Raw genomic sequence first — 57,254 nt, 5'->3', positions numbered from 1 at the left:
GCCTGCGCGTACCTCGGTGAACGAGCGTGAATGAGACTGCGACCGAGCCCAGGGGAGAGCGGCGTGACCGCCCGGCGTCGTCTGTGGTGCGGCTTCCCGCGCCAGTTCAGCCTGCGTCGCCGGGAAGTTTCGGGAGGGCCGAGTAGGGGTGCGCTGCAATGCGCATCGGCGGCTCGGCGAGCAGGTCGATGATCTCATCGCGTAGCTGGTCGGCCAGGGGGCTCTGCTCGTAGGCATCCTTGGCTTCGACCGAACGGAACACCTCGACGTTCCACAGCACGTCCGGATCGTCATCTTCGCGGAGAATGGTGAATCGATCAGACGAATCGGACTTCTCCATCCCAGCTGTCGCCAATTCGAACAGCCGATCACCCTTCCCCGGCTTGGCACGCATCTTGATGATGTAGGCGGGCTGATCGCGGAATCCCATGACCGGAGCATGTCAGGCCGCATCGCGGGGAACCATCTGCACGATCACGGCCGAGCGGGGATCCCCACTCTGCCTGCCTCGCCCTGCCCGCTCGGTGATGGCGTCCAGAGCGGTCCGACGGTCATGGGTGTCGTCCGCCGCGTACTCCAGGCTGCGCTGGACGATCCGGGCGTATCGGCGAAGGAGTTCCAGCGCGTGACAGCAGCCGGTCTGCTGGTGACTCGCCAGCATGCCGACCGCGTGGTGCACCACGGTCGAGGCGCGGAGCGTCGACGTCGAGTCGTCGCCGAGGGTGGGTCGTGATCATCGGACAGCCCGTCGGTGAGCAGGCTTGCACAGCTCGCGTCCGACCGGGGTCCAGGATCATGAGATCGGTAGCAAGGTGTGGGGCGACCCTGTGGAGCCCGGGCCTGCTCGGCGGTGACGCGGTGCGCCGGCTACCGCCCGAAGCGGCTCGCGGACCGGCCGGAGACCGACGAGACGACGTCGCGCGCCGGACGCCGCGCCATCGGCCTCCCGGACGAACCGGTCGCGCTCCTGGAGTCCCACTGCGAGGAGCAGGACCGCGAGCGCGACACGGCCGCGCAGCTCTGGCAGGACTCCGGCTACGTATTCACCGACGAACGCGGCGAACCGCTCAACCCGAACACCGACCACCATCATGGGAAGGAGCTCCTGCGCGACGCCGGGGGCCGTGACGATCGCCTGCGCGACGCCCGCCACATGGCCGCGACGGTGCTGCTGATCCTCGGCGTCCCGGAGAGCGCGGTCATGGGCCTGATGGGCTGGTCGACGACCGCGATGGCCCCCCGCTACCAGCACATCACCGGGGTCGTGCGCAGCGACGTCGCCCAGCGTGTGGGCGGCCTGATCCGGGGCCGGCCGGATGCCGGGTGAGGCTGGAAATGAGACTGAACGCCGAACGCCGGGCCACCCGCGAGGGTGTGCCCGGCGTTCCGCCTTCCTGCTGGCGGAGGATACGGGATTTGAACCCGTGAGGGATTGCTCCCAACACGCTTTCCAAGCGTGCGCCCTAGGCCACTAGGCGAATCCTCCGCGAAAGAGGTTACGCGACGCCCTCGGCGATCCGACGCGGCCCCCTCGCCGCCCGACGGCGCCGTCCGTGGCACACTGTCCGTGGACCCCGTGCAGCGTCCATCCTGTGAACTCCCCCAGGGCCGGAAGGCAGCAAGGGTCAACAGGCTCTGGCGGGTGCGCGGGGTCCCCTTCTGTCTCCGAGCGGGTCCCCGAAGTGTCGGACCCCCTGGGTAGCCTTCCCCTCGTGGCTCTGGCTCTGTACCGCAAGTACCGCCCGGCCAAGCTGGCCGACGTCGTGGGGCAGGAGCACGTCACCGAGCCCCTGGCCACCGCCCTCACCGCGGGGCGGATCAACCACGCGTACCTGTTCTCGGGGCCGCGGGGCTGCGGCAAGACGTCCTCGGCCCGCATCCTGGCGCGCTCGCTGAACTGCGAGCAGGGGCCGACCCCGGACCCGTGCGGCGTCTGCAACTCGTGCATCGCGCTCGCCCCCGAGGGGTCGGGCAGCATCGACGTCGTCGAGCTCGACGCGGCGTCCCACGGTGGTGTCGAGGACGCGCGCGAGCTGCGTGACCGCGCGTTCTACGCGCCGGCCGAGTCGCGCTACCGCGTGTTCGTCGTCGACGAGGCGCACATGGTCACCACCCAGGGCTTCAACGCGCTGCTCAAGATCGTCGAGGAGCCCCCGGAGCACCTGGTCTTCGTCTTCGCGACGACGGAGCCGGAGAAGGTGCTCCCGACGATCCGGTCGCGGACCCACCACTACCCGTTCCGGCTGATCCCGCCCGGCACGATGCGCGCGCTGCTGGAGAAGATCTGCGGCGAGGAGCAGGTGACCGTCGCGCCGCCGGTGTTCCCGCTGGTCATCCGGGCCGGGGGCGGCTCGGCCCGCGACACGCTGTCGGTGCTGGACCAGCTGCTCGCCGGCGCCGGGCCGCAGGGTGTCACCTACGAGCGCGCGGTCGCGTTGCTCGGGGTGACCGACTCCGGCCTGATCGACGACACCGTCGACGCGCTCGCCGCGGCCGACGGCGCGGCCGTCTACGGCGCGGTGGACCGGCTCGTCGAGGCCGGGCACGACCCCCGCCGCTTCGCCTCGGACCTGCTGCAGCGCTTCCGCGACCTGATGCTCGTGCAGGCCGTGCCGGACGCCGCGGAGCAGGGCCTGGTCGACGGCGCCGCGGACGAGCTGTCCCGGATGGCCGACCAGGCCGCCCGGCTCGGACCGGCCACCCTCACCCGCTACGGCGAGATCCTGCACCAGGGCCTGATCGAGATGCGCGGGGCGACCGCCCCACGGCTGCTGCTGGAGCTGCTGGTCTCGCGGATGCTGCTCCCGGCGGCCACGACCTCCGACGGCGGGCTGCTCGAACGTCTGGAGCGCATCGAGCGGCGCAACGCGATCGCGCCCGACCCCGCCGGCCCGTCCGACGACGGCGGCGCCGCCAAGCGGTTCGTGCGGCCCAGCGAGCGCCCGGCCGGCTCGGAGCCGGCCGGCGGCGCACCGTCGCGTTCCGCGGAACGCGAGGCCGGGGCCCCGATGGCCGTGCCCGCCCCGGCACCGTCGCGGCCCGCCGAGCCCGCACCGGACGCCGCACCCCCGGCACCCGCAGCCCCGAAGCCCGCGGGGACCCGGCCGGAGGCGGGCGCGGCGCGTTCCGCGGAACGCGACGACGACGGCCGTGCCACGGCCACCGCAGCCGCCCCGCCCGCGGCTCCCGGCGCGGACCGGCACAGCGGCCCCCAGGACCGGGGCGGCGACGCCCAGGGCCGGGGCGGTGAGGCCTCCGGGCGTGGCCCCACGTCCGCGGAGGCCGGGAACCGGCCGACGGGCGCCCCGGCACCCCACGCCGACGGGGCGACCGGACCACGCGGACAGGGGAGCGCGACGACGGAGGCGGAGTCCGGCGCGGAGCGTTCCGCGGAACGCGCTCCGGCGACCGCGGGCCCCGGTGCGCCCTCCGAGGCGGCCGCCGGCCCGGCCCGGGCGCACGGCCCGGGAGCAGACGGCCCGGGTGCGGACGGTCCGGCCGCAGAGGGCCGGCCGGCGGACGGTCGCCGGGCGGACGGGCCGGGAGCGGGCGGGGCCGAGGAGCCCGCCGCGCAGGAGGCCGCACCCCGTCGCCCCGCCCCGCCCCGCGACGGCGCCCCCGCCGACGCCGTACCGCCGGAGTCGGCGCAGCCGGTGTCGTCGGCGTCGTCGCTGGACGCGACGGCGGTCCGCCGGGTCTGGCCGGAGATCCTCGCCGCCGTCCGCCAGCGCAGCCGCAGCACCGAGGCGCTGCTGGTCAACGCCACCGTCCGGGCGGTCGACGGCGACACCCTGGTCCTCGCGATCGGCGCCCCGCCGCTGGCCCGCCGGCTGTCCGAGGCGCGCAACACCGACGTGATCGCCGATGCGCTGCGCGCCGTCCTCGGGGTCCAGTGGCGGGTCCACTGCGACACCGGGGAGGCCGCGACCGCGCGTCGCGCCGCCACACCGGAACGCGCGCAGCGGGCGGTGCCGCAGCGCCCCTCCCAGCGCGACGCCCCGCAGCGCGAGCAGGGCGGGCGGCCCACCCGCCGTCCCGCGGGGGACTCCGACGTCCCGCTGCCGCCGGAGCCGCCGCCGGAGGACGCACCGCCGGACCCTCGTGATGCCGGACCGCAGGGGGGCGACGGTCCGGGTGCACGACCCGCCCCGGTACGGAACCAGGCCGCCGAGGAGGAGGACATGCTCGCCGAGGCCGCGGCCGAGGCGGCGTCACCGGGTGCCCGTCGCGACCCCGAGGCCGCCGCGCTGGAGATCCTCACCTCGCACCTGGGGGCACGCGCGATCGACCCGCGCTGACTCCCGGCCCGGGCGGGGTGGCCGGGTCGCGGGTGGTCAGCGGCGCAGCTGCGCCAGCACCGCCGTGGCCACCGCCGCCGCGATCCGGTCCCGCCCGGCTGGGTCGGTGAGCACGGCGGCGTCGCCGGCGTTGCGCATGTTGCCCGCCTCCACCAGCGCGGTCGGCACGGTCGAGGTGTTCAGGCCGGCCAGGTCCTCACGGCCGTCGAGCCCGTCGCGGCCGATGTAGCCGGCCGGGGCGAACCCGGCCGAGCGCAGCGCGTCCCGCAGCCCGGTGGCCAGGCGCAGTGACGCCGGTCCGGTCCCGTGCACCGCGGGCTCGGCGTAGGCGACGTGGAACCCGCGGGCCGAGGCCGCCGCGCCGTCCGCGTGCAGCGACACGGCCAGCGCCGCACCGGCCCGGCCGCCCGCCGCCCCGCGGGCGTCGACGCAGGGGCCGACGCCGTCGTCGTCGGGACGGGTGAGCACCACCCGCACACCGGCGGCCTCCAGCCGGGACCGCACCCGCCCGGCCAGGTCCCAGGTGAAGGTGTGCTCGGCGTAGCCGGCGTTCGTGGACGTGCCGGTCGTGTTGCACGGTTTGGTCCCGCCGCGCCCGTCGGGGACCGGCCGGTTCACCGCGGCCGGGTCCGCGGCGTTGCCGCCGTTGTGCCCGGGGTCGAGCAGCACGACGGGGGCGGGGACCGGCGCCGGGGTGGTGGGCAGCGAGCGGGTCGTCGCGGCCGGCACCGGGGTCGCGTCGACCGAGGGCGGGGCCGGTGCCGCTACGCCGCAGCCGGCGCACAGCAGCGCGACGACGGCCGGGGGGACGGCTGTGGCGGAACGGATCAGGGCGCGCACGGTCGGTCAGCCTGACACGTCTACCCTGGGAGAAGGACACGTCCGCGCCGGTCGCGCCGGGGAAGCCCCCGATCGCGCGAGCCGGACCCGACAGCGAGGGGTACGCGTGCAACCCGGTCAGCCCGACATGCAGATGATCCTGCAGCAGGCCCAGAAGATGCAGCAGCAGCTCCAGCAGGCCCAGGCCGAGCTCGCGACCGCCGAGGTCACCGGCCAGGCCGGGAACGGGCTGGTCGAGGTCACCGTCACCGCGGGGCTGGAGCCGCGCTCGGTGCGGATCGACCCGAAGGTCGTGGACCCGGAGGACGTCGAGACCCTGCAGGACCTCGTCGCCGGCGCGCTCGCCGACGCAGTCCGCCGTGCGCAGGAGCTGCAGCAGGAGAAGATGGGTCCGCTCGCCGGCGGTCTCGACATGGGCGGCCTGGGCCTCCCGGGCGCCTGAGGTGTTCGAAGGACCGGTCCAGGACCTGATCGACGAGCTGGGACGCCTGCCCGGGGTCGGTCCGAAGAGCGCCCAGCGCATCGCGTTCCACCTGCTCGCCGCGGACCCGGCCGACATCAACCGGCTCCAGGAGGTCCTGCAGACGCTCAAGCAGGGCGTCGCGTTCTGCGACGTGTGCGGCAACGTCGCGTCGGACACCCGCTGCCGCTACTGCTCCGACGCGCGACGCGACCCGACGCTGGTGTGCGTGGTCGAGGAGCCCAAGGACGTCCTGGCCGTCGAGCGGACCCGGGAGTTCAAGGGGCGCTACCACGTGCTCGGCGGCGCGCTCGACCCGCTGGCCGGGATCGGCCCGGACACGCTGCGGATCCGCGAGCTGCTCGCCCGCCTCGGCGGCACCGGTCCGGCGACCGACGAGACCGAGATCTCCGAGGTCATCATCGCGACCGACCCCAACACCGAGGGCGAGGCGACCGCGACCTACCTGGTCCGGCTGCTGCGCGACTTCCCGGGCCTGAGCGTCACGCGGCTCGCGTCCGGCCTGCCGATGGGCGGCGACCTGGAGTTCGCCGACGAGATGACCCTCGGCCGCGCGCTCGCCGGCCGGCGGGCCCTCTAGGTGTGATGCCCAGGCACGTTGGTCGAGATCGTGTGACGACACGGTCTGATCTGTAGATGGGCGAAGGCCTCCCGGGTGTGGAGTGGAGCTGTCGAGGAACCGCTCCGCACCCAGGAGGCCTTCGTGTCCCACGCTACCCACTCCAATGCCGCGCTCACCTGTCGTGCCCGACTCCGACTCGCTCGCTTGGTCGTCGATCTAGGCTGGTCTGTGGCCCGCGCCGCCGAGCGCTACGACGTCTCGTGGCGGACTGCGAACAAGTGGGCCCAGCGCTACCGCGATGAAGGCCCGGCCGGGATGCACGACCGGTCCTCGGCCCCCCGTCACCAGCCGAACCGCACGCCGGCGCCGGTGGTCCGCAAGATCGTGCACCTGCGCTGGAAGCAGCGCCTGGGACCGGTCGAGATCGGCGACCGGCTCGACATGGCGTCCTCGACCGTGCACGCCGTGCTCGTGCGCTGTCGCATCAACCGGCTCACCCACATCGACCGGGCTACTGGCGAGCCGATCCGCCGCTACGAGCACGAGGCGCCCGGCGACTTGATCCACGTCGATGTCAAGAAGCTCGGCAAGGTCCCCGACGGAGGCGGATGGCGCTACGTCGGTCGTCGACAAGGCGAGAAGAACCGTGCGGTGACCTCGACACGAACCGGTCTGCCCAGGAGTCGGTACCACCAGCCTCTGCTGGGCACCTGCTACCTGCACACCGTCATCGACGATCACTCTCGAGTCGCCTATGTCGAAGCACACGAGGACGAGACCAAGCAGACCGCGGCCGCGGTCCTGCGTAACGCGGTCGCCTGGTTCGCCTGCCGCGGTGTCACGGTCAAACGCGTGCTCAGCGACAACGGCGGCTGCTACAAGTCTCATCTCTGGCGCGACACCTGTGCCGAGCTGGGCATCACCCCGAAAAAGACACGGCCCTACCGGCCGCAGACGAACGGGAAGATCGAGCGCTTCCACAGGACCCTGGCCGAGGGCTGGGCCTTCAAGAAGCTCTACAACTCCGAGTCAGCCCGACTCGCGGCTCTGCCAGCATGGGTCCACGACTACAACCACCACAGGCCCCACTCGGCAATCGGAAAGGCCACACCCATCACCAGGTTGAACAACCTGGCTGGGCATCACATCTAGGCCCCGGACACAGAACGGGCCGGTCCGCCCCGGGCGCGTCGCCCCGGTCGTGACCGGCCACCCGGCGCAGCAACCCCCCGCCGCTGCGCCGTCCTTCCTGGTGGGTCCCGACAGTGGTGTCAGTCGGAATCCTCGTCGCCCCACGCGTCCACGTGGTGCGGCCGGCCGTGGAGCTGGCGCTGCCTGCGCTCCCACTCCCGGCGTCGCTGCTCGGCGATCCTGCGCCACGCCTCGCTCTGGCGCCGGTCGGTCACCCCGATCACGATCGCCGAGACGACCAGCGTGGCCAGCCCCGCCAGGGCCACCGCCACCAGCGCGATCACGGCGACCACCGCCCGGTACGGGCGCTGTGGTGCGTGCCTGTGTGCGGCACCTGCGTCCTGCGGATCATGTCAATCTCCCTTCGTGTGTCGCGGTCGGTCCGTGGTCCCCGGTCGCCACGGTCGGTGTGTCTGCCGTCACGTCCGGGTGACTCCAGGATGCACGACGATGCGCCTCCGTGCAATTGCAGGCACAGGGAATTGCACAGAACTGTAGATTGCACGGCGGGGCCACGGAGGGGGCGCGAGGTGGAGCAGGAGCCGACCGGCGCGCGACGACGGCTGGGTGCCGAGCTGCGCAGGCTGCGCGTCAACGCCGGTCTGAAGCTGGAGGACGCCGCGGGCGGCGTGGGCTGCTCGACGTCGAAGATCAGCAGGCTGGAGAACGGCAAGGGGGTGCCGCGCCCGGCCGACGTCGCCGCGCTGGTCGAGGTCTACGGCGGGGTCGCCGGGGTCGAGGCGGAGATGCTCGAGCGGCTGGTCACCGAGAGCCGCACCCGCGGCTGGTGGGAGCCGTTCACCGAGGGCCTGCGCAGCGACCCGCACTTCCTGCCGTCGCCGGGGCGCTACGCCGCCGCCGAGTCCGACGCGACCGCCGTCGCCGCGTTCGACCTGACCGTGCTGCACGGGCTGCTCCAGACGCCCGCCTACGCGCACGCCGCGCTGCGTGCCCGGCTCCCGGGGCGCCCGGACTGGGAGATCGACCAGCTCGTGCGGCTGCGCGGACGTCGCCACGAGGCGCTCACCGCGACGCCGCCGCTGGTGCTCGACGCCGTCGTCGACGAGGCCGTACTCACCCGCGCGACCGGCGGCCCCGCGGTGATGGCCGAGCAGCTCGACCGGCTGCTCACGCTGTCGGGCCTGCCCGACGTGACGCTGCGCGTGCTCCCGTTCGGCGCCGGGCCGCAGCGGGCGCACGCCGGCCGCTTCGCGATCCTGACCGTCCCCGACGAGCTCGGCCCCGACGTCGTCCACACCGAGGGGCACGCGGGGGAGTCGTTCCTGGAGTCGCCCGCCGACCTGCGCACCTACCGCGAGGTCTTCGACGAGGTCCGGGCCGCCGCGCTCGACGAGGACGCCTCGCGGGCCGCGGTGTCGGCCCACCGGGACGCGCACCGGTCGGCCGTCGACGACGGCCCGGACGAACGGGACGTGCGTACCAGTTCGTAGCACTATCGTGACGCAAGGGTCTACCGGTTGGTAACGGACCGCTATAGGTTTCCCCGTCATCAGGTGTCCTCACGCACACATCGGGTGGACGCCTCTGCCGACGAGGGGACCGGAATGCGCAGACGGTGGATGACGGCGGTCATGGCGGGCGTGCTCGCAGTGGGCATGACCGCCTGCGCGAGCTCGGAGCGCGGAGCGGGTGGCGACGCCGCCGGGGGGACGTTCGTGTTCGGCGCCGCGGGTGCGCCGAAGAACTTCGACCCGATCTTCAACGACGACGGCGAGAGCTTCCGCCCGGCCCGGCAGATGTTCGACACGCTGATCACCTACAAGCCCGGGACCACCGAGCTCGAGCCCGGCCTGGCCACCGAGTGGAAGTCCACCCCGGACGGCAAGACCTGGACGTTCACCCTCCGCGAGGGCGTCACGTTCCACGACGGCACGCCGCTCGACGCGACCGCGGTCTGCGCGAACTTCGACCGCTGGTTCAACATGAAGGGCGCCGCGGCGCAGAGCCAGATGATCTACTACGGCGACGTCTTCGAGGGCTTCGCCAAGAACGAGGGCGACGCCTCGGGTACCCCGCTCTACAAGTCCTGCACGGCGCAGAGCCCGAACACCGCCGTCCTGGCGCTGAACAAGTTCAAGGGCGCGTTCCCGGCCGCCTTCGGCCTCACGTCGTTCTCGATCTCCAGCCCGGCGGCGCTCAAGCAGTACGACGCCGACGCCGTCACCCAGAGCGGTGACTCCTTCACCTACCCCGCCTACGCGAACGAGCACCCGACGGGCACCGGGCCGTTCAAGTTCGAGAGCTTCGACAAGGCGAACAACACGATCACCCTGGTCCGCAACGACCAGTACTGGGGCGAGAAGGCCAAGCTCGACCGGCTCATCTTCAAGATCATCCCGGACGAGAACGCCCGCAAGCAGGAGCTGGCCGCCGGCACCATCGACGGCTACGACTACCCGTCCCCGGCGGACTACCAGACCCTGAAGGACCAGGGCGACCAGGTGCTGATCCGCCAGCCGTTCTCGCTGCTCTACATGGGCATCAACACCAAGAACAACCCGAAGCTCAAGGACCTGCGGGTCCGCCAGGCGCTCGCCTACGCGATCGACCGCGAGTCGCTGGTCCGCACCAAGATGCCGGAGGGCTCCGCCGTCGCGAAGGAGTTCGTGCCGCCGACCGTCGCGGGCTACGCCGACGACGTCACCCAGTACCCGTACGACCCGGAGAAGGCCAAGCAGCTGCTCGCCGAGGCCGGCGCGCAGAACCTGACGCTGAACTTCTACTACCCGACCGAGATCACCCGGCCCTACATGCCGAACCCGGCGGACCTGTTCTCGGCGATGTCGGCGAACCTGAAGGCCGTCGGCATCACGGTCAACCCGGTCGCGCGGCCGTGGAACGGCGGCTACAAGGACGACGTCCAGAAGGCCGGCAAGCACGACCTGCACATGCTCGGCTGGACCGGTGACTACAACGACGCCGGCAACTTCGTCGGCACGTTCTTCGGCCGGGAGAAGGCCGAGTTCGGGGCGCAGGACCCGGCGATGTTCGCCGAGCTGGCCAAGGCCGACGCCATCCCGGACCCGGCCGGTCACGCCGCCGCGTACCAGCAGGCGAACAAGGACATCATGGCCAAGTACCTGCCGGCCGTGCCGATCCTGACCACCGGCCCGGCGATCGTCGTCGGACCGAACGTGCAGGGCGTGATCCCGTCGCCGCTGACCGACGAGCGCTTCGTCTCCGTCAGCAAGAACTGACCGTGCCCCGGGCGCCGCGGAGATCCCGCGGCGCCCGGTCGCGTGTCCCGCCTCCCACCACTGAGGACATCCACGCATGCTGCGCTTCGTCGCGCGCCGCCTGCTCCAGGTCGTCCCGACGCTGCTCATCCTGTCCGTCCTGTTGTTCGCCTGGCTGCGGTCGCTGCCCGGCGGACCGGCCGGTGCGCTGCTCGGAGACAAGGCGACCCCGGAGTCGATCGCGGCACTGAACAAGACACTGGGCCTGGACCAGCCCATCCCGATCCAGTACCTGCACTACCTCGGCCGGGCGCTGACCGGCGACTTCGGCGCCTCCCTCGTCACCGGCGACCCGGTGATCACCGAGCTCGGCCGGGCGCTGCCGGGGACGATCGAGCTGTCCCTGTCGGCGCTGCTGCTCGCCGTCGCCCTCGGGATCCCGCTCGGCTACCTCGCCGCCCGCCACCGCGGCGGGATCTGGGACAACCTGACCATCGTCGGGACGCTGGTCGGCGTCGCCGTACCGGTGTTCTTCCTCGGCTACGTGCTCAAGCAGTTCCTGGCCGTCGACCTCGGCCTGTTCCCGCCGTCCGGGCTGCAGTCGACCGGCATCGACGCCACCTCGGTCACCGGCTTCCCCACCCTCGACGGCCTGCTGACCCGCGAGTTCGACGCCAGCTGGGACTCGCTGCTGCACCTCGTGCTGCCGGCCGTCACGCTGGCGACGATCCCGCTCGCCGTCATCGTGCGGATCACCCGGGCGTCGGTGCTCGACGTGCTGGAGTCCGACTTCGTCCGCACCGCCAACGCCAAGGGCCTCGCGCCGGGCACCGTCCGCGGCCGGCACGTCCTGCGCAACGCGCTGCTGCCGGTCTCCACGACGATCGGCCTGCAGACCGGCCTGCTCCTCGCCGGCGCGGTGCTGACCGAGAAGGTGTTCAACCGGCCCGGCATCGGCACCCTGATCGCCGAGGGCATCGAGCGCCGCGACTACCCGCGGCTGCAGGCCGTGGTGCTGCTCGGCGCGCTGATCTACGTGCTGGTCAACCTGCTCGTCGACCTGTCCTACGCCGTGATCGACCCGAGGGTGAGGCTGCGATGAGCGCACCGACCACCTGGGCGCAGCGGCGGAAGGACCGGATCGACGACACCGCCGGCCGCAGCCTGTCCGCGGACGCGCTGCGCCGGCTGCGCCGCAGCCCCACCGCGATCGTCGGGGCGGTGATCATCGGGCTGTTCGTGCTGGTCTCGGTGTTCGCGCCGCTGCTGGCCCCGCACGACCCGGCCCAGGCGTTCCCGCAGCTGCTCGACCAGCTGCGCCCCGGCTCGATCCCCGGGCCGCAGCCCGGCTTCCTGCTCGGCAGCGACCAGAACGGCCGCGACGAGTTCTCCCGGATGATCCTGGCGTCGCGCCAGACCCTGCTCGTCGGCGTGCTCGCGACCGTGTTCGGGCTCGCGGCTGGCCTGGTCATCGGTGTGCTCGCCGGCGCGTTCGGCGGCTGGATCGACACCGTCCTCATGCGCGTCACCGACGTGCTGCTGTCGATCCCGTCGCTGCTGCTCGCGATCTCGGTCGCGGCGCTGGCCGCCCGGCCCAGCCAGACGACGGTCATCATCGCCGTCGCGCTGGTGAACGTGCCGATCTTCGCGCGGCTGCTGCGCGGGTCGATGCTCGCCCAGCGCGACTCCGACCACGTCCTCGCGGCCACCGCGCTCGGCGTGAGGCGACGGGCGGTCGTGCTGCGGCACATGCTGCCCAACGCGATCGGCCCGGTGATCGTGCAGGCCACGCTGACCCTGGCGACGGCGATCCTCGACGCGGCCGCGCTGTCCTTCCTCGGCCTCGGCGACGCCGACCCGGCCCGCGCCGAGTGGGGCCTGATGCTCGCCTCCGCGCAGCCCTACCTCGACGTCCGGCCCGGGCTGGCGGTCTACCCGGCGATCGCGATCATCGTCGTCGCGCTCGGGTTCACGCTGCTCGGCGAGTCGCTGCGCGAGGCCATCGACCCGAAAGGCCGGCGATGACCACACCTCCGATGAACCCGTTGTTGCAGGTCCAGGACCTGTCCGTGCGCTTCGTGCGGCGGGGTGAGGCCGACGTCGTCGCCGTCGACGGGGTGTCGTTCGACGTCCGCCCCGGCGAGGTCGTCGGCCTGGTCGGCGAGTCCGGCTGCGGCAAGTCCGTGACCTCCCTGGCGATCATGGGGCTGCTGCCGGGCCGCACCCCCCGGGTGGGCGGCTCGGTGCTGTTCTCCTCCGGGGACGAGTCCGTCGACCTGCTCACCCTGTCCGACGCCGAGCTGCGCGAGCGGCGCGGCCGCGACATCGGGATGGTCTTCCAGGACCCGCTCTCGTCGCTGAACCCGGTCGTCCCGGTGGGTGTCCAGATCACCGAGGCGCTCACCCGGCACCGCGGGATGAGCAAGGACGAGGCCCGCACGGAGGCCGTCTCCCTGCTGGAGCGGGTCGGCATCCCCGACCCGGCACGACGCGTGTCGGCCTACCCGCACCAGATGTCGGGCGGGATGCGCCAGCGTGCGCTGATCGCGATCGCGCTCGCCTGCCGGCCGAAGCTGCTCATCGCCGACGAGCCGACCACCGCCCTCGACGTCACCATCCAGGCCCAGATCCTGGAGCTGCTGCGCGAGCTCGTCGCCGAGACGGGAACGGCACTGATCATGATCACGCACGACCTGGGCGTCGTCGCGGGGCTCTGCGACCGGGTCAACGTCCTCTACGGCGGCCGGGTCGTGGAACGCGCGGAGCGGCACGCCCTGTTCGGGGGCCCGCGCCACCCGTACACCTCGGGACTCATCCGGTCGATCCCCCGGCTGGACTCCGACCCCGCCGCGGAGCTGCCCGCGATCACCGGGTCGGTGTCGGACAACCTGCCCTGGGACCACGCCTGCGCGTTCGCGCCGCGCTGCCCGCGGGCGCTGGAGACCTGCACCTCGGTCACCCCGGTGGCCGACGACGAGGCGGGTCGGCTGCTGCGCTGCCACAACCCCGAGCCGATCGGAGCGACGGCATGAGCCCCCTGCTGGAGGTCGAGGACCTGCAGGTCCACTTCCCGATCACCCGGGGTGTGCTGGTGCAGCGCACCGTCGGGCACGTCCGGGCCGTCGACGGCGTCTCGCTGCGGATCGAGCGCGGCGAGACCTACGGCCTGGTCGGCGAGTCCGGCTGCGGCAAGTCGACCCTCGGGCGGGCGATCCTCAAGCTCACCGAGCCGACCGCGGGCACGGTGTCCTTCGACGGCACCGACGTCGCCGCGCTGAAGGGGGAGCCGCTGCGCCGGATGCGCCGACGGTTCCAGATGGTGTTCCAGGACCCGATGTCCAGCCTGGACCCGCGGCAGTCGGTCGGGTCGCTGCTGCGCGAGGGCCTGGCCGCGCACGGGATCGAGGCCGGTCCGGACCGGCTCGCCGAGCTCATGCGCGCGGTCGGGCTGCCGGAGTCCGCGCTGCGCCGCTACCCGCACGAGTTCTCCGGCGGGCAGCGTCAGCGCATCGGGATCGCCCGGGCGCTGTGCGTGGAGCCCGACCTCGTCGTCGCCGACGAGCCGGTCTCGGCGCTGGACGTGTCGGTGCAGGCCCAGGTGCTCAACCTGCTGCGCTCGCTGCAGCGCGAGCTCGGCCTGACCTACCTGGTGATCGCGCACGACCTGGCCGTCGTGCGGCACGTCTCGGACCGGGTCGGGGTGATGTACCTCGGGTCGATCGTGGAGGAGGCGCCCGCCCGCGCGCTCTACGACGGTCCGCTGCACCCCTACACCCGGGCCCTGCTCTCGGCGGTGCCCCAGCCGGACCCGACCGTGGAGGACACCCGCGAGCGGATCCTGCTGTCCGGGGACCTGCCCTCGCCCGCCGCGCCGCCGTCCGGGTGCCGCTTCCACACCCGCTGCCCGTGGCGCCAGGACGACCGGTGCTCCACCGAGCGCCCGCAGCTGCGCGTGCTCGACGGCGACACCTCGGGGCACCGGGTCGCCTGCCACCACGCCGAGGCCGTCCGCGACGGGCGGATCACCCCGCACGAGGTGACCGCGGAGGAGGCCGACGCCGCCGTCGGCCCGGGCAGCGGCCCGGAGGTCCCCGACCAGCAGATCACCCTCGGCGACGCGATCGGCCGCTGACCCGGTCCCCGGCCCGCCCGCACGACGCGGGCGGGCCGGGCCGGAGCGGTCAGCGCAGGGCGCGGTTGATCGCGCTCACGACGCCCTTGAGGCTGGCGCTGGTGATCGAGCTGTCGATCCCGACGCCCCAGAACACCTTCTCCTCGACGGCGCACTCGACGTAGGCCGCGGCGCGGGCGTCGTCACCGCCGCCCATCGCGTGCTCGTGGTAGTCGAGTACCCGCACGTCGAACCCGATCCCGGCCAGCGCGTCGACGAACGCCGCGATCGGCCCGTTGCCAGAGCCGGCGATCTCGTGGAGGTCGGACTCGCCGCGCACGGTCGCGACGATCTCGTCGCGGCCCTCGCCGTCGCTGTGGATGCGGTGGCGCACCAGCTTGAGCGGGGTCTCGCGGCCCAGGTACTCGACGTCGAACGCGTCGCGCATGGCCTTGGGCTCGACCTCGCCGCCCTCGGTGTCGGTGAAGGCCTGGATGACGTGGCTGAACTCGATCTGCAGCCGGCGCGGCAGGTCGAGCTGGTGCTCGGTCTTCATGATGTAGGCGATGCCGCCCTTGCCGGACTGGCTGTTGACCCGGATGACGGCCTCGTAGGTGCGGCCGATGTCCTTCGGGTCCACCGGCAGGTACGGGACCTCCCAGGTGTGGTCGGCGACCGGGTGCCCGGCCTCCGCGGCGTCGGCCTCCATCGCGGCGAAGCCCTTGTTGATCGCGTCCTGGTGGGAGCCGGAGAACGCGGTGTAGACCAGGTCGCCGCCCCACGGGTGGCGCTCGTGCACCGGCAGCTGGTTGCAGTACTCGACGGTGCGCCGGACCTCGTCGATGTCGGAGAAGTCGATCTGCGGGTCGATGCCCTGGGTGAACATGTTCATGCCCAGCGCGACCAGGTCGACGTTGCCGGTGCGCTCGCCGTTGCCGAACAGGCAGCCCTCGATCCGGTCGGCACCGGCCTGGTAGCCCAGCTCGGCGGCGGCGATGCCGGTGCCGCGGTCGTTGTGCGGGTGCAGCGACAGCACCAGCGAGTCGCGGCGGGCCAGGTTGCGGTGCATCCACTCGATGGAGTCCGCGTAGACGTTCGGCGTCGCCATCTCGACCGTCGCCGGCAGGTTGACGATCATCGGGTGCTCGGGCGTCGGCTGCCAGATCGCGCTCACCGCGTTGGTGATCTCGACGGCGTACTCCAGCTCGGTGCCGGTGTAGGACTCCGGCGAGTACTGGAAGGTCCAGTCGGTCGCCGGGTACTTCTCGGCGAACTTGCTGACCTCCTCCGCGCCGTCGGTGGCGATCTTGGTGATGCCCGCGCGATCGGAGCGGAAGACGACCCGGCGCTGCAGGATCGACGTCGAGTTGTAGAGGTGGACGATCGCCGAGTGCGCGCCCTCGCAGGCCTCGAAGGTCCGCTGGATCAGCTCCGGGCGGGCCTGGGTCAGGACCTGGATCTGCACGTCCTCCGGGATCGCGCCCTGCTCGATGATCTCGCGGACGAAGTCGAAGTCGGTCTGGCTCGCCGCCGGGAAGCCGACCTCGATCTGCTTGTAGCCCATGCGTACCAGCAGGTCGAACATGCGCCGCTTGCGCAGCGGGCTCATCGGGTCGATCAGCGCCTGGTTGCCGTCACGCAGGTCGACCGCGCACCACAGCGGCGCGGTGTCGATGACCTTGTCCGGCCAGGTGCGGTCGGGCAGCGAGACCGGCTCGACCAGCTGATGGAAGGGCTTGTACCGGTGGACCGGCATCTGCGAGCCGCGCTGGCGGTTCCAGGCGGGCTGGGCCGCGTGCGGCGCGCCCTCGGGGGTGCGGACGTTGCTGCGGGCGCGGGCTTCGTAGGCGTCGGGAGAGGTGGTCACGGGAATGCTCCGTCGTCGTGCCGTCGTGGCGACCGGCGGACACGCGAAACCCCGCGACGAGGGGCCGGTCGGTTCAGACCCCGCCGCGGCGGCGAAGGAGCAGGCGCGCCATGTCTCCTACCGTAGACCCGAACCCCCGTTGCGCGGCAAGTCGCCACCCGCACGGTCGAACCCGGCCCCCGAGCCCCGGCTCGCAACGAAGTGATCACAACCAGGGGCGTTTCCCCTCGTTGGAAGGGCAGTGAGGGTGCGGCGGTGCAACCATGACGCCGTCCGTGACGAAGGGGTTTGTGATGGCGGCAACCGTGGGTACGACCGTGCGGCAGGGCATGGGGATCATCGCGACGATCGTGCGGATCGTGGGCCTGGTGATCGTGGCCATCCTGGTCGCGCACATCGTGCTGACCCTGCTCGACGCCAACCCGGCGAACCTCCTCACCGAGTTCGTGTCCTCCTGGGCGGCCCAGCTGAACCTCGGGCTCGGTGACCTGTTCACCCCGGCCCAGCCGAAGATGGCCGTCACGCTCAACTACGGCGTCGCGGCGATCCTGTGGCTGATCATCACCACGGTCGTGGTCAGGCTGCTGCGCCGCGTCTGAGGACCGTCCGCTCCGCCAGCCGGGCGAGCGCCTTCGGGAAGATCCCGGCCGGCGGGGTGACGAGCCCCGCCCCGACCTGCCCGACGCCCGCGACGCGCCCGGCCATCCCGGTGTTGATCTGCGGCAGGATGCCCGTCCGGCAGACCCGGGTGACGTCGATGCCGCTGGGGACCCCGGCGAACTCCAGCACCGGGACGGTCCACCGCCGGCTCTCCCCGAGCGTGATCTCGCGCATCCGGCGGGTGGTGGCCAGTGCGTCCGGCACGGTCCCGCCGACGAACCGCACGATCGCCGGGGCGGTGGCCATGGCGAAGCCCCCGATCCCGGCCGTCTCGGTAATGGCCGAGTCGCCGATGTCGGGGTTGGCGTCGGCCGGGCCGTAGTCGCCCAGGAACAGGCCGTCGGCCAGCTGGGCCGGGCCGGTGAACCACTCGTCGCCGGTGCCGGAGACCTGGATCCCGAAGTCGGTCCCGTTGCGCGCCATCGCCACCACCATGGTGGAGCCCTCGACGTCCCGGGCGGCGTCCAGGGCCAGCTTGCACGCGGGCATGGCCAGGTTCAGGAAGAAGTGGTCGTTGCCGCCGACGAACCGCAGCGCCTCCGCGACGTCGGTGCTCGGGACACCCGCGGCGGCCGCCGTCGCGACGAGGTCCGGGCCCAGGTCCCGCAGGAGCATCAGTGTCCCCGCCCGGTTGCGGTTGTGCGCCTCGTCGCCCATCTGCAGCATCTGGGTGAGCACCCCGGTCACGTCGACCGGCTCGCCCGCGTCCCGCCGGGCCCGGACGGCGCCGCGCAGCAGCGGGCCCAGCACGTCGCCCATCCAGCGCAGCCGCCGGATGACCTCCGGGCCGTACGCGCCGTAGCGCAGGACCTTGCCCAGGCCCTCGTTGAGCGAGCAGTGGGTACGACGGCCGGTGGCCGCGTCCTCCAGCACGAACATCCACATGCCCGGGGTGACGACGCCGGCCATCGGGCCGACCGTCCCCCGGTGGTGGCACGGCTCCAGCGACACCGAGGAGCCGGACGCGAACAGCGCCTCCGCGTCCTCCGGGTCGGTGACCAGGCCCTCCAGCGCCGCGCCGCCCATCAGGGCACCGCGGAGCGGGCCGGACGCACGTTCCCAGGTGATCGGCGGCCCGGCGTGCAGGAACTCGCCCGGGGCGAGGCCGAGTACCTCCGAGGCCGGGGCCACGTCGACGAGCGTCGCGGTGGCGTCGAGCATCGCGGCCAGCGCGCGCTCGTTCGCCGTCCGGCGCAGGGGGTCGGTGGCGACGGTCGCGAGATCGGCCGCGGTGCCGTCCATCGGCGGGCGCCAGTCGACCCGGGTGACCGGGACGGCCTGGTCGGCGGCGGCGTCGGCGAGCAGGTCGGTGCCGGTGCTCACCAGCGGGGGGACGGTCATCGAGCGGCTCCGATCGTCGCGTCGGCGGGGAGGAGTGCGAGTGCCCGGCGGGTGGCGCGGGCGTGCGAGAGGTGGACCTCGGCGCCGGCGTCGACCAGCGCGTCGATCTGGGCGGACAGGCCCTGCGGGTCGGTGGCGGTCCCGACGACGGAGACCACGACCGGTACCCGGGCCCCGGCGATCGCGGGGGCCAGCACGGCGGCCGGGTCCGGCTCGGCGCCGTGCCCCAGCACCAGGTCGAGCAGGACGACGGCGGTCCCCGGGTCGGCCAGCGCCGCCGCGAGGTGCTCCAGGCGCACCGTCGGGTCGATCATCGGGTGGGCGCGGCCGCGGGTCCAGGCATCGTCGCCGAAGTCGACGAAGGTGTGCCCGGCCCCGGCCGCCTCCGCGTCCGCGACCTGGGCGGCCTCGGTCGCGAGGGTGCCGCCGACGAACAGCCCGCGCAGCAGGTGACCCCCGTTCGCCGGGCGCGCGGTGCCGTGCACCGGCCAGTCCGGGACGGGACGGCCCAGCCGGGCCAGGACGGCCTCGGTCGCCGCGGTCAGGTCGGGCCTGCCCGGCCCGAGCAGCGCGTACTCGACCGGTGTCGCGAGCGTCGCGACCACCCGGTCGATCTCCTCGGCGACCTCGGCCGCGGGCGGCTTGGACACCAGCACGATCAGCTCGACGGCCGGGTCGGCGTCGAGGCGGCGCAGGGCCTCCCGGGTGGCGAGGCCGCCGACCGCCGCGGACAGGTCCCGTCCGCCGACGCCGAGCGCCGCGTGCACGCCGACCCCGGCGTGGTCGAGCAGCGCCATCACCTGCTGGCACCCGGTCCCGGACGCGGCGACGATCCCCACCGGGCCGGGCTCCACGGTGTTCGCGAACCCCAGGCCGAGCCCGTCCAGCACGGCCGTCCCGCAGTCCGGGCCCATGACCAGCAGGGACCGCTCGGCGGCGGCCCGCTTGAGCGCGACCTCCTGCTCCACCGGCACGTTGTCGCTGAAGATCATGACGTCGCTGCCTGCGTCGAGGGCGTCCATCGCCTCGACGGTGGCGTGGGGCCCGGGCACCGAGACGAGCACGACCGAGCCCGGTGCCCGGTCCAGCGCGGTGGCGGTGGTGCGCGGCGGTGCGACGGTGCCGCCCTCCCCGCCGCCCGGCGCCGGGCGGTTCGCCTCGGCGAGGGCCCGGTCGACACCGGCCACGGCGGCGGACAGCGCGTCGTCGCCGGTCAGCCGCAGGGCGACGACCAGGTCGTTGGCGCCGGTCCCGGCGGGGACGGTGAACCCCATGCCGGTCAGGACCTCGATGTTGAGCGGGGTGGCCATGGCGACCTGCGCGGCGACCACCCCGTCGAGCTGCTGGGCGGTGCGGCTGACCCGGAGCAGGGTGACCGAGTCGGCGTAGGCGCCGGGCCGGACCTCGACGTGTGTCGTCGTCATGCGGCGACTCCTTCGGTGTGCAGGGCGGACAGGGCGAGCGCGGCGCCGTGGACCATCGCGGCCCCGGAGGTGTGCCCGACGGCGGTGAGCGCGGCCAGCGCCGCGGGCTCGGCCGGCGTGCCGAGGGCGGTGACCAGCGCGGCGAACTGGGGTACGACCTCACCGCGCAGTGCGCACCGCAGGAGCTCGGCGGACAGCAGCGTGGTGCGGTGCAGGTGGGCCCGGACGGCGGCGTCCACCCCCGGGGTGGGGGCGCCGGCGGCCCGGTGCAGGGCGAGCCAGCCGCACAGGACGTCGTCTCCGAGCGGGGTGAGGCCCTCGCCGCGTCCGACGAGCCCGGCGACGGCGGCCGGTGTCACCGCGGCCGGCAGGCCGGGGGCCGGCCGGAGCCCGGTGCGGCGCAGCGGGGACCGCGCGGGGACCCGGGTGTCGACCAGCCGCCGGACGGCGACCGGCTCGGCGTCGAGGTGCAGGACCCCGCCGCGCACGGCGGCCGTGCCGACGGCGAGCACGGGGAGCCGGGACCGCAGGCCGCAGGGCACTGCCACCGCGTCCGCGCCGAGGACGCCGACGCAGGCCTCGCGGCCGTCGTCGTCGTGGACGGCGAGGTAGACGGCATCGGGCCCGCGGTGCACGACCCGGACCGGTCCGTCCGCGGCCCGCCGCAGCAGGTCGCGGACCCGGACGGGTGCGCTGACTCCGATCACGGATCCGAAACTAGCCTCGCCAGGCGCGCCGACCGATGTTAACTTGTGCCACCTTCCACCCGAAGGGACGGCAACAGTTGCTGACGGACGAGAGCGGGGACCCGGAGATCCCGGCGCGTGAGGCGCTGGCCCGGCTCGATGCGCTGCACACCGGGCTCACCCGGATCGCGCTGGAGGGCGGGGACCTCGCGGGGATCGCGGCCGAGGTCGGGCGGGTGCTCGACGTGGGCGTCGCGGTCACCTCCACCGACGGCCGGGAGCGGGCGTCGGCGCTGTCGGAGGACCAGCTCCGGATGCTGACCGAGCACGAGCTCGTCGACCCGACGGGCCGGCTGCGCGTGGAGCGGATGGGGATCGACGGCGTCCGGGTCGCGGGCGGGGAGGCCCGCACCCTGCGGGTCGCGGCCGGCGGGCAGAACCTCGCCCGGCTGGTCTGCGTGCGCCTGGCCGCCCGGCTCGCCCCGGACGACGTGCAGGCGCTGGAGCGCGCCGCCGCGGTGGCCGCGCTGCTGATCACCCGCGAGGAGGCGGTCACCGCCGTCGAGACCAAGTACCAGGGCGACTTCCTGCGGGACCTGCTGCTGCGCCGTACCGCCGACCCCGCCTACGTCGCCGAGCACGCGGACACCTTCGGCTGGAACCTGCGCCGCCCCATGGTGGTGCTGACCGCCGAGCTCGACCCGATCGACGCACGGGTCCCCGCCGAGCAGTGGCGCGCCTGGCAGAAGCGGTTCTCGGCGGGGTGGCGCCAGGTCTGCTCCGGGCTGGGGGACGGCATCCCCACCGTCGACTTCTCCTCCGAGGTCGTGACCCTGCTGCCGGTCGATGCCGACCCCGGGTCACCCCCCGGGCGCGACATCGTGCGGCGGGCCGTCACCGCCGTCGCCGGGGACAAGGGCGGCGGACGGCGGCAGTTCTCGGCCGGGGTCAGCCGCCCGGTGCCCGACCTCGACGCCCTGCCCGGCGCCTACGCCCAGGCGCGGCGGGCGGTCGAGGTGGGCCGCCGCATCTCCGGCGGCGGCAGCACGACCTTCTTCGACCAGCTCGGCCTGCACCGGCTGCTCGCGCTCGTGCCGGACCCGGCGGAGCTGGACTCGTTCGTCCGCGACGCGCTGGGCCCGCTGGCCGAGGCCACCACCGAGGCCGCCGAGCTGCGGGAGACCCTGCAGGTCCTGCTGGACACGAACTTCAACGTGGCCGAGGCGGCGCGGGTGCAGTTCTTCCACTACAACACGATGCGGTACCGGGTCTCCAAGCTGGAACGGCTGCTCGGTCCGCTGTCGACGGACCCTAACCTGCGACTCGACGTCGCGGTGGCGCTGCAGGCGCTGCGCATCGGCGGCTGACCGGGCGGGAACGCGACCGACATCCGGCGGAAACCGGAGCGCCGACGCATGCATGCATCGTGCTGGCGTCATCAATTCGTGCCAGTGGATCGACCGGTCAATCGGCAGTAGTAGCCGTCGAGGTGCGACCTGGGTCTCATTAGCTTGAGTCGGGTCTCCGGTCGCTGAAGTGAAGGGATCGCCATGTCGATGTTCAGGTGGGAAGTGGTCGATCCCGGTCCGGGAGAGGCGGTCGCGCCCCGTCAGCGGCTCCCGTGGGGGAAGACGGTCGGGCTGGGGGTGCAGCACGTCGTCGCGATGTTCGGGGCGACCTTCGTGTTCCCCGTGGTCATGGGGCTGGACCCCAACCTCGCGATCCTGTTCTCCGGGCTGTGCACGATCCTGTTCCTGGTCGTCTGCAAGAACCTGGTACCGAGCTACCTCGGCACCAGCGCCGCCTTCGTCGGCGGCGTCGCGGCGATCCGGGCCGCCGGCGGTGACTCCGCCGCCGTGACCGGCGCGATCATGGTCTCCGGCCTGGTGCTGCTCGCGATCGGTGTGTTCGTGCACTTCGCCGGGGCCCGGCTCGTGCACCGGGTGCTCCCGCCCGCGGTGACCGGCGCGGTCGTCATGCTGATCGGCTTCAACCTGGCCCCGGTCGTCGCGTCGGTGTACTGGCCGGTGGACCAGTGGACCGCGCTGCTCACCGCGACGTTCCTGGTCTGCGCCGCCGTGCTGTTCCGCGGGTTCTGGGGACGGATCGCGGTGTTCCTCGCGCTCGTCTTCGGGTTCGTGCTGTCCTGGCTGCTCGACCTCCTGAGCGGCCCGATCACCTCTTGCGGCGGTGCGGACTGCACCCCGGAGCCGCACTCCCGCGTGTCCTTCGACGGCCTGGCCGACGCCGCCTGGTTCGGTCTGCCGAGCGGCACCCTGAAGGACGGCGTGGCCGTCGTGCACGCGCCCAGCTTCTCGCTGATGTTCGTGCTGCTCGTGCTCCCCGGTGTCATCGCGCTGGTCGCCGAGAACCTGGGCCACGTCAAGGCGGTCGCCGAGATGACCGGCGACGACCTCGACCCCTACATGGGCCGTGCGCTCGGCGCGGACGGCGCCGCCACCGCGCTGGCCAGCCTGTTCGGCGGGTCCCCGACGACGACCTACGCCGAGAACATCGGCGTCATGAGCGCCACCCGGGTGTACTCCACCGCGGCCTACTACGTCGCGGCCGCCGTGGCGATCCTCCTCGGCCTGTGCCCCAAGTTCGGCGTGCTGGTCGCGGCGATCCCGGGCGGCGTGCTCGGCGGCATCACGCTCGTGCTCTACGGCATGATCGCGCTGGTCGGCGCCAAGATCTGGGTGGAGAACGGGGTCGACTTCGGTGAGCCCCGCAACCTCGTCGGCCTCGCGGCGGGCATGGTCGCCGGCATCGGCGGCGTCGCGCTGGACCTGGGCAACGGGTTCGAGCTGGGCGGCATCGCGCTCGGCACGATCCTGGTGATCATCTACTTCCACGCCGTCGCGCTGCGCGACCGGCGGTCCGCGACGCCCGACCCGTCCGGGACGCCCGCCGGGACGATGGTGACCCGCGTCGACGACGGGGAGGCGAAGGAGAGCCCGTGAAACCCGCACCCTTCGACTACGTCCGCCCGACCGATCTGGCCGGGGCCGTCGCCGCGCTCGCGGCGCCGGACGGGAAGGTGATGGCCGGCGGACAGAGCCTCGTGCCGCTGCTGTCCATGCGGCTGGCCGCACCGACCCTGGTCGTCGACATCAACGGCGTACCCGGCCTGGACACGATCACCGAGGTCGACGGGGGTGTCCGGGTCGGCGCGCTGGCCCGGCACACCGCGGTCCTGGAGTCACCGCTGCTCGCCAGGGTCCAGCCGCTGGTGCCCGCCGCGCTGGCCCACGTCGCGCACCCCACGATCCGCAACCGCGGCACGACCGTCGGGTCCCTCGTGCACGCCGACGCCGCCGCCGAGATGCCGGTCGTGCTGCGGCTGCTGGAGGGCTCGCTCGACGTCGAGGGGCCCGCCGGGCGCCGGACGATCCCGGCGCGGGACCTGTTCGTCGGCCCGCTGGAGTCGGCGGTCGGGCCCGACGAGATCGCCGTGTCGGCGTTCTTCCCCGGCCTGCCGCCGGGCGCGGGCGTCGCCTTCGACGAGGTCGCCCGCCGGCACGGCGACTACGCCCTGGTCGGTGCGGCGGCGGTCGTCGACGGCGACCGGATCCGGGTCGGCTACCTGTCGGTGAGCGACGTCCCGGTGGTCGTCGACCTGACCGGTGTCGCCCCGGCCGACCGGGCCGACGCCGCACTCGAACACCTGGACCCGTCCACCGACATCCACGCCACCGCGGCCTACCGGCGGCAGCTGGTGCGGGTCCTGACCGACCGGGTCGTGGCCGCGGCGACCGGGAACGCGACCGCGCAGGGAGGCGGGCGATGAGCGAGACGCTCCACGACATCCGGCTGACGGTGAACGACGTCGTCCACGACCTGCGGGTACCGGCGCGACGGCTGCTGTCCGACGCGCTGCGTCACGACCTCGGCCTGACCGGCACCCACGTCGGTTGCGAGCACGGGGTCTGCGGGGCCTGCACGATCCTGGTCGACGGTGAGCCCGCGCGGGCCTGCCTGATGCTCGCCGTCGCCGCGCAGTCCTGCGCGATCACCACCGTCGAGGGCCTGACCGAGCCGGACGGGTCGCTGTCCCCGGTGCAGCAGGCCTTCGCCGAGTGCCACGGCCTGCAGTGCGGCTTCTGCACCCCGGGCTTCCTGACGACGATCACCGCCGGGCTGCGCCGCGACCCCTGCCCCACCCGGGAGCGGGCCCGCGACATGATCGGCGGGAACCTCTGCCGCTGCACCGGCTACCAGAACATCGTCACGGCGGTCGAGCGGGCCGCCGAGATCAGCGCGGAGATCGGGGCCGCCCGGTGACCACCAAGCTCATGGGCCAGCGCGTCCAGCGGGTCGAGGACCAGCGGTTCCTGCGCGGCGGCGGACGCTACGTCGACGACGTCGACCCGGGCCCCGGCGTGCTGCACGCGGCGGTGCTGCGCTCCCCGCACGCACACGCCCGCATCCGCGACATCGACGTGTCCGGCGTCCTCGACGTGCCGGGCGTGCACGCCGTCTACACCCACGACGACCTGACCGGCCCGATGGCCGAGCCGCTGCCCGTGCTCATCCCGCACCCCGCACTGACCCACGGCCGGACCCAGTTCGCGCTGGCCCGCGACGAGGTGAACCACGTCGGGGAGGCGATCGCGTTCGTCGTCGCCGAGGACCGCTACGTCGCCGAGGACGCCGTCGACCGGATCGTCGTCGACTACGAGGTGCTGCCCGCCGTCGTCGGGATCGAGGCGTCGCGCGCGGCCGCGCGGCTCGTGCACGACGACGTGCCCGGCAACGTCGGCGCCCGGATGGAGCAGGCCGTCGGCGACGCCCCGGCCGCGATCGCCGCGGCGCCGCACCGCCTGGAGCTGGACCTGGAGATCGAGCGCAGCGCGTGCATGCCGATGGAGGGCCGCGGCACCGTCGCCCGCTGGGACCCCGCCACCGGCCGGCTGGTCCTGTGGACCTCCACCCAGAGCTCGACCGGGGTCCGCGCCGCCGTCGCGGCGAAGCTGGGCCTGGACATCGGCCGGGTCGACGTCATCACCCCGGACGTCGGCGGCGGCTTCGGCGTCAAGATCGTCCACCCGTGGCCGGAGGAGCTGCTGGTCCCGATGGCCGCCCGCGCACTGGGCAGGCCGGTGAAGTTCGTGGAGGACCGGCGCGAGCACTTCGTCTCCTCCGCACACGAGCGCGGCCAGGTCCAGCACGTCGAGGTCGGCTTCGACGACGACGGCCGGCTGCTCGGCCTCGACGTCGAGTTCTGGCACGACCACGGCGCCTACACCCCGTACGGCCTGATCGTCCCGATCATCACCTCGACCCAGCTGCTCGGCCCGTACAAGCCGGGCGCCTACCGGGTGGTCTTCTCCTCGCTCTACACCAACACCGTGATCGTGACGCCCTACCGCGGCGCCGGGCGCCCCCAGGGCTGCTACGCCATGGAGCGCACGATGGACGCGATCGCGGCGTACCTGGGCCGCGACCGCACCGAGGTCCGCGCGGCGAACTTCATCCAGCCGCACGAGTTCCCCTACGACCACGGCCTGATCTTCCAGGACGGCAGGCCGCTGGAGTACGACTCGGGCGACTACCCGGCGTCGCTGGAGAAGCTGCGCAAGCTGATCGACTGGGACGGGTTCGCGTCCTTCCGCCGCGAGTGCGCCGAGCAGGGCCGGACCGTCGGGATCGGCCTGGCCTGCTACGTCGAGGGCACCGGCGTCGGCCCCTACGAGGGTGCGCACGTGCACGTCGAGACCACCGGCAAGGTCAAGGTCGCGACCGGGCTCACCACCCAGGGCCAGAGCCACGAGACCGCGTTCGCCCAGATCGTCGCCGACGAGCTGGGTGTGCGGTTCTCCGACGTCGAGGTCGTCACCGGCGACACCCGCCGGATGCCCTACGCGGTCGGCACGTTCGCCTCCCGGGCCGCGGTCATGTCCGGTTCGGCGATCCTCAAGGCCGCGCGGAGGACGAAGGAGAAGGCGCTGCGGCTGGCCGCCGACGCGCTCGAGGCCGACGTCGCGGACCTGGAGATCGTCGACGGCGTGGTGGGGGTGCGGGGCACCGAGCGGTCGATCCCGCTGGGCACGCTGTCGGTGCTGTCCAACCCGCTGCGCTACGCCTTCGACGAGGCGTCGAAGGCCGCCACCCAGTTCTCCGTCGGGGACACCGACGCGCTGCCGGTCCCCGAGGGGGAGCAGCCGGGCCTGGAGGGCACCGACTTCCACAGCCCGCCGCGGGCGACCTACGCCTCCGGGATGCACGCCGCGATCGTCGAGACCGACCCGGACACCGCCGAGATCCGGATCCTGCGCTACGCCGTCGTCCACGACTGCGGGCACCTGATCAACCCGATGGTCGTCGAGGGGCAGATCCACGGCGGCGTCGCCCAGGGCGTCGGCGGCGCGCTGTACGAGCGGATGGCCTACGACGAGTCCGGCCAGCTGCTCAACGCGTCCTTCATGGACTTCCTGATGCCCTATGTGTCCGAGGTCCCCGACGGGATCGAGATCGACCACCTGGAGACGCCGTCGCCGCTCAACCCCCTCGGTATCAAGGGGGCGGGCGAGGCCGGTGTCATCCCGGTGTCGGCGGTGATCGCCGCCGCGGTGGAGGACGCCGAGGGCTTCCCCGTCACCGCGATGCCGATCTCCCCGTCGGACCTGTTCAGCCTGCGTGAGGAGCACCGCTCGTGAAGATCAGTGGCAGCAACGTCGTCGAGCACCCGGTCGAGCGGGTCTGGGAGGCGCTGCTCGACCCGCGGGTGCTGGTCGCGACCATCCCCGGCTGCGAACGGCTGGAGTCCACCGGCGAGAACGCCTACGCGATGACGGTGACCGCCGGGGTCGCCGCGATCAAGGGCACCTACACCGGCAGCTGCGCGCTGTCGAAGCTGGAGCCGCACGAGTCGCTGGTCATGACCCTGAACGGGGCGGGCGGACCGGGCACGGTCGACGCCGTCGTCGACGTCACCTTCGACGACCTCGGCGCGGGCGGCACCCGGATCGGCTACACCGCCGACGCGACGGTCGGCGGCATGGTCGGCGGTGTCGGCCAGCGGATGCTCGCCAGCGTCTCCAAGCGGATGGCGGGCCAGTTCTTCGACGCCGTCGGCGCGACGATCGGCGCGGGCGGGGTGGGCGCGGTGCCCGTCGCCGCCCGGCCGGCCGCCGCCGTGACGGAGCCGGGCGCACCGCTCGTCGGCGCCCCGGCCTACGCCGAGCCGGTGACGGGCGCGGGGGTGTTCACGGCCGCGTCCGCCGCCGGGGGCGGTGACGCGGGGGAGCTCACCCGGGGCATCGGGATCGGCGCGGCGGTCGCGCTGCTCGGCGTGCTGGTCGGCGCCGTGATCGGGCGTCGCCGGTGACCGCCGACATCACCGTCGCGACCCCGGCCCGCGAGCAGGCCGCCGCGGTCCGGGCCAAGGAGATCTCCGCCCGCGAGCTGCTCGACCTGCACCTGGAGCGGATCGCGCTGCGCAACCCCCGGCTCAACGCGATCGTCTCCCTCGACGAGGAACGCGCCCGCGCCGGGGCCGAGGCCGCCGACCGGGCGCTGGCCGCCGGGGCCGAGCCCGGCCCGCTGCACGGTCTGCCGTTCGCGTTCAAGGACACCCACGCCGTCGCCGGCTGGCGCACGACCTACGGCTCCCCGCTGTTCGCCGAGCACGTCCCGAACGCCGACGAGCTGCTGGTGGAGCGGGTACGGGCGGCCGGTGCGGTGACGATCGGCAAGACCAACGTCCCCGAGTTCGCGGCCGGCTCGCACACCTTCAACCGGGTGTTCGGCACCACGCTCAACCCGCACGACCCGACCCGGTCGGCCGGGGGGTCCTCGGGCGGGGCGGCGTGCGCGCTGGCGGCCGGGATGGTGCCGCTGGCCGAGGGCTCGGACATGGGCGGCTCGTTGCGCAACCCGGCGTCGTTCTGCGGGGTGGTCGGACTGCGGCCGTCGTGGGGGCGGGTGCCGGAATGGCCGACGGCGAACATGTGGGAGACCACCTCGACCGGCGGCCCGATGGCCCGCACCGTCGACGACCTGGCGCTGCTGCTGTCGGTGCTCGCCGGGCCGGACCCACGCGCGCCGCAGGCGCTCGGTGACCCCGGCTCCGCGTTCGGGGCGCCGGTCGTCCCGGCGCCCCTCGCCGGTCTGCGGGTCGGGCTGTCCGCCGACCTCGACGGCGCGTTCGTCGTGGACCGCGAGGTCCGGGCGGTCGTCGAGGCGGCCGGGGCGGCACTGGCGGGGGCGGGTGCGGCGGTGACCGGCACGGTCCCGGACCTCACCGGCGCCGACGAGTGCTTCCGCACCCTGCGCGCGTGGCACTTCCAGGCCCGGTTCGGCCTGCAGCTGGCCGTGCACCCGACGGAGTTCAAGTCCTCGCTGGCCGCGAACATCCGGGCGGGGGAGTCGCTGACCGGCGCGGACGTCGCCGTCGCGTTCCAGCGGCGCACCACGTTGGCGCAGCGGATGCGGGAGTACTTCACCGACCACGACGTGCTGGTGCTGCCGGTGTCGCAGGTCCCGCCGTTCCCGGCCGACCGGGAGTTCCCGGACACCGTCGACGGGATGCCGATGGACTCCTACCTGGACTGGATGCGCTCGGCCTACCTGATCACCGTGACCGGCTGCCCGGCCGTCTCGGTGCCGTTCGGGACCACCCCGGACGGGCTCCCGGTGGGTGTGCAGATCGTGGCCCGCCACGGCGCCGACCGCTACCTCCTGGAGGTCGCGGCCGCCGTCGAGACACTGGCGAAGAGTGCCAGTCGAATGGCAGTTTGACGGCAAAAGTCGCCATGTCCTCCGGCTCGGTCGGTGAGTTCAATCGAACTCACCGACCCCAGGCAGGAAGGACCCCCGATGACCCGGCGCATCCGGATCGGCATCGACACCGGTGGCACGTTCACCGACGTCGTCGCCTTCGACGAACGGGCGGGCGAGCTCGTCACGACCAAGACGCCCTCCACCCCGGCCAACCCGGCCGACGGCTTCCTCGCCGGCATCGACAAGGTCCTGGAGCTGCTGGGCGCGACCGGGGCGGACATCGAGGCCGTCAGCCACGGGACGACCGTCGCCACCAACCAGCTGCTCGAGGGCAAGGTCGACCGGCTCGGCTTCGTGACCACCGCGGGCTACGAGGCCATGCTGGAGATCGCCCGCCAGTCCGTCCCGGACGGCTACGGCAACTCCTACTTCTGGGTCAAGCCGAACCGGATCGTGCCCCGCGACCTGGTCCGCGGCGTGGAGGGCCGGCTCGACTTCACCGGCGCCGAGGTCCGCCCGTTCGACGAGGCCGGGGCCCGCGCGACCGCCCGCTGGTTCCGCGACCACGGCGTCGACACCCTGGGCGTCTGCTTCCTGCACGCCTACGCCGACCCCACCCACGAGGAGCGGATGCGGGAGATCCTCGCCGAGGAGCACCCGGCCGCCGTCGTGTCGCTGTCCAGCGAGGTCCTGCGTGAGTACCGCGAGTTCGAGCGGGCCACCACGGTCCTGGTCGACGCCGCCGTGAAGCCGCGGCTGTCGGCCTACGTCTCCAACATCAAGAACCGGCTGACCGCCTACGACGGCCGCGAGATCCCGTTCTACGTCATGAAGTCCAACGGCGGTGTCCTGTCCGCCGACGAGGTCGTCCACCAGCCGATCACGACCGTCCTGTCCGGGCCCGCGGCCGGTGCGCTCGGTGCCGCGCTGATCGCCCAGGAGGCCGGCTACGACCGGGTCCTCACCTCCGACGGCGGCGGCACCTCCACCGACGTCAGCGTCGTCGTCGGCGGCGAGCCGACGCTCACCACCGAGGGCTCGGTCGGGCAGTTCCCGTCCAAGATCCCGATGATCGACGTCGTGACCGTCGGCGCCGGCGGTGGCTCGGTCGCCTGGATCTCCCCGGAGGGCACCCTCAAGGTCGGCCCGCACTCGGCCGGCGCCGACCCCGGCCCGCTCTGCTACGGCAAGGGTGGCACCGAGGTGACCATCACCGACGCGCACGTCTTCCTCGGCCGCATCCCCCCGCACCTGCTCGGCGGGGAGATCCCGCTCGACGTCGACGCCGCCCGCGCCGGGATCGAGGCCCTGGCCAAGGAGCTCGACCTGACCCCGGAGGCGTGCGCCACCGGCGTCCTGGAGATCTCGGCCTGGAACCAGGCCAACGCGCTGCGCCAGGTCACCGTCAAGCGGGGCCTCGACGTCCGCGACTTCGCCCTCACCACCTTCGGCGGCTCGGGCTCCCTGCTGCTGTGCCGGCTCGTCGACGTGCTCGGCGTCCCGACCGTCCTGGTCCCGCCGAACCCCGGCAACGTCTCCGCGTTCGGGCTGCTCACCGTGGACGTGAAGAACGACTACGTGCAGACCCACGTCGCGCTGGCCGACGGGCTCGACCCGGCCGACGTGTCCCGCATCGTCGACGACCTCACCGCGCAGGCCGCCGCCGCGCTGGACCGGGAGGGCTTCCCGGCCGCGCAGCACGGCTTCGTCCGCACCGCCGACCTGCGCTACTTCGGGCAGGCCTTCGAGGTCCGCGTGCCGGTGCCGGACGGGCCGGTCACCCCGGACGCCCTGGTCACGGTCGCCGACGCCTTCCACGCCGCGCACCGGGCCCTCTACGGCTACGACTTCGCCGGCGACCCCGGCCAGCAGGTCGAGTGGGTCAACCTGCGGGTCTCGGGCATCGGCCCGATCCGCCGCCCGGAGATCGCCACCCACGACCTCGTCGCCGACCCGGTCGTCGCCGCGGCGGGCCGGCGCCCGGTCTGCTTCGACGCCGCGCAGGGCTTCGTCGACACCCCGGTGTACCGGCGGGCCGACCTCGTCCCCGGCGCGGTCGTCGACGGGCCGGCGATCGTCGAGGAGTTCGGCTCCACCGTCCCGCTGCACCCGGGCTTCACCGCCCGCGTCGACACCCGCCTGAACATCATCGTGACCCGGAAGGCCGACCAGTGACCACAGCGACGACGGCGACCGACCGCCCGGCCGACACCGGCTCGCGCCGCGCCCCCACCGCGTTCCCCTTCGGCCCGCTGACCGACGACGCCGGGGCGAGCGCCGACCCGGTCCTCGTCGAGATCGTGCAGGGCTCGCTGGCCAGCGTGGAGATGGAGGTCGAGACCGCCATCGCCCGCACCAGCCGCAGCCCGATGATCCGCGACGCGCACGACTTCCGCGCCGGCATCCACGACCGGCGGCTGCGCAAGCTCACCGGCCGGTCCTACTCCGCGCTGGTGCACCCGATCGCCCGCGAGTTCCCGCTGGACCAGATGCGCGAGGGCGACGTCTTCTTCCACAACGACGTCTACCGCTCCGAGGGCGGCATCGGGCACCTGCCCGACCTGTGCGTGACCGTCCCGGTCTTCGCCGGGCCGGCCGGCGACCGGCGCGTCGTCGCGTTCGTGCAGGCCTTCGGCCACCACGACGACATCGGCGGCGCGGTCCCCGGCTCGATGCCCTCGAACGCCACCAGCGTGTTCGAGGAGGGACTGATGGTCCCGCCGATCCGGCTGTGGGACGCGGGTGTCCCCAACCGGGCCGCCCTGGCGATCATGACCCGCAACTCGCGGATGCCCGACTCGCTGGCCGCCGACCTCGACGCCGAGTGCTCGGCCTGCCTGATGGGCGCCCGGCGCCTCGGCGAGCTGTTCGACCGCTACGGCATCGAGACCGTCGAGTCCTGCTTCGACGCGATCATCTCCCGCACCACCGAGACCTACCGCCGCGAGATCGTCGGCCGGATCCCGGTCGGGACCTGGACCTGGGAGGACTACGCCGAGCACGACGGCGTCGAGGAGCCCCGGCTGCACGCCCAGCGGATCACGCTCACCCGGACCGGACCCGACGACCCCGACGGCGAGCGGCTGATCCTGGACTTCGCCGGCACCTCCCCGCAGGCCAAGGGGCCGATCAACCACTGCGGCGACTACTCCGACGGCGTCTTCCTCAAGAAGTGGCTCGCGCCGATCCTGCGCAACCTCGCCGACTCCCCGGAGCGGATGGCCGAGCTCGACGTCAACGAGGGCATCGTCCCGCTCATCGAGATGCGGTTCCCGCCGCCCGGGACGCTGCTGACCCCGGTGTTCCCGGCGCCGACCAACGCGCGCACCTTCGTCATCCTGCGGCTGCTCGGGGTGCTCGCCGGTGTCGTCGCCAAGGCCGTCGACGGCCGGATGCCCGCCGACCAGGAGACGATCCGCTACACCGGCGTCTACGGCGAGGACCTGGAGGGCCGCCCCTACCTCATGCGCGAGGTGCTCGGCGGCGGCTCCGGCGGCCGCTACTACGCCGACGGCGAGGACACCATCCACGTCGTCCCCGACTCGCGGAACCTGCCCACCGAGTTCACCGAGGCCCGCTTCCCGTTCCGCGTCGAGTCGCTGTCGCTGGCCACCGACTCCGGCGGCGCCGGGGAGTTCCGCGGCGGCCTCGGCTACGAGAAGCACGTCCGGATGCTGAAGGACGCGCACTTCATGTCGATCGCGGACCGGTCGATCCTGGCCTGCTGGGGGGTGCGCGGCGGGAAGGCCGGGCGGCCGTTCGAGGTCGTCATCGACCCGGGCGGGCCGAACGAGCGGGAGGTCGACGCGCTGGCCGACGCCGAGCCGGTCCGCGCCGGTGAGGTGATCCGGGTGCGGACGACCGGCGGTGGCGGCTGGGGCGACCCGCTGCGCCGCGACCCGGCGGCCGTCGTGCGCGACGTGGTGTGGCGCAAGGTGTCCGCCGCGGCGGCGCTGGCCGACTACGGCGTCGTCCTGACCGGGGACCTCGACGACGACACCCTCGGCTTCGACGCGGCGGCCACCACGGCCGAGCGGGCGGGCCGGGCCGCGTGGTCCCGCGACGACGACGCGTTCTTCGACCGCGGCCCCGGCTACGCGTCCCTGGCCGGGGGCGCCGCGCACGCCGACGTCGACCGGCTCTGAGGCCCGCCGTGCGGGTCGTGATCTGCGGGGGCAACGGCAAGACCGGACGGGCGGTGGCGGCCGCGCTGCGGGCGCGGGGCGCCACCGCCGTCCCGCTGGGGCGGGCGGACGCCGTCGCCGGGGCCGCGGCCGGCGCCGACGCCGCCTACCTGATCGCCCCGAACCTGCACCCGGACGAGCCGGCGCTGGTCGCGGGCTGGCTCGACGGGCTGCGCACCGCGGGCGTCACCCGGGTCGGCTACCACTCGGTGGCCGCGCCGTACGCCCCCGACATGCCCCACCACCTGGGCAAGGCCCGGACCGAGGACGTCGTCCGCCGGTCCGGGCTGCGCTGGACGGTCCTGCAGCCCGGCGCCTACCTGCAGAACCTGGACCTGACCGGGCCGGTCCGGGTGCCCTACGACGTGCACGCCGTCTTCGGGTTCGCCGACCTCGACGAGGTCGGGGCGGCCGCCGCGACCGTCCTGACCGAACCCGGCCACGAGGGCGCCACCTACGAGCTCGCGTCGCGCACCGCCACCGTCGCCGAGCTGGCGGCGGAGGCGGGCACGACCGCCGAGCGGGTCCCCGGACCGTCCGGTCTCGGCCCGGTCCTCGACGCGATGTTCGCCTACTACGACCGCCACGGCCTGCCCGTCGGCACCCGTCCGCTCGCCCACCTCCTCGGGAAGGACCACCCGTGACCTTCGGCAACTCCTGCCATCGAACCGGCGCGGTTTCCGTCGCCCACGACGGTGAGACGACGGCCACCCTGCTCCTAGGTTCGTCGTCGTGAGAGTCCTGCTGGCACTGGGCGGCAACGCCATGACCGCCGCCGACGGCAGCGCGCGGCCGGAGGACCAGATCGCCGCGGCGCGGGTCGCCGCCGGGGCGGTGGCCGGGCTGCTGGCCCGCGACCACGACGTCGTCATCACCCACGGCAACGGCCCGCAGGTCGGGAACCTGCTGGTCAAGAACGAGCTGGCGGCCGCCGTCGTCCCGCCGGTCGGGCTGGACTGGTGCGGCGCGCAGACCCAGGGGACGCTCGGCTTCGTCCTGACCACGGCGCTGGACGCGGCGCTGGCCGCGGCCGGGGTCGACCGGCGCACCGCCGCCGTGGTGACCCGCACCCGGGTCTCGGCCGACGACCCGGGCCTGCTCCGGCCGTCGAAGCCGGTCGGGCGCTACCTGCCCGCCGACGAGGCCGCCGTCCTGGTCGCGCACGGCCAGACCTGGCAGGACCGGGGCGAGCGGGGCTGGCGCCGGGTGGTCGGCTCGCCCGAGCCGCTGGAGATCGTCGACGGGCCGGCGATCCGTGCCCTGGTCGACGCCGGGTTCGTCGTCGTCGGCAACGGCGGCGGCGGGATCCCGGTCGTGCGACGGCCCACCGGCGAGCTGGCCGGCGTCGAGGCCGTCATCGACAAGGACCTCGGTGCCGCGCTGCTCGCCCGCACCGTCGGCGCCGACGTGCTCGTCATCGGCACCGACGTGCCCCACGCGGTGCTCCGCTTCGGGACCCCGGCCGCCGAGGCCCTCGGCACGATCGGTGTCGAGAAGCTGCGCGCGCACGCCGCCGACGGGCACTTCGCCGGCGGCTCGATGGGCCCCAAGGTCGACGCGGCCTGCCGCTTCGTCGAGAACGGCGGCACCCGCGCCGTCATCACCGACCTCACCCACATCACCGAGGCCGTCACCGGCGGCGCCGGAACCGTCGTCGTCCCGTCCTGAGACCGCTGGAGAAGGAGAGTCCGTCATGCCCGACGCCATCGAGGTGCGCAAGGTCCCGATCCACTCCGTGGCCGACGCGAGCGAGCTCGCGACGCTGATCGACGACGGGGTCCTGCAGGCCGGCCGGGTCGTCGCGATCATCGGTAAGACCGAGGGGAACGGCGGGGTCAACGACTACACCCGCATCATCGCCGACCGCGCCTTCCGCGAGGTGCTGATCGGGAAGGGCGCCCCGGCCGAGCAGGTCCGGGAGGTCCCGATCGTCTGGTCCGGCGGCACCGACGGCGTCATCAGCCCGCACGCGACGATCTTCGCGACCGTCCCGCCGGAGGACGTCGTCCCCTCCGACGAGCCCCGTCTGACCGTCGGTTTCGCGATGAGCGAGCAGCTGGCCCCGGAGGACATCGGCCGCACGCCGATGATCACCAAGGTGGCCGACGCGGTGCAGGCCGCGATGAAGAAGGCCGGCATCACCGACCCCGCCGACGTGCACTACGTCCAGACCAAGACCCCGCTGCTGACCATCCACACCATCCGCGACGCCAAGTCCCGCGGGAAGACCGTGTGGACCGAGCACACCCACGAGTCGATGGACCTGTCCAACGGGTGCACCGCGCTCGGCGTCGCCGTCGCGCTCGGCGAGATCGAGATGCCGACCGACGCCGACGTCATGCACGACCGCGACCTCTACTCCGCGGTGTCGTCCTGCTCGTCGGGCGTCGAGCTGGACCGGGCGCAGGTCGTCGTGGTCGGGAACGCGACCGGGGTCGGTGGCCGCTACCGGATCGGGCACTCGGTCATGACCGACGCGCTCGACGCCGACGGCATCTGGAACGCGATCCGCGACGCGGGCCTGGACCTGCCCGAGCGGCCGCACACCTCCGACCTGGACGGCCGCCTGGTCAACGTGTTCCTCAAGTGCGAGGCGTCGCAGGACGGCACCGTCCGCGGCCGGCGCAACGCGATGCTCGACGACTCCGACGTGCACTGGCACCGGCAGATCAAGTCCTGCGTCGGCGGGGTCACCGCGGCCGTGACCGGCGACCCGGCGGTGTTCGTGTCGGTGTCCGCAGCCCACCAGGGTCCCGAGGGCGGCGGCCCGGTCGCCGCCATCGTCGACCTGGGCTGAGTGGCGGGGCAGCGGTGACGGTCCCCGAGCCCGTCCGTCCGGCGTCGTCCCGCTACCTGGACGCGGTGCTCGACCCCGGCTCCTTCCGGTCCTGGGACACCCCGGCGGGACCCCCGCCCGGGGCGTCCACCGGGTACCGCGCCGAGCTCGACCGGGCCCGTGCCCGCGCCGGGACCGACGAGTCCGTCGTGACCGGCGAGGGCCGGGCCGGCGGGCTCCGGGTGGCGGTGGTCTGCAGCGAGTTCGGCTTCCTCGCCGGGTCGGTCGGCACCGTCGCGGCCGCCCGGATCGTCGCGGCGGCCGGGCGGGCGACGACGGCCCGGCTCCCGCTGGTGCTGGCACCGGCCTCCGGCGGGACGCGGATGCAGGACGGGGCCGCGGCGTTCCTCGCGATGTCGGGGATCGCCCGGGCCGTCGCCGCGCACCGCCGGGCCGGGCTGCCGGTCGTCGTGCACCTGCGGCACCCCACGACCGGCGGGTCGCTCGCGTCCTGGGGATCGCTCGGGTCGGTCACCGTCGCCGAGCCGGGGGCGCTCGTCGGGTTCCTCGGGCCGAAGGTGTACCGGGGGCTGACCGGGTCCGCGTTCCCGGACGGGGTGCAGACCGCGGAGAACCTGTACCGGCACGGCGTCGTCGACGCCGTGCTCGACACCGCCGGGTTCGCGGGGTTCCTGCGCCGGGTCGTCGCGCTCACCCGCCACGCCCCGACGCCGGTGCCCCCGGCGCCGGAGCCCGGCCCGGCGCCGGGACCGGTGCCCGACGCGTGGACCTCGGTCACCGCGACGCGGCGCCCGGACCGGCCGGGCGTGCGCGACCTGCTCACCGACCCGGACACCGTGCTGCTGCACGGCACCGGCGCGGGGGAGACGGCCGCGGCGACCGTGCTGTGCCTGACCCGGTTCGGGACGTCGCCGTGCGTCCTGGTCGGTCAGGACCGGACCGCCACCCGTCCGGTCGGGCCCGCCGACCTGCGGGTGGCCCGCCGGGGTGCCCGGCTCGCCGGGGAGCTGGGCCTGCCCCTGGTGACGGTCGTCGACACCGCCGGTGCCGAGCTGTCACCCGCTGCCGAGCAGGGAGCGCTGGCCGGGGAGATCGCGCGCTGCCTGGCCGGGCCCGGCGGGCCGGGGGGTCCCGTCGTGTCGGTGCTGCTCGGGCAGGGCGGCGGCGGTGCGGCCCTGGCGCTGCTGCCCGCCGACCGGGTCCTCGCGGCCCGGCACGCGTGGCTGACCCCGCTCCCGCCGGAGGGGGCCTCGGTCATCGTGCACGGCACACCGGACCGGGCACCGGAGACCGTCGCCGCGCAGCGGGTGCGCAGCGCCGACCTGCTGGCGCTCGGGGCGGTGGACCGGATCGTCGAGGAGTGTCCGGACGCCGCCGACGAGCCCGCCGCGTTCGTCGCCCGGATGCGGGCCGCGCTCGCGGAGGAGATCCCGCGCGCCGTGGGCACCCACCCTCCACCGATCTCGTACCGACCCCCACGACCGGGAGACCGACCTTGCTGCTCACCTCGCTGACCGATCCCCGGGACCTGGAGCGTGCCGTCACCGTCGGCGACGACGTGCTGTCCCGCGCCGAGCTCCTCGACCGGGCCGGCCGGTTCGCCGCCGGCATCCCCGGCGACGGCCCGGTCGCCGTGCACGCGACCGCCTCGATCGACACCGTCGTCGCCATCACCGCCGCGATCCTCGCCGGGGTGCCGGTCGTGCCGGTCCCGCCGGACTCCGGGCCCGCCGAGCGCGGCCACGTGCTCTCCGACTCGGGTGCGACGGCCTGGGCCGGGGAGCTGCCCGAAGGGGTCGACCTGCCGGTCGTCGTACCGGGCTCGCAGCCGATCGGCCCCCGTCCGGTCGACCCCGCGGCCACCGCGATGCTGCTCTACACCTCCGGCACCACCGGACGCCCCAAGGGCGCCCAGCTCTCCGGCGCCGCGATCGCCGCCGGCCTCGACGCCCTGTTCGAGGTCTGGGACTGGACCCCCGACGACACCGTCGCCCACGGCCTGCCCCTGTTCCACGTCCACGGCCTGATCCTCGGCGTCCTCGGATCACTGCGCCGCGGCTCCCGCGTCGTGCACACCGTGAAGCCGCAACCCGCCCGCTACGCCGCGGTCGACGCGTCGATGTACTTCGGGGTGCCGACGGTGTGGAACCGGATCGTCGACGAACCCGACGCCGCCCGCGCACTCGGCCGGGCCCGGCTCCTCGTCTCCGGCAGCGCACCCCTGCCCGCATCACTGTTCGACCGCATCGCCGCCCTCACCGGGCAGGCACCGGTGGAGCGCTACGGCATGACCGAAACCATGATCACCCTGTCCGCACACGCCTCCGGCGAACGCCGCGCCGGCTGGGTCGGCCTCCCCGTCCCGGGCGCCGAGACCTGCCTGCTCCCCGCCACCGACGACGCGACCGACGCCGACACCGTCCCCGACGACGGCGAGACCGTCGGCCGCCTGCAGGTCCGCGGCCCCATGCTGTTCGACGGCTACCGGGGCCGCCCCGACGCCGACGACGAGTGCTGGGCCGGCGAGGGCTGGTTCCGCACCGGCGACCTCGCCGTCCGCGACCCCGACGGGTTCCACCGCATCGTCGGCCGCGAGTCCACCGACCTCATCAAGTCCGGCGGCTACCGCATCGGATCCGGCGAGATCGAGGCCGTCCTGCTCGACCACCCCGCCGTGTCCGAGGTCGCCGTCGTCGGCGCCCCCGACCCCGACCTCGGCCAGAAGATCGTCGCCTACGTCGTCGGCGACGGACACGACGCCCAGGCGCTGATCGACCACGTCGCCGCACAGCTGTCCTGGCACAAACGCCCCCGCGAGGTCGTCTTCCTCGACGGCCTGCCCCGCAACCCGATGGGCAAGGTCCAGAAGAAGCTGCTCACCTGAGCCCGCGGGCGCGTCCGGCGCTCGCCGCGACGGTCGCGGTGCGGGGCGCGGCGAGCCGGATCCGCCAGGCCCCGCACCGGCAGCGCTGGTAGCTCACGACGCCGTCGGCGGTGCGGTGCCGCGACGTCGTCTCCCACTCGTGGTCCAGGGGTGTACTCACGACGACGACGTTGCTGTAATGGGTCAGTGCACATCAACCCTTACGGACGTGATCCGGCGCTCCTCGCCGCCGACCTGGTGAACGCGCCGCCGTCGTCGACCGGGGAGCTCGTCGCACGCTGCCTCGCCGCCGGGGTGACGCGCGACTGGGACCCGGTCGGCGCCGACCTGCCGGCGGTGCTCGACTTCCTGCGCCGGTGGGAGGGGGTCGTCGACGCCGAGCCGGGCGCGGAACGGGCACGGCTGCTCAACGCCCTGCTCGCCGAGTCGACCGGGCCGCCACGCCTCACCGACCACGACGGCCACTGGCACCTGCACCACCGCGACGACGGTCTGGGCCTGGCCGGTGTGCTGCGCGCCCTGCTCGCGACCGGCACCGCCACCCACCTGGCGACCCGGGGGATGGACCGGCTCGGCCGGTGCGCCGCCGAGGGCTGCACCCGCGTCTACGCCGATGTCTCCCGCAACGGCAGGCAGCGCTACTGCAGCGCACGCTGCGGCAACACCGACGCGGTCCGCCGGCACCGCGGCAGGCGGCAGCCCGTCCGGGCCTGAGTCCCCGGTCCGGTGCCGCGCGGCCCGCGCGCATACCCGAGCGCGGGGTCCGCGGGCGAGCCCGTGTGGTCTGGGTCATCGGTGACCGTCCAGATCCTGAAAACGGACGGCGCTCGCCGGTACTGTTCCGTTCCGACCAGCGCCGCCGATGCGTCACCTGCGCATCCCGGCGGTCGAAGAGAGAGCACCCGACGGCTCCACCGCGGAGCCAGGATTGGAGGTCGGCGTGGCCCTCGTCGTGCAGAAGTACGGCGGTTCGTCGGTCGAGAACGCGGAGCGGATCAAGAAGGTCGCCGAGCGCATCGTCCGTACCCGCAAGGAGGGCCACGATGTCGTCGTCGTCGTGTCCGCCATGGGGGACACCACCGACGAGCTGACCGATCTCGCCGAGCAGATCTCCCCGAAGCCCCCGCTGCGGGAGATGGACATGCTGCTCACCTCCGGTGAGCGGATCTCGAACGCACTCGTCGCGATGGCGATCCACGCCCTCGGCGCGGAGGCCCGGTCGTTCACCGGCTCGCAGGCGGGCATGCTCACCACCTCGAAGCACGGTGACGCCCGCATCACCGAGGTGAACCCGTGGCGCCTGCGTGAGGCCCTCGACGAGGGGCACATCGTGCTCGTCGCCGGCTTCCAGGGCATGAGCGCGGACTCCCGCGACATCACCACGCTGGGCCGCGGCGGCTCGGACACCACCGCCGTCGCGCTCGCGGCCGCGCTGAACGCCGACGTCTGCGAGATCTACTCCGACGTCGACGGCGTCTACACCGCCGACCCGCGGATCGTCTCCAAGGCGAGCCTGCTCGAGACGGTGACCTACGAGGAGATGCTCGAGCTCGCCGCGTCCGGCGCCAAGGTGCTGCACCTGCGCGCCGTCGAGTACGCCCGCCGCTACGGCGTCCCGCTGCGGGTGCGCAGTTCCTACAACGACAAGCCGGGCACCCTGGTCTCCGGCTCGATCGAGGAGATCCCGTTGGAGAATCCGATCATCACCGGCGTCGCCCACGACCGGTCCGAAGGCAAGATCACCGTCACCGGTGTGCCGGACACCCCCGGCATGGCCGCGAAGATCTTCCGCACGGTCGCCGACGCGGAGATCAACATCGACATGGTCCTGCAGAACATCTCCAACGTGGCGGACAAGAAGACCGACATCACCTTCTCGCTGCCCCGCACCGACGGTGACACCGCCGTCGCGGCGCTGGAGCGCGCGAAGGCCGAGATCGGGTTCGCCGAGCTGATCTACGACAACGACATCGGCAAGGTGTCCCTGGTCGGCGCGGGCATGCGCAACCACCCCGGCGTCACCGCGAAGTTCTGCGAGGCGCTCTCCGACGCCGGGATCAACATCGAGACCATGAACACCTCGGAGATCCGGATCTCGGTGATCTGCCGCTCCGACCAGCTGGACGACGCGGTGCAGGCGCTGCACGAGGCGTTCGAGCTCGGCGCCGAGGACGACGCGGTGGTCGCCGCCGGAACGGGCCGGTGAGCTGAGATGGCCATGGACAAGCCCGTCCTCGCGCTCGTCGGCGCGACCGGTGCCGTCGGCACCACCATGATCGAGATCATCGACTCCCGCGAGTCGGTGCCGTGGGGCGAGATCCGCCTGATCGCCTCCGCGCGCAGCGCCGGCAAGGTGCTGACGGTCCGCGGCCAGGACATCACCGTCCTGGAGCTCAAGCCCGAGGTCTTCGACGGCGTCGACATCGCGATGTTCGACGTGCCGGACGAGGTCTCCGCCGAGTGGGCGCCGATCGCCGCCTCCCGCGGCGCGATCGCCGTCGACAACTCCGGCGCGTTCCGGATGGACCCCGAGGTCCCGCTCGTCGTGCCCGAGGTCAACCCGGAGAAGGTGACCGAGCGGCCCAAGGGCATCATCGCCAACCCGAACTGCACGACGCTGTCGATGATGGCGGCGATGGGTGCGCTGCACCGCGAGTTCGGGCTCGAGGCGCTGGTCGTGTCGTCGTACCAGGCCGCGTCGGGTGCCGGTCAGCCCGGCATCGACCAGCTGCAGGCCGAGCTGTCCGCGGTCGCCGGCAAGGACCTCGGGAAGGCCGCCGGCGACGTCGCGGCCGTCCTGACCGAGGCCGGGATCCCGGTCGGCGGCGACTCGCCGTTCCCGGCTCCGCTGGTGCTCAACGTCGTGCCGTGGGCCGGCTCCCTCAAGGACGACGGCTGGTCGTCGGAGGAGCTGAAGGTCCGCAACGAGTCCCGCAAGATCCTCGGGATCCCGGAGCTCAAGGTCTCCGCGACCTGCGTGCGCGTCCCGGTCGTCACCACGCACGCGCTGGCGATCCACGCGACCTTCTCCTCGGAGGTCTCGGTCGACGCCGCCCGCAAGGTGCTCGGGGCGCAGCCGACGATCGTCGTCAAGGACGACCCGGCCGCCGGCGAGTGGCCGACCCCGGCCGACGCCGTCGGTGGGGACCCGACCGTGGTGGGCCGGATCCGGCAGTCGCTGGACTTCCCGAACACCCTGGAGCTGTTCGTGTGCGGGGACAACCTGCGCAAGGGTGCCGCCCTGAACACCTACGAGGTGGCGGAGACGGTCGCCGCGGCCGGCTGACCCCCTCCGTAGCTACGACGGCCGCCGTCCCGGAGCCCGGGGCGGCGGCCGTCGTCGTGTGCGGGTCTAGGGCAGGCGCAGCGTCGCCACGATCGCGCGGTGGTCGGTGCCGGGCACCAGCCGCGTCCCGAACGACTCGGCGGCGATCCCGCCGTTGTAGACGATGTGGTCGATCTGCGGCCCCAGCCACGACGGCGCCCAGGTCGGCCAGGTCCCGGCCAGCCCGTTGCCGGTCTGCGAGCCCGCGTCGCCGCAGCCCTGGATCGCGTTGCGGAACACCGAGTGGTCGAGGCTCGCGTTGAAGTCGCCGGCGACGATCGCCGGGCTCGTCCCGGAACACCACTTCGCGACGGTCTCCAGGTCCGAGCGCCACTGCCCGACCGAGCGCGGGACGGGGGCGACGGAGTGGAACGCGACGAAGCGCAGGTTCCCCAGGCCGCCGCCGGTGATCTCGATGTAGTCGAAGCGGACGTCCTTGCCGATCCGGGTGCGGACGTCGCCGAGCCGGTTCGACCAGGCCACGGTGTTGCCGGTGACGTCGCGGTCCCAGCGGTCGACGCTGGACGCCGTCCGGTAGCCCAGCGGCTCCAGCAGCGGCGCGATCTCGCTCTCGTAGCGGCCGCCCGCCTCCGGGATCGAGACGACGTCGGGGTTCTCCGCGGCGACGAGCGCGGCGAGCGACTGCGTGTCGGCGTTGCCCTCGTAGACGTTGAGCGCCAGCACCTTCAGCGGGGTCCCGCCGGTGGGCGCGGGGCCCGCCACGGTGCGGGGGAGCACCATCGCGGCGCCGACCAGCGCGACCAGCGCGAGGACGACCGGGACCGGCCAGAACCGGCGGGCGGCCAGGGTGATCAGGAGGCCGATCACGACCAGCACGCCGAGCGCGGCGACCATCAGCGGCCGGAAGGCGATGACCTGCGCGAACGGCGAGTGCGCGTCGAGACCGACGAGGTCGGGCAGCGTCGCGAGCGCGGCGGCGGCACCGAGGAACAGCGCGAACCCCCAGCGCACCCGACCTCCCCGACGACGGGGCCGCCCACTCGGGATGGGCTGGGTCTCGGAGTCGGGGTGGGGCGGTGCGCTCACTCGGTCCAGTCTGCCCGAGGGGCACACCTGCCCGCCGCGTCCGGACGGTGCGCTGCGCCGATCGTCTGTGGACTCTCTCAGTGTCCGACTTGCGCGACCGCTCGTCGACCGTCTCGGTGACGCCGACGGCCGTGCAGCCCCGGCCGGTCAGGCCCGGGCGCGCAGCAGCGGCGCCGCCACCCCGGCGGCGACGACCGCGACCGACCCGCAGACCAGCATCGCCACGCCGGGAGAGGCGGTGTCGACCAGCACCCCCGCCAGCGGGGTCGCGATGGCGATGCCGAGCGTCGTCGCGGAGCCCTGCAGGCCGGTGACCAGGCCACGCACCCGGTCCGGGGCGAGGTCGCCGATCGCGGCACTGCCCGCCGCGAGCGTCGACGCGGTCGCCAGACCCGCGGGGAGCAGCAGGAACAGCAGGCTCCACCACGACCAGGCCAGTGCCGCCGGGAGCGTCGCCAGCCCGAGCGCGGCGAGCAGCAGCGGCAGCGGCAGGCCGCGGCGGGCGCTGCCGTAGAGGAACCCGCCGACCAGCGACGCCAGGCACCACACGGCGTTGACCAGCGCGATCGCCCACGCCTGCCCGGAGGAGGTGAGGGCGGCGATGAACGCGAACTCGGTGCCCATGATCGCGATCACCGCGGCGGTCACCGCCAGCAGCGCGCCGACCAGCGGCCGGGTCAGCCAGCTGCGCAGCGGAGGGCGGGGGCCGGTGCGGGCGGCCCCCTCGCCGTCGGCGCGGACCGGTGGGTCGAGCCGCCACAGCGCGATCCCGGCCAGGACGAACCCGGCGCCGATCACGCGCATCGTCGTCGCCGAGCCCAGCCACACCGTCAGCAGCGACCCGACGGCGGGCCCGGTCATGTAGGAGATCTCGACGGTCATCGAGTCCAGCGCGAACGCGGGGCGGCGTCGTCCGGCCGGGACGGCGGCCGCGATGACCTGCCGGACCAGGGAGAACACCGGGAGGGTCAGGATGCCGGCGACGAAGGCGGCGCCGAGCAGACCGGCGTAGCCCAGCAGCGGCGCGACCGACCAGAACAGCAGGCCCGCGGTCATCGTCAGCGCCAGGACCGGGCGCAGCCCGTGCCGGTCGACCACCGTGCCGAGCAGCGGGGCGCCGATCGCCATCCCGGTCGGGACCGCGGCGGCGACGAGCCCGGCGGCGCCGAAGCCGTAGCCGAGCGTGGTGACGGTGTGCAGGGTCAGGGTGACGCCGACGGCCGTCGCGGGGATGCGTGCGGCCATGCCGATCGCGGTGATCGCACCGACCCCGGGCAGGCGCAGCACGTCGGCGAACGCGCCCAGGCCGGCGCGGGGTGCGGTGGCGGCGGTGTCGGGCACGACCCCATCCTGACCCGCGCCCGGTCGTCGTCGCGCACCGGTTTCGGGTTTCGGCCGGGACCGCACGGGAAGTCCCTGGGGGAACGGACACCGCCGACCGCGACGCGGCCGCGCAGCCGCGGGAGCGTCCCGGTCGCCCCGGCGGGGCACCGCCCGCCGCCCCACCCACCACGCGCACGAGGAGGCTCGGCCGTGACCACGTCGCACCAGCCCAAGCCCACCACCACGGACTCCGGCAGCCCGGTCGCCAGCGACGAGCACTCGCTGACGATCGGCCCCGACGGCCCGCTCCTGCTCAACGACCACTACCTCATCGAGCAGATGGCGAACTTCAACCGGGAGCGCATCCCGGAGCGTCAGCCGCACGCGAAGGGCGGTGGGGCGTTCGCGCGGTTCGAGACCACCGAGGACGTCTCGCAGTACACCAAGGCCGCGTTCCTCCAGCCCGGCGTCGAGTCCCGTGGCGTGATCCGTTTCTCGACCGTCGCCGGTGAGCGCGGCAGCCCCGACACCTGGCGCGACCCGCGCGGTTTCTCGCTGAAGCTGTGGACGACCGAGGGCAACTGGGACATGGTCGGCAACAACACGCCGGTCTTCTTCGTCCGCGACCCCATGAAGTTCCAGCACTTCATCCGCAGCCAGAAGCGGCGCGTCGCGAACAACCTGCGCGACCACGACATGCAGTGGGACTTCTGGACGCTGTCGCCGGAGTCGGCGCACCAGGTCACCTGGCTCATGGGTGACCGGGGCATCCCGAAGACCTGGCGGCAGATGAACGGCTACTCCAGCCACACCTACAGCTGGATCAACGAGGCCGGCGAGATGGTCTGGGTGAAGTACCACTTCAAGTCCGACCAGGGCGTGGAGTGCCTGACCCAGGACGAGGCCGACACCCTCGCCGGCTCGGACCCCGACTACCACCAGGCCGACCTCTACAACGAGATCGAGGCGGGCAACCACCCGTCCTGGACGCTGTACGTGCAGGTCATGCCGTTCGCCGACGCGAAGACCTACCGGTACAACCCGTTCGACCTGACCAAGGTGTGGCCGCACAGCGACTACCCGCTGATCAAGGTCGGGAAGCTGACGCTGGACCGGAACGTCGAGGACTACCACGCCGAGATGGAGCAGGCCGCGTTCGAGCCGAACAACCTGGTGCCCGGCACCGGGCTGTCGCCGGACAAGATGCTGCTCGCCCGCGGGTTCTCCTACGCCGACGCCCACCGCGCCCGGCTCGGTGTCAACTACAAGCAGATCCCGGTCAACGCGCCCCGCAGCGAGGTGAACAACTACCAGAAGGACGGCGCCATGCGGATCACGAACACCCGTGACCCGATCTACGCGCCGAACTCCTACGGCGGCCCGGCGGCCGACCCGAAGCGGGTCTCCGAGGCCCTCTGGTACGCCGACGGCGACATGGTCCGCAGTGCGTACTCCCTCCGCGAGGAGGACGACGACTGGGGCCAGGCCGGGATCATGGTCCGCGAGGTCTTCGACGACGCCGCCCGCGAACGGTTCGTCGGCAACGTCGCCGGGCACCTGCTCGACGGCGTGACCGAGCCCGTCCTGCAGCGCGCCTTCGAGTACTGGCGCAACGTCGACAAGGACATCGGCGACCGGATCGAGCAGGCCGTCCGCAACGGCGGCTGACCGCTCGGCACGGCGACGGCCCCGGGGGACACCCCGGGGCCGTCGTGCGTCCTAGGCTCGGCAGGTGGAGATCTGGCACAACCCGCGCTGCTCGAAGAGCCGCGCCGCCCTCGCGCTGCTGACCGACCGCGGCGTCGAACCGACGGTGCGGCGCTACCTCGACGACCCGCCGACCCGCGCCGAGCTGGAGCGGGCCCTGGCCGCGCTCGGCACCGAGGACCCGCTCGCGATCACCCGCACCGGCGAGCCCGCGTTCCGCGAGCAGGGCCTCGCCGGCGCCGACCGGGACACCCTGCTCGACGCGCTGGCCGCCGAGCCGAAGCTGATCGAGCGGCCCGTGGTGATCGACGGCGACCGGGCCGTCGTCGGCCGGCCGCCGGAGAACGTGCTGGGCCTGCTCGGCGACTAGCCCAGCGCCCGCCGCACGAAGTCGACCTCGGTCGCGATCAGGTCCAGCTGGTCGGACACCACCAGCGAGCCGTGCCCGGCGTCGAACCGGCTGACCTCGTAGGTCACGTCCCCGCGTCCGGCCAGCGCGTCGAGGTAGTTGTCGATCTGCCGGATCGGGCAGCGCGGGTCGTTCTCCCCGGCCAGCACCAGGACCGGTACGCGGACCTCGTCGACGTAGGTCAGCGGCGAGGCCTCCCGGTAGAGGTCGGGCAGCTCGTCGGGGGAGCCGCCGAACAGCGCCCGGTCGAACGCGCGCAGCTGCTCCATCTCGTCGGCGTAGGCGGCGACGTAGTCGGCCACCGGCACCCCGGCGACGGCCGCGGCCCACCGCTGCGGCTGCGTCCCGGCGGCGAGCAGCGACAGGTACCCGCCCCAGGACCAGCCGTCGACGGCGCAGCGGTCCGGGTCGACGGTGCCGTCGGCGACCAGCGCGTCCTGGACGGCGGCGACGTCCTCCAGCTCGGTCAGCCCCGGCCTGCCCTCGATCGCGTCCCGCCAGGCCGAGCCGTAGCCGGTGGAGCCCCGGTAGTTGACCTCGACGACGGTGAACCCGGCCTCGACCCAGGTCGCGCGGCCGGCGTCGAAACGGTCCTCGTCGGCGGCGTGCGGGCCGCCGTGCAGCACGAACACCGCGGGCGCCGGACGGCCGTCGACGCGCGGCGCCTCGGCGACCAGGCTGTGCACCTGCCCGGCCGGGACCCCGGTCCACACGTCGCGGACGGCGACCGAGCCGGGCGGGCGCTCGCCGGGCGGGGCGACCAGGACGTCGTCGGTGCCGTCCGGGCGCAGCCCCCGGATCTGCGACGGGGTGGCCGCCGACGAGGCGGAGTACTCCACGGTGCCGTCGTCGCGGACCTCGGCGGACCCGACGCAGCCGGGCGCGGTGGGCAGCTCGGTCAGCTCGCCGGAGGCCAGGACGTAGCGGAACAGCCGGGTGCGGGCGGCGTGGGTGTGCGCGACGAGCAGCGCCGAGGCGTCCGGGACGAACCCGCCGACCAGCTCGCCGGGCAGGTCGACCGCGAGCTCGGTGACCTCACCGGTGGTCGGGTCCCAGACCAGAAGCTCGTCGCGTCCGCGGCGCTCGTGGCCGACGAGCAGCCGCTGGTCGCCCGCGAGGGGGGAGAACTCCAGCGCGGCGAGGCCGCGGCCGGGCCCGTCGTGCAGCTCGGCGACGGTGTCCCCGGTGGCGACGTCGAGCACCCGCAGCGACGGGTGGCGGGAGTCGCCGTGCTCGGAGTGCGAGATCGCCAGCAGCGTCTCGTCCTCCGACAGCGCGCCGACGCCCGCGTCCTCGGTGTGCCGGTAGATCTCCCGGGCGTCGGTGCCGGAGCCGCGCTCGTGCACCGACAGGACGGTGCCGTCGTCGGTGGACACCCCGATCGCGGTGACCCGGCGGCCGATCTCCAGGCCCGCCGGGTAGCCGTCGCCCGCGCCGGGGACGGCGGGCACGGTGTCGGTGCCCGCACCGGAGGACCACGGCTGGGCGACCCAGTGGCCGAACTCGTCGCCGTCGGTGTCGGCGAACCACCAGACGTGCCCGCCGTCCGGCGGCAGCACGGCCGAGGTGGTGCCGTTGCGCCGGTCGGTGACCTGGCGGTGCTCCCCGGAGTCGCGGTCCCAGGCGTGGATCTCGAAGGTGCCGGTCGCGTTGGAGACGTAGACCGAGCGGGCCGGTGCGTCGCGGGCCCAGCCGGGGCGCGACATGCGCGCCGCGGTGAACCGGGACCGCCAGCGCTGCTCGCGCTCGTCGTCGAAGAGCGTCGGGGGAACGGGGGCGCTGGGGTGCGGGCTCACGACCCGATCGTGCCGAACGCCACGAACGGGTGCACCGGGCGGGGTCGTCGGCCGCGCATCCGGCAGCATGGAGGCATGCGGAGACCGGCCCGGCTGCTGCTCGCCGGGGTGCTCGTCCTCTCCCCGGCCGCTGCGGGCTGCGGTGCGGTCGGATCGACCGCCGGCACCGTCGCGAGTGGCCCGACGGTCACCGCCCAGGCCGACTCGCACGGCCTCACCGCCGTCCGGTTCGACCACTCCGCGACGCATCCGGAGCCCGCCGTCCCGACGGTGCGGGTGCGCCGCGGGACGACGGTGGTGCTCACCGTCGGCAGCGACGTCGCGCGCCGGGTGCTGGTCCCGGAGCAGGGCCGCGCCGTCGACGTCAGCGCCGGGGGCACGGTCACCCTGCGCTTCCTCGCGCTGGGGACGTTCACCGTGCGGGTGGCCGAGCCCGGCGCGGTCCGCGGCGGGACGATCATCGGCCGGGTCGAGCCCTGGCACTGACCCGTCGGGGGGTCAGGCGAAGGCGTCGGCCCGGTCGGCGATGGCGCGCAGGCCCTCGGCGATGTCCACACCCGACGGCGCGGTGTCGGGGTCGAGCATCCACTGGACCATGAGCCCGGTGAGCAGCGCCTGGTAGACGGAGCCGAGCACGTGCACGCGGCGGTCCGCGGCGGCCGGGTCGTCGGGCAGCGTGTGGAAGGTCAGGGCCAGGCCCTCACGGACCTCCCGCTGGGCCTCGGCGAGCTTCGCGCGCAGCTCCGGCAGCCGCTCGGCCTGGGCGAGCGCCTCGACGTGGGTGGCCCACAGGCGTCGCTGGGTGGAGAACAGGCCGACCACCCGGCTCCAGGTCTCCTCGACCCGGCGCTGCGGGTCGGTGGTCCCGCCCGCGGGTTCGGCGAGCGCCCGGTCGAGCTCCTCGCCCCAGGCCGTCGTCGCCCGCAGCAGGGCCTCGGTGAGCAGGGCGTCCTTGGAACCGAAGTGGTAGCCGATGGAGGCCAGGTTCGTCCCGGAAGCGGCCACCACGTCCCGTGCGGTCGTGCGGCCGAACCCCTTCTCGTAGAGGCACTGCGCGGCCCCGTCCAGAAGCTCCTCGCGGTGTCCCATGATCGCGGAACCTATCGGGTCGTCACGGACGTCCGTACACCGGCCGTTCACCCGGTCTGCCACTGTCGTGCAACGCTTGCGTGACGCCGGTCACGGCGGGTAGGGACTGTCGTGGCGGTGTCCTCGACGGAGTGGGCACCGGACCGACGAGGAGTCACCGTGAGCAGACTGCGATTCGGCACCTTCCTGGCCCCGTTCCACCAGCCCGGTCAGAACCCCACCCTCGCGCTGCAGCGCGACCTCGAGCTCGTCGAACACCTCGACCGGCTCGGCTTCGACGAGGCGTGGATCGGCGAACACCACTCCGCGGGCTCGGAGATCATCGCCTCGCCCGAGATCTTCATCGCCGCGGCGGCGGAGCGGACCCGGAACATCAGGCTCGGGACCGGCGTCACCTCCATCAGCTACCACAACCCGCTGTGGGTGGCCGACCGCATGGTGATGCTCGACCACCTCACCCGCGGACGCACGATGCTCGGCTGCGGGCCCGGCTCGCTGCCCACCGACTCGTCGATGATCGGCCTGAACCCCACCGACACCCGTGAGCTGCTCGAGGTGAACCTCGACATCATCATGCGGCTGCTGCGCGGCGAGGTCGTGAACGCCGAGACCAGGACCCACAACCTGATCGACGCCCAGCTGCAGCTCGCGCCCTACAGCGACCCGTGCTTCGACATCGCGGTCGCCGCCGTCGCGTCCCCGACCGGGCCGCGAATGGCGGGGCAGCACGGGATCGGCCTGCTGTCCATCGGCGCCACCCTCACCCAGGACGGCTTCGACGCGCTGGCCCACCACTGGAGCGTCGTCGAGGAGCGCGCCGCCCACCACGGGCAGCCCGCGCCGGACCGCAGCAAGTGGCGCCTGGTCGGCCTCATGCACGTCGCCGAGACCCGGGAACAGGCCTACCGCGAGGTCGAGTACGGCATCGAGCACTGGTTCCGCTACTTCCAGAAGGTCGCGGCCTTCCCGCAGATGGCGGTCGAGGGCGGCGACGCCAAGGAGATGATCGACTTCATCAACGACGCCGGGATCGGCGCGATCGGCACCGTCGAGGACGCGAAGGCCCAGGTGCAGAAGCTCGTCGACCAGTCCGGCGGGTTCGGCGCGATGCTGCTGCTCGGCCACGAGTGGGCCAACCCGGAGGCGACAAAGCGGTCCTGGGAGCTCATCGCCCAGTACGTCGTGCCCGAGTTCCAGGGGCAGGCCGCGGGCACCCTGGCGGCCAAGGACCGGGCCAGCTCCACGCGCGAGAAGCACGCGCAGACCCAGCTCGACGCCGTCGACACCATGACCAAGCGCTACGAGCAGGAGAAGGCGGGCAGCTGACGGGCTCCGGCGCGGCGGCTACCGGCCGCCGCGCCGCGGGCGTCCCGCGCCCGCGACCCACAACGTCAGCAGCACCGCACCGGACGGCGCGGAGAAGACCAGGAACCACCACGGGCTCAGGTCGGTCAGCAACGCCAGCACCGAGGTCCCGGCGGCGGCCGCGGCGGTGATGCACAGCCAGATCACCGTCAGGACCCGCATCGCGACGCCCCCGGCCGTCGCGGAGAACACCACACCGTCGCGCCGGGACGGGGCCGAGGAGGCGGGCAGGTCCCGGGTGACCCGGCCCAGGTCGCCGCGGGTGCGCATCCGCCAGACCTCGGTCAGGCGCTCGTCGTACTCGGCGAGGTCGAGGTAGCCCTCGGCGTGGGCGGCGCGCAGCCGGTCGGCGACGGCCTGGCGTTCGGCGTCGGAGATACGGATCTGCTCGGGTCCCACCACCTCGTCCACCTCCTCGATGATGCCTGTCCGCGCCCGGTCCGTGCCACGATCGCCGGTGTGGCGACGCGGGTGGTCCCGGCTCGGGCGCGGTTCGCGGCCGCCGTCGTCGGGGCGCGGCCCGGCACCCGTGTGCTGGAGGTGGGCTGCGGACCGGGGGCGGTGGCGTCGTTGGTCTGCCCGCGGCTCGACCCGGTCGCGGGCGGCGGGATGCTCGCGGTGGACCGCTCGGCCGTCGCCGTCGCGCGGACCGCCGAACGCTGCGCGGCCTTCGTCGACGCCGGCGTGCTCACCGTCGTGCGGTCCGACCTGGCCGGGCTGCGGATCGAGGACGGCACGGTCGACGTCGCGCTCACGGTGAACGTGAACCTGTTCTGGACCCGTGACCCCGGCCCCGAGCTGGAGGTGCTGCGCGCGCTGCTCGCTCCGGGAGGGGTGCTGCACGTGCTCTACGAGGGCGCTCCGCCCGCGGCCGTCGCAGCGGGGCTGCGCCGGCACGGATGGGACACGGTTCCGGTGTCCGGCGACGGCGGGGCCGGGGTGACGGGCCGGCCGGCCTGAAACCGGGCCGGTGCCCGGCGGGACCGCCCCGCCGGGCACCGTGTCACGTGGGTCGGCTCACTCGCAGGCGATGCCGTCGCCGTCGCGGTCGAGGCCCGAGCGGTAGCCCGGGTCGCCGCTGCTCAGCGGGGCCGCCCCGGCGGCGCGGGCCGCGGCGCAGTTCTTGTAGTAGGCCGAGCCGCCGCCGGACGAGCCGGAGGACGACGAGCCGGAGGAGACCAGGGGCTGCGGCGCGGCCGGGACGTAGGGCCGGTCGACGTCGGTGTCGGCGACCAGCGGCGCAGCCGGCGGGGCGGACTCGGCGACCGGGGCGCTCTGCGGCACGACGACCGGAGCGGGCGGGACGGGCGGGGCGGCGGCCTCGCCGATCGTGATCGGGTCACCGGCGGAGGCGAGCGCCGCGGGGCCGGGCAGCTGGGTGGTGACGGTCCCGGCGGCGACCCCGGCGACCGAGCCGGTCGACGGGCCGAGGACGACCTGGGTGAACCCGGCGGCACGGAGCGTGTCCCGCGCCTGCACGTCGGTCATCCCGACGACGTTGGGCACCGTCAGCAGCACCGGCGCCGCCGGGGCGGCGGGAGCGGCCGGGGCCGCCGCGAGCGGTCGCACCGGAGCGGTGGCCGCGCCGACGATCCCGATGACGGTCATGAGCACGCAGAGCGCGGTGGCCGTCCAGCCGAGCACGATCCCGACCGTCGAGCGGCCCGGCGTCGACGCCCCGCCGGCCCGGAACCGGGCGCGGCCGGCGTGCGACAGCAGTGCGGCGGGCACCGTGACCAGCAGGCCGAACACCGGCACGAACCCGACCACCATGCCCAGCACCGACAGCCAGAAGCCCGCGGTCGCGGGGGTGTTCCCGCGGTGCGCCGGAACCGGCTCGGCGACGGTGGTCCAGGGCTGGGTGGCGGTCATGGAAGGTCCTCTCGACGTGGCCCGTCCGGAGCTGTCAGTGCTCCGACGAACGGCCTATCGAGAGGTGTGACGCGGCCATTACCGCCTGTCATCAGCGTTGATGACGGCGCCGACCACGCCGGGTCAGGGCGTGAGCACGAGCTTCCCGACCGCGGAGCGCTCGGCGTACGCGCGGGTCGCGGTCGCCGCGTCGGCCAGGGGCAGGGTCCGCGGGCGGGCCGGGTTCAGCTCCCCGGCACCGATCCGGCGCAGCACGTCCTCGGCCAGGTCCCGCGACGCGGCGGGGTCGGTGCGCGACCAGTCGCCCCAGTCGACGCCGACGACGGTCCGGTTCCGCAGCAGCACGACGTTCGCGGGCAGCTTCGGGATCGCGCCGGAGGTGAAGCCCAGCACGCAGAACCGGCCGCCGGAGCCCAGCGCCCGCAGCGCGGCCTCCGCGGCGTCGCCGCCGACCGGGTCGATCACGACGTCCGCGCCCCCGCCGGTGTGTTCGCGGATCGTGTCCTTGAGGGCGTCGTAGCCGACGGCGGCCTCGGCCCCGGCGGCGAGCGCGGCCGCGCGCTTGTCCGGTGTGGACGCGACGGCGAGCACCCGCGCCCCGGCGGCGCGGGCGTGGTCCACCGCGGCCTGCCCGATCCCCCCGCTCGCCCCGAGCACGACGACCCACTCGCCCGGGCGGACGGTGACCCGGTCCCGGAAGGCGAAGGCGATCGTCCCGTGGCTCTCCATCGAGCTGGCCGCGACGCCCGCGTCGACCCCGTCGGGCACCGGGACCAGGCGGTCCTCCGGGACGACGACGTGGCTGGCGAACCCGCCGAAGCTCGTGAGCAGGGCGGCGACCCGCCTGCCGTCCGGGGTCGTCCCGGCGACCGCGGTGCCGGGTGTGAACGGCAGCGGCGGTCGCAGCTGGTAGCCGCCGCGGGCGATCAGCCCGTCGACGAAGCTGACCGCGGCGGCCTCGACGGCGACGAGCACCGCACCCGGTCCCGGCTCCGGGGCCGGCTCCTCCACCAGCTCGAACCGCTCCGGATCGGCGAACTCCCGGCAGACCACCCGTCGCACCACGCCTCCTCGCGTCGCCCACTGCGTCCGTGGGCGAGCCTCGCACGCGGGTGCCCGGCGGTGATCGTCGGTGTGGCCGCGGTCATGAACCGCGCCGCGCCGGGTCGACCGGCGGCCTTCGTGATCCACTGTCGCCCGGGGCCCGGCCTTCCTCCCACCGGGCCCGCCGAGGGAGGAGCATGGTGGGCGTGTCGTCCGACCGCACGGAACCCGGGGCCGCGGACGACCTCCGGTCCGACGGCCGCAGTACGCGCTGGGACGCGCACCGCGCGCGCCGTCGGGAACAGGTGGTCGACGCGGCGCTGGCCGTGCTGGGCCGCGACGGGCAGGACTTCGGCCTGGACCAGGTGGCGCACGAGGCCGGCGTGACCAAGCCGGTGATCTACCGGCACTTCGGCGACCGGGCCGCGCTGCTCGACGCGATGGCCGAGCGGGCGACCGACCGCCTGATGGAACGGCTCATGCCCGCCATCTACCGGGAGAGCGCGGCGTGGACGCGCATCCACGACTCGATCGACGCGGTCATGGGCTTCCTCGACGACTCGCCGGGCGTCGACCTGCTGTTCCGCCGCCGCCTCCCCGGCCAGCGGGGCGAGGTCGTCGACGCGGGCCGGGAGTTCATCGCGTCCGCGCTGACCGGCCTGCTCGGGTCCTACGCCGAGATGCTCGACGTCCACGAGCCCGATCTGGTCCGGGTGTGGTCGCAGTCGATGGTCGGTGCGGTGCAGGCGACCGCGGAGTGGTGGCTGCGTGGCCGGACGACCGGGGACGCGCCGGGCCGCGACGTCGTCACCCTCCACCTGACGGACCTGATCTGGGCGCAGATCGAGGGCATGGCCCGGCGGCGGGGGTTGACTCTGAGTCCCGAATCACTACTCCCCGTGAGGGTTGAGCCGAAATAGGCGTTACTCCGCGTATAGGGTACCGTCGCGAGCCGGTCGTCCCGGCAGGTCTCGGACCCTCGTGGCGACCGCCGGATGTATCTGCGCACGGGCCCCGTCGCCGGGGAACTCCGGGCGCGCAGTCGTGCGGAGGGGGAGCCATGTCCGAGGGGGCGAACGGCGGGGGTCGGCCGGGTCCGAAACCGGTGCCGGTCGACGATCTGGCACCGGGTGGGCCGCGGGCGAAGGCCCAGGGCTGCCTGTGTTCGGTGCTCGCGAACGCGGCGTTCCGGGCCGGGGCCGAGAGCAGGCCCTGCATCGATCCGCGCTGCCCGATGCACGCCGACCCGTCCGAGGACTGAATCCCGCCACGGTGGGGCGCCTCCGGCGCTCCGCCCTTCCGGGCAGGGCGGGGTGCACCTCGGGGGATGTGTCCCCGCCCTGCCGCTTCCCATCCGCAGGAGACGATCGTGTTCGACCTGGAGCGCGTGACCGCCGAGCTGCACCGTGAGCTCGGGGCGGTCCGCGAGGAGCGCCCCGGTGTCCGGCACGCCGGGCTCGTCACCCAGCTGCGCCTGGCGGGGGAGGTCGGCGTCCGCGACGGCAGGACGACGATCCACGCCGAGTTCGACGCCCCGGCCCCCGCGCTGCGCATGCGCTCCGAGCTCGGGGCGCTGCACGGTCGCGGCGGGCTGCGGGCCGAGGTCGTGACCGGCGGCGGCGCGACCCTGCGCTACCAGGTGCGGGTCACGGCGCCAGGGACCGACCTGGCCCGGGCGACGGGTCTGGTCGACCGGACCGGACGGCCGGTGCTCGGGCTGCCACCCGCCGTCGTCGCGGCGGGGCCCGCCGTGGCCGCCGGGGTCTGGCGTGGGGCGCTGATCGCGCGGGGCCGGGTCGTGCGGCCGGCCGGGCGGGTCCGCCTGGTCGTCACCTGCCCGGGCCCGGCCGTCGTGCTCGCCCTGGTCGGGGCGGCCCGCGGGCTCGGGGTGCTGGCCGCGCCGCAGGAGACGGTGAGCGAGCACCGCGTCGTCGTGCGGGACCCGGAGAGCGCCGAGGCCCTGCTGCGCAGTGTCGGCGCGCCGGGCGTGGCCGAGGTGCTGAGCCGGGTCCCGGTCGCCCCGCGGGGCGCGACCACCGCGGACGGGTCGCTGCAGACGGTGAACGCCCGCCGGGCCGCGACGGCCGCCGCCGCGACGACCGAGCGGGTCCGGGTGGCGCTGCGCGCGCTCGGCGACGACGTCGCCCCCCATCTGCGGGAGACCGCGCTGCTGCGTCTGGAGCACCCGTCGCTGTCGCTGGCGGAGCTCGGCCGTCTCGCCGACCCGCCGCTGACGAAGGACACCGTCGCCGGGCGGCTGCGCAGGCTGGTACGGCTCTCCGGTGTGGCCGGACCCGACGACGACTGAGTCCCGCCGCCACGATCCGCCCCTCCGGCGTACTCGGGGTACGGTGTGGACTCAAGCATTCGCCGCCTTAATTCGTCGAAATCGGGAGGTTGCTTTTCCATGCCTCGGTCCGACTCAGCCACCAAGAATCCAGAAAAGGGATACGTCGCACTTCTCGGGTGGAGCCTCAATGCGGTGGAGGCGATCGACCGCTTCGACCGCCGGTATGTCGTCGTCGCCCCGGACTGGGCCGAGGAATACTGCAAGGAACACGAGATCCCGTACGTCCCGTGGAACTTCGAGCGGCTGAACGACCGCTCGATGGAGATCGCGGAGACCTTGCAGGAGATGGGCGTCGACGTCGCCATCCCGCTGTTCGAGGAAACCGTGGAATGGGCCGGCGCGATCAATTCCGTGCTGCTCGACAACCCGCGGCTGTTCGGGCAGGCGATGCTGCTCCGGGACAAGGCGCTGATGAAGCGTCGCGCACAGCTCGGCGGAATCCGGGTGGGCATCTTCGAGGAGGCCCACGACCGTGACGACATCGTCCGTTTCCTCAAGCGCGTCAACCAGACCCTGCTGAAGCTCGACGGTGACCCGAACGACCCGATCCACATCAAGGCGTTCGACAAGGCGGGCTGCCTCGGGCACCGCGTGGTGCGCACCTATGAGGACATCGACAACATCCCGGACGAGGAGTTCCCGCTCCTGATGGAGTCCCACCTCGACGGGTGGGAGTTCGC

The 57,254-nt window shown here is 73.8% G+C and carries 53 protein-coding genes, 1 tRNA gene and 1 other RNA gene (1 of these 55 only partly in view); 39 read left to right on the top strand and 16 right to left on the bottom strand.

Annotated features, from left to right (window positions below; all coding sequences use genetic code 11):
• Window positions 1–106 precede the first annotated feature (106 nt).
• On the bottom strand, window positions 107–430 hold the full coding sequence (locus KPL60_RS02575) for a putative quinol monooxygenase (protein ID WP_226364755.1): 324 nt from the start codon (window positions 428–430) through the stop codon (window positions 107–109).
• Between the two features lie 420 nt (window positions 431–850).
• Here KPL60_RS02575 and KPL60_RS02570 point away from each other — a divergent pair, with 420 nt between their 5' ends.
• Window positions 851–1,327 carry a tyrosine-type recombinase/integrase gene (locus tag KPL60_RS02570; protein WP_226364754.1) on the top strand — a complete coding sequence of 159 codons (477 nt, stop codon included), beginning with the start codon at window positions 851–853 and terminating at the stop codon, window positions 1,325–1,327.
• Between the two features lie 71 nt (window positions 1,328–1,398).
• Here KPL60_RS02570 and KPL60_RS02565 read toward each other — a convergent pair.
• Window positions 1,399–1,486, bottom strand: a tRNA-Ser gene (locus KPL60_RS02565).
• A gap of 80 nt (window positions 1,487–1,566) precedes the next feature.
• Here KPL60_RS02565 and ffs point away from each other — a divergent pair.
• Window positions 1,567–1,661, top strand: an RNA gene (ffs, locus tag KPL60_RS02560) — signal recognition particle sRNA small type.
• A 51-nt stretch (window positions 1,662–1,712) separates the two neighbouring features.
• The gene (locus KPL60_RS02555) at window positions 1,713–4,298 is read left to right on the top strand and encodes a DNA polymerase III subunit gamma and tau (RefSeq protein WP_308016624.1); all 2,586 of its coding nucleotides are present in this window, start codon (window positions 1,713–1,715) and stop codon (window positions 4,296–4,298) included.
• 36 nt (window positions 4,299–4,334) lie between these two features.
• Here KPL60_RS02555 and KPL60_RS02550 read toward each other — a convergent pair whose 3' ends face one another.
• Window positions 4,335–5,138 carry an N-acetylmuramoyl-L-alanine amidase gene (locus KPL60_RS02550; RefSeq protein WP_226364753.1) on the bottom strand — a complete coding sequence of 268 codons (804 nt, stop codon included), beginning with the start codon at window positions 5,136–5,138 and terminating at the stop codon, window positions 4,335–4,337.
• 127 nt (window positions 5,139–5,265) lie between these two features.
• On the opposite strand from KPL60_RS02550, the gene KPL60_RS02545 reads away from it, so the two are divergent.
• The 3 genes from KPL60_RS02545 (at window position 5,266) to KPL60_RS02535 (ending at window position 7,333) form a co-directional block, all read left to right on the top strand.
• On the top strand, window positions 5,266–5,580 hold the full coding sequence (locus KPL60_RS02545) for a YbaB/EbfC family nucleoid-associated protein (protein WP_060713646.1): 315 nt from the start codon (window positions 5,266–5,268) through the stop codon (window positions 5,578–5,580).
• 1 nt (window position 5,581) lies between these two features.
• A complete protein-coding gene (recR, locus tag KPL60_RS02540) occupies window positions 5,582–6,199 on the top strand; it encodes a recombination mediator RecR (protein ID WP_226364752.1) in 618 nt (205 codons plus the stop codon).
• Between the two features lie 123 nt (window positions 6,200–6,322).
• Entirely contained in the window at window positions 6,323–7,333 is a 1,011-nt protein-coding gene (locus KPL60_RS02535) for an IS481 family transposase (RefSeq protein WP_226364751.1), read from the top strand.
• Window positions 7,334–7,452: 119 nt separating this feature from the next.
• On the opposite strand, the gene KPL60_RS02530 is transcribed toward KPL60_RS02535, so the two are convergent.
• Window positions 7,453–7,656 (bottom strand): hypothetical protein, encoded by a 204-nt coding sequence (locus KPL60_RS02530; protein ID WP_226354749.1) that lies wholly within the window; start codon window positions 7,654–7,656, stop codon window positions 7,453–7,455.
• A gap of 246 nt (window positions 7,657–7,902) precedes the next feature.
• Between KPL60_RS02530 and KPL60_RS02525 the strand changes: the two genes are divergently transcribed.
• The 6 genes from KPL60_RS02525 to KPL60_RS02500 all read left to right on the top strand — a co-directional run bounded on the left by KPL60_RS02525 (window position 7,903) and on the right by KPL60_RS02500 (window position 14,701).
• Window positions 7,903–8,823, top strand: coding sequence for a helix-turn-helix transcriptional regulator (locus KPL60_RS02525; RefSeq protein ID WP_226354750.1), 921 nt, complete (start codon window positions 7,903–7,905; stop codon window positions 8,821–8,823).
• Window positions 8,824–8,937: 114 nt separating this feature from the next.
• A complete protein-coding gene (locus tag KPL60_RS02520) occupies window positions 8,938–10,590 on the top strand; it encodes an ABC transporter substrate-binding protein (protein ID WP_374228585.1) in 1,653 nt (550 codons plus the stop codon).
• A 76-nt stretch (window positions 10,591–10,666) separates the two neighbouring features.
• Window positions 10,667–11,671 carry an ABC transporter permease gene (locus KPL60_RS02515; protein ID WP_062399555.1) on the top strand — a complete coding sequence of 335 codons (1,005 nt, stop codon included), beginning with the start codon at window positions 10,667–10,669 and terminating at the stop codon, window positions 11,669–11,671.
• Window positions 11,668–12,594 carry an ABC transporter permease gene (locus KPL60_RS02510; protein ID WP_226354752.1) on the top strand — a complete coding sequence of 309 codons (927 nt, stop codon included), beginning with the start codon at window positions 11,668–11,670 and terminating at the stop codon, window positions 12,592–12,594. Before KPL60_RS02515 ends, KPL60_RS02510 begins: the two co-directional genes overlap by 4 nt.
• Window positions 12,591–13,601, top strand: coding sequence for an ABC transporter ATP-binding protein (locus tag KPL60_RS02505; RefSeq protein ID WP_304580126.1), 1,011 nt, complete (start codon window positions 12,591–12,593; stop codon window positions 13,599–13,601). The genes KPL60_RS02510 and KPL60_RS02505 overlap by 4 nt, the downstream gene beginning before the upstream one ends.
• Window positions 13,598–14,701 carry an ABC transporter ATP-binding protein gene (locus KPL60_RS02500; RefSeq protein ID WP_226354753.1) on the top strand — a complete coding sequence of 368 codons (1,104 nt, stop codon included), beginning with the start codon at window positions 13,598–13,600 and terminating at the stop codon, window positions 14,699–14,701. The genes KPL60_RS02505 and KPL60_RS02500 overlap by 4 nt, the downstream gene beginning before the upstream one ends.
• 49 nt (window positions 14,702–14,750) lie before the next feature.
• On the opposite strand, the gene leuA is transcribed toward KPL60_RS02500, so the two are convergent.
• A complete protein-coding gene (gene leuA / locus KPL60_RS02495) occupies window positions 14,751–16,547 on the bottom strand; it encodes a 2-isopropylmalate synthase (protein ID WP_226364750.1) in 1,797 nt (598 codons plus the stop codon).
• Window positions 16,548–16,840: 293 nt separating this feature from the next.
• On the opposite strand from leuA, the gene KPL60_RS02490 reads away from it, so the two are divergent.
• Window positions 16,841–17,146 carry a hypothetical protein gene (locus tag KPL60_RS02490; protein WP_226364749.1) on the top strand — a complete coding sequence of 102 codons (306 nt, stop codon included), beginning with the start codon at window positions 16,841–16,843 and terminating at the stop codon, window positions 17,144–17,146.
• Here KPL60_RS02490 and KPL60_RS02485 read toward each other — a convergent pair.
• The 3 genes from KPL60_RS02485 to KPL60_RS02475 are packed head-to-tail and all read right to left on the bottom strand — an operon-like array spanning window position 17,124 to window position 20,679.
• Window positions 17,124–18,548 (bottom strand): DUF1116 domain-containing protein, encoded by a 1,425-nt coding sequence (locus KPL60_RS02485; protein WP_226364748.1) that lies wholly within the window; start codon window positions 18,546–18,548, stop codon window positions 17,124–17,126. The two genes, KPL60_RS02490 and KPL60_RS02485, sit on opposite strands and share 23 nt — an antisense overlap.
• On the bottom strand, window positions 18,545–19,972 hold the full coding sequence (locus KPL60_RS02480; RefSeq protein WP_226364747.1) for an FdrA family protein: 1,428 nt from the start codon (window positions 19,970–19,972) through the stop codon (window positions 18,545–18,547). Before KPL60_RS02480 ends, KPL60_RS02485 begins: the two co-directional genes overlap by 4 nt.
• Window positions 19,969–20,679: a DUF2877 domain-containing protein gene (locus tag KPL60_RS02475; protein WP_226354758.1), complete on the bottom strand. Its 711-nt coding sequence runs from the start codon at window positions 20,677–20,679 to the stop codon at window positions 19,969–19,971. Before KPL60_RS02475 ends, KPL60_RS02480 begins: the two co-directional genes overlap by 4 nt.
• 77 nt (window positions 20,680–20,756) lie before the next feature.
• Between KPL60_RS02475 and KPL60_RS02470 the strand changes: the two genes are divergently transcribed.
• The 14 genes from KPL60_RS02470 (at window position 20,757) to KPL60_RS02405 (ending at window position 39,247) form a co-directional block, all read left to right on the top strand.
• Window positions 20,757–22,025 carry a CdaR family transcriptional regulator gene (locus KPL60_RS02470; protein WP_226354759.1) on the top strand — a complete coding sequence of 423 codons (1,269 nt, stop codon included), beginning with the start codon at window positions 20,757–20,759 and terminating at the stop codon, window positions 22,023–22,025.
• A 189-nt stretch (window positions 22,026–22,214) separates the two neighbouring features.
• The gene (locus KPL60_RS02465) at window positions 22,215–23,621 is read left to right on the top strand and encodes a uracil-xanthine permease family protein (protein ID WP_226364746.1); all 1,407 of its coding nucleotides are present in this window, start codon (window positions 22,215–22,217) and stop codon (window positions 23,619–23,621) included.
• Entirely contained in the window at window positions 23,618–24,448 is an 831-nt protein-coding gene (locus tag KPL60_RS02460) for a xanthine dehydrogenase family protein subunit M (RefSeq protein ID WP_226364745.1), read from the top strand. The genes KPL60_RS02465 and KPL60_RS02460 overlap by 4 nt, the downstream gene beginning before the upstream one ends.
• Complete coding sequence (locus KPL60_RS02455; RefSeq protein ID WP_226354761.1) at window positions 24,445–24,942, top strand: (2Fe-2S)-binding protein; 498 nt, start codon at window positions 24,445–24,447, stop codon at window positions 24,940–24,942. Before KPL60_RS02460 ends, KPL60_RS02455 begins: the two co-directional genes overlap by 4 nt.
• Window positions 24,939–27,317, top strand: a complete 2,379-nt coding sequence (gene cutA / locus KPL60_RS02450) for an aerobic carbon-monoxide dehydrogenase large subunit (protein ID WP_226364744.1) — start codon at window positions 24,939–24,941, stop codon at window positions 27,315–27,317. The genes KPL60_RS02455 and cutA overlap by 4 nt, the downstream gene beginning before the upstream one ends.
• Complete coding sequence (locus KPL60_RS02445) at window positions 27,314–27,988, top strand: carbon monoxide dehydrogenase subunit G (protein ID WP_226364743.1); 675 nt, start codon at window positions 27,314–27,316, stop codon at window positions 27,986–27,988. The genes cutA and KPL60_RS02445 overlap by 4 nt, the downstream gene beginning before the upstream one ends.
• Complete coding sequence (locus KPL60_RS02440) at window positions 27,985–29,400, top strand: amidase (protein ID WP_226364742.1); 1,416 nt, start codon at window positions 27,985–27,987, stop codon at window positions 29,398–29,400. The genes KPL60_RS02445 and KPL60_RS02440 overlap by 4 nt, the downstream gene beginning before the upstream one ends.
• A gap of 78 nt (window positions 29,401–29,478) precedes the next feature.
• Window positions 29,479–31,557, top strand: coding sequence for a hydantoinase/oxoprolinase family protein (locus tag KPL60_RS02435; RefSeq protein ID WP_226364741.1), 2,079 nt, complete (start codon window positions 29,479–29,481; stop codon window positions 31,555–31,557).
• Complete coding sequence (locus tag KPL60_RS02430) at window positions 31,554–33,527, top strand: hydantoinase B/oxoprolinase family protein (protein WP_226364740.1); 1,974 nt, start codon at window positions 31,554–31,556, stop codon at window positions 33,525–33,527. Before KPL60_RS02435 ends, KPL60_RS02430 begins: the two co-directional genes overlap by 4 nt.
• 8 nt (window positions 33,528–33,535) lie before the next feature.
• Entirely contained in the window at window positions 33,536–34,210 is a 675-nt protein-coding gene (locus tag KPL60_RS02425) for an SDR family oxidoreductase (RefSeq protein WP_226364739.1), read from the top strand.
• Window positions 34,211–34,298: 88 nt separating this feature from the next.
• Entirely contained in the window at window positions 34,299–35,234 is a 936-nt protein-coding gene (locus KPL60_RS02420; RefSeq protein WP_226364738.1) for a carbamate kinase, read from the top strand.
• A gap of 25 nt (window positions 35,235–35,259) precedes the next feature.
• Window positions 35,260–36,363 (top strand): ring-opening amidohydrolase, encoded by a 1,104-nt coding sequence (locus KPL60_RS02415; protein ID WP_226364737.1) that lies wholly within the window; start codon window positions 35,260–35,262, stop codon window positions 36,361–36,363.
• A gap of 14 nt (window positions 36,364–36,377) precedes the next feature.
• A complete protein-coding gene (locus tag KPL60_RS02410) occupies window positions 36,378–37,877 on the top strand; it encodes a carboxyl transferase domain-containing protein (RefSeq protein WP_226364736.1) in 1,500 nt (499 codons plus the stop codon).
• Window positions 37,859–39,247 carry an acyl-CoA synthetase gene (locus KPL60_RS02405; RefSeq protein WP_226364735.1) on the top strand — a complete coding sequence of 463 codons (1,389 nt, stop codon included), beginning with the start codon at window positions 37,859–37,861 and terminating at the stop codon, window positions 39,245–39,247. The genes KPL60_RS02410 and KPL60_RS02405 overlap by 19 nt, the downstream gene beginning before the upstream one ends.
• Here the strand turns inward: KPL60_RS02405 and KPL60_RS02400 are convergent.
• A complete protein-coding gene (locus KPL60_RS02400; protein WP_226354772.1) occupies window positions 39,240–39,407 on the bottom strand; it encodes a hypothetical protein in 168 nt (55 codons plus the stop codon). The two genes, KPL60_RS02405 and KPL60_RS02400, sit on opposite strands and share 8 nt — an antisense overlap.
• A gap of 26 nt (window positions 39,408–39,433) precedes the next feature.
• On the opposite strand from KPL60_RS02400, the gene KPL60_RS02395 reads away from it, so the two are divergent.
• From KPL60_RS02395 to KPL60_RS02385, 3 genes are all read left to right on the top strand, one after another.
• The gene (locus tag KPL60_RS02395; RefSeq protein ID WP_226364734.1) at window positions 39,434–39,961 is read left to right on the top strand and encodes a CGNR zinc finger domain-containing protein; all 528 of its coding nucleotides are present in this window, start codon (window positions 39,434–39,436) and stop codon (window positions 39,959–39,961) included.
• Window positions 39,962–40,187: 226 nt separating this feature from the next.
• Window positions 40,188–41,453, top strand: a complete 1,266-nt coding sequence (locus KPL60_RS02390; protein ID WP_226354774.1) for an aspartate kinase — start codon at window positions 40,188–40,190, stop codon at window positions 41,451–41,453.
• 6 nt (window positions 41,454–41,459) lie between these two features.
• On the top strand, window positions 41,460–42,533 hold the full coding sequence (locus KPL60_RS02385) for an aspartate-semialdehyde dehydrogenase (RefSeq protein WP_062399569.1): 1,074 nt from the start codon (window positions 41,460–41,462) through the stop codon (window positions 42,531–42,533).
• A gap of 66 nt (window positions 42,534–42,599) precedes the next feature.
• Here KPL60_RS02385 and KPL60_RS02380 read toward each other — a convergent pair whose 3' ends face one another.
• Entirely contained in the window at window positions 42,600–43,544 is a 945-nt protein-coding gene (locus tag KPL60_RS02380; RefSeq protein ID WP_226364733.1) for an endonuclease/exonuclease/phosphatase family protein, read from the bottom strand.
• A 222-nt stretch (window positions 43,545–43,766) separates the two neighbouring features.
• Window positions 43,767–44,960: an MFS transporter gene (locus tag KPL60_RS02375; protein WP_226354777.1), complete on the bottom strand. Its 1,194-nt coding sequence runs from the start codon at window positions 44,958–44,960 to the stop codon at window positions 43,767–43,769.
• A gap of 192 nt (window positions 44,961–45,152) precedes the next feature.
• Here KPL60_RS02375 and KPL60_RS02370 point away from each other — a divergent pair, with 192 nt between their 5' ends.
• Window positions 45,153–46,610 (top strand): catalase, encoded by a 1,458-nt coding sequence (locus tag KPL60_RS02370; RefSeq protein WP_226354778.1) that lies wholly within the window; start codon window positions 45,153–45,155, stop codon window positions 46,608–46,610.
• A gap of 64 nt (window positions 46,611–46,674) precedes the next feature.
• On the top strand, window positions 46,675–47,019 hold the full coding sequence (arsC, locus tag KPL60_RS02365) for an arsenate reductase (glutaredoxin) (protein WP_073575768.1): 345 nt from the start codon (window positions 46,675–46,677) through the stop codon (window positions 47,017–47,019).
• On the opposite strand, the gene KPL60_RS02360 is transcribed toward arsC, so the two are convergent.
• Window positions 47,016–48,854 (bottom strand): prolyl oligopeptidase family serine peptidase, encoded by a 1,839-nt coding sequence (locus KPL60_RS02360; RefSeq protein ID WP_226354779.1) that lies wholly within the window; start codon window positions 48,852–48,854, stop codon window positions 47,016–47,018. The genes arsC and KPL60_RS02360 overlap by 4 nt on opposite strands.
• A gap of 75 nt (window positions 48,855–48,929) precedes the next feature.
• On the opposite strand from KPL60_RS02360, the gene KPL60_RS02355 reads away from it, so the two are divergent.
• Window positions 48,930–49,340, top strand: a complete 411-nt coding sequence (locus tag KPL60_RS02355; protein ID WP_226354780.1) for a hypothetical protein — start codon at window positions 48,930–48,932, stop codon at window positions 49,338–49,340.
• A gap of 12 nt (window positions 49,341–49,352) precedes the next feature.
• Here KPL60_RS02355 and KPL60_RS02350 read toward each other — a convergent pair whose 3' ends face one another.
• Window positions 49,353–49,943, bottom strand: coding sequence for a TetR/AcrR family transcriptional regulator (locus tag KPL60_RS02350; RefSeq protein ID WP_062399584.1), 591 nt, complete (start codon window positions 49,941–49,943; stop codon window positions 49,353–49,355).
• A 159-nt stretch (window positions 49,944–50,102) separates the two neighbouring features.
• Between KPL60_RS02350 and KPL60_RS02345 the strand changes: the two genes are divergently transcribed.
• Complete coding sequence (locus KPL60_RS02345; protein ID WP_226354781.1) at window positions 50,103–51,269, top strand: LLM class flavin-dependent oxidoreductase; 1,167 nt, start codon at window positions 50,103–50,105, stop codon at window positions 51,267–51,269.
• A gap of 18 nt (window positions 51,270–51,287) precedes the next feature.
• On the opposite strand, the gene KPL60_RS02340 is transcribed toward KPL60_RS02345, so the two are convergent.
• Window positions 51,288–51,719 (bottom strand): DUF1707 domain-containing protein, encoded by a 432-nt coding sequence (locus tag KPL60_RS02340; protein WP_226364732.1) that lies wholly within the window; start codon window positions 51,717–51,719, stop codon window positions 51,288–51,290.
• Window positions 51,720–51,767: 48 nt separating this feature from the next.
• Here KPL60_RS02340 and KPL60_RS02335 point away from each other — a divergent pair, with 48 nt between their 5' ends.
• Entirely contained in the window at window positions 51,768–52,268 is a 501-nt protein-coding gene (locus KPL60_RS02335; RefSeq protein WP_226354783.1) for a bifunctional 2-polyprenyl-6-hydroxyphenol methylase/3-demethylubiquinol 3-O-methyltransferase UbiG, read from the top strand.
• Window positions 52,269–52,325: 57 nt separating this feature from the next.
• On the opposite strand, the gene KPL60_RS02330 is transcribed toward KPL60_RS02335, so the two are convergent.
• Window positions 52,326–53,180, bottom strand: a complete 855-nt coding sequence (locus tag KPL60_RS02330) for an excalibur calcium-binding domain-containing protein (RefSeq protein WP_226364731.1) — start codon at window positions 53,178–53,180, stop codon at window positions 52,326–52,328.
• A gap of 123 nt (window positions 53,181–53,303) precedes the next feature.
• Window positions 53,304–54,242 carry an NADPH:quinone oxidoreductase family protein gene (locus tag KPL60_RS02325; protein WP_226354785.1) on the bottom strand — a complete coding sequence of 313 codons (939 nt, stop codon included), beginning with the start codon at window positions 54,240–54,242 and terminating at the stop codon, window positions 53,304–53,306.
• 188 nt (window positions 54,243–54,430) lie between these two features.
• Between KPL60_RS02325 and KPL60_RS02320 the strand changes: the two genes are divergently transcribed.
• The 4 genes from KPL60_RS02320 to KPL60_RS02305 form a co-directional block, all read left to right on the top strand.
• Window positions 54,431–55,144 carry a TetR/AcrR family transcriptional regulator gene (locus KPL60_RS02320; protein WP_226364730.1) on the top strand — a complete coding sequence of 238 codons (714 nt, stop codon included), beginning with the start codon at window positions 54,431–54,433 and terminating at the stop codon, window positions 55,142–55,144.
• A gap of 185 nt (window positions 55,145–55,329) precedes the next feature.
• Entirely contained in the window at window positions 55,330–55,485 is a 156-nt protein-coding gene (locus KPL60_RS02315; RefSeq protein ID WP_226354787.1) for a hypothetical protein, read from the top strand.
• Between the two features lie 108 nt (window positions 55,486–55,593).
• Complete coding sequence (gene whiA, locus KPL60_RS02310; RefSeq protein WP_226354788.1) at window positions 55,594–56,532, top strand: DNA-binding protein WhiA; 939 nt, start codon at window positions 55,594–55,596, stop codon at window positions 56,530–56,532.
• A 99-nt stretch (window positions 56,533–56,631) separates the two neighbouring features.
• On the top strand, window positions 56,632–57,254 hold the 5' portion of the coding sequence (locus tag KPL60_RS02305) for an acetyl-CoA carboxylase biotin carboxylase subunit family protein (protein WP_062399604.1). 619 nt of this gene lie beyond the right edge of the window; the window shows 623 of its 1,242 coding nt (coding positions 1–623); its start codon is at window positions 56,632–56,634; the stop codon falls past the right edge of the window.

Source organism: Pseudonocardia sp. ICBG162 (genome assembly GCF_020496225.1).
Classification (GTDB): domain Bacteria; phylum Actinomycetota; class Actinomycetes; order Mycobacteriales; family Pseudonocardiaceae; genus Pseudonocardia; species Pseudonocardia alni.
The sequence above is the reverse complement of the archived record's forward strand: the minus strand, read 5'-3'. Positions and strand labels throughout refer to the sequence as shown.

Coding starts and splice junctions, on each gene's coding strand:
- KPL60_RS02500 (WP_226354753.1), top strand. CDS start 13,598: ATGAGCCCCCTGCTGGAGGTCGAGGACCTGCAGGTCCACTTCCCGATC.
- KPL60_RS02575 (WP_226364755.1), bottom strand. CDS start 430: ATGGGATTCCGCGATCAGCCCGCCTACATCATCAAGATGCGTGCCAAG.
- KPL60_RS02505 (WP_304580126.1), top strand. CDS start 12,591: ATGACCACACCTCCGATGAACCCGTTGTTGCAGGTCCAGGACCTGTCC.
- KPL60_RS02490 (WP_226364749.1), top strand. CDS start 16,841: ATGGCGGCAACCGTGGGTACGACCGTGCGGCAGGGCATGGGGATCATC.
- KPL60_RS02385 (WP_062399569.1), top strand. CDS start 41,460: ATGGCCATGGACAAGCCCGTCCTCGCGCTCGTCGGCGCGACCGGTGCC.
- KPL60_RS02510 (WP_226354752.1), top strand. CDS start 11,668: ATGAGCGCACCGACCACCTGGGCGCAGCGGCGGAAGGACCGGATCGAC.
- KPL60_RS02415 (WP_226364737.1), top strand. CDS start 35,260: ATGCCCGACGCCATCGAGGTGCGCAAGGTCCCGATCCACTCCGTGGCC.
- KPL60_RS02515 (WP_062399555.1), top strand. CDS start 10,667: ATGCTGCGCTTCGTCGCGCGCCGCCTGCTCCAGGTCGTCCCGACGCTG.
- KPL60_RS02545 (WP_060713646.1), top strand. CDS start 5,266: ATGCAGATGATCCTGCAGCAGGCCCAGAAGATGCAGCAGCAGCTCCAG.
- KPL60_RS02435 (WP_226364741.1), top strand. CDS start 29,479: ATGACCCGGCGCATCCGGATCGGCATCGACACCGGTGGCACGTTCACC.
- KPL60_RS02355 (WP_226354780.1), top strand. CDS start 48,930: ATGCGGAGACCGGCCCGGCTGCTGCTCGCCGGGGTGCTCGTCCTCTCC.
- KPL60_RS02465 (WP_226364746.1), top strand. CDS start 22,215: ATGTTCAGGTGGGAAGTGGTCGATCCCGGTCCGGGAGAGGCGGTCGCG.
- KPL60_RS02480 (WP_226364747.1), bottom strand. CDS start 19,972: ATGACGACGACACACGTCGAGGTCCGGCCCGGCGCCTACGCCGACTCG.
- KPL60_RS02350 (WP_062399584.1), bottom strand. CDS start 49,943: ATGGGACACCGCGAGGAGCTTCTGGACGGGGCCGCGCAGTGCCTCTAC.
- KPL60_RS02485 (WP_226364748.1), bottom strand. CDS start 18,548: ATGACCGTCCCCCCGCTGGTGAGCACCGGCACCGACCTGCTCGCCGAC.
- KPL60_RS02455 (WP_226354761.1), top strand. CDS start 24,445: ATGAGCGAGACGCTCCACGACATCCGGCTGACGGTGAACGACGTCGTC.
- KPL60_RS02520 (WP_374228585.1), top strand. CDS start 8,938: ATGCGCAGACGGTGGATGACGGCGGTCATGGCGGGCGTGCTCGCAGTG.
- KPL60_RS02330 (WP_226364731.1), bottom strand. CDS start 53,180: ATGACCGCCACCCAGCCCTGGACCACCGTCGCCGAGCCGGTTCCGGCG.